We start from the raw sequence: 57,671 nt of genomic DNA, 5'->3' as shown, positions 1-57,671 counted from the left end.
GTGAAGCGTAGCTGGGTTCGGCCCAGAAGTCCTTCACGATTGCCATGGAGTCCAGGAACGCCTGGGCATAGGGCTGGCTGGAGGCGAAATCCGGGGCATTGACCACGGATTTCAGGCAGGAGTAGCCGCCGAGTTTCCACCACTTGGCCTGCACGTCGGGCTGTGCGAACCACTTGATGTATTGAAGGGCGGCATCCTTCTTGTCGGAATAGGACACCACAGAGATACCCTGTCCGCCGAGCTGAGCGAAATGCTCCTTCTCGGCAGGGTTCGTGAAGAAGCCGATACGATCTCCGCCGACCTTTTCGTCCTTGTAGAGGCCGGGCCACGTAAAGGCGAAGTTCATCTGCATGGCAACCTGGCCGGATTTGAACGCATCGGCGCTTTCGACCATGTAGACGTTGGAACTGCCTGGGGGCGTGCAGCAATCATAAAGGGACTTGTAGAACTCGAGACCCTTTATCGCGTCGGGCGAGTTCACGAAACCTTCCATCTCGTAGGGCTTCTTCGGATTGTCGTACTTGAAGCCCCAGTCGTAGAGGACGTTGGTCACGCCCATGGTGATGCCTTCCGAGGCGCGCTCGGTATAGATCGAGGCTCCGTACACCGTCTTGCCGTCGATCTCGCGCTTCTGGAAGAATTCGGCGATCTGCTTGAGCTGGTCGTAGGTCTTGGGCGCGTCGAGATCCCAGCCGTATTTTGCCTTGAACTCCTTCTGCAGTTCCGGCCGAGTGAACCAGTCCTTGCGATAGGTCCAGCCGACAACGTCGCCCATCGCAGGCAACGCCCAGTAGTTCGGCGTGTTCTTCGGCCATTCCGAATAGCCGACGACCGTCGCCGGCACGAAGTCATCCATCTTGATGCCTTCCTTGTCGAAGAAGTCGTTGAGCTTGATGTAGTGACCGTTCTCCGCCGATCCGCCGATCCACTGGCTGTCGCCGATGATCAGGTCGCAGAGCTTGCCATGGGAATTGAGTTCGTTGAGAAAGCGGTCCGCATAGCTCGTCCAAGGCACGAACTCGAATTTCATGTCGATCTTGGACTTGGCGGTGAAATCCTTGGATAGTTCCACAAGGGCGTTGGCGGGGTCCCAGGCGGCCCAGCACAGCGTCAACTGTTCTGCTTTGGCGAAATTGGGCACTGCCGACGACAGAATGAATGCCGAGGCCAACCCGATAAGGGCTTTCACGTTCTTTCGCATAAGTTCCTCCCAGAACCAAAGCCGGCTCCGCGCCGGCGTCGCGACTCCACCCACTTCAGGGAATGTTCCCCGCACTCCTTCACTGCAATGTTTAGTTCAATGTTGAGTAATAGGCAAAATTGTAAACATTGCAAGCAGCATTCGTTGCTGCAGTGCACATGTGGCGCAGGCACTGACGTCGGCATCGAGGAAGAGGCGCGGGCGTTGCTCACATCTCGTGGAGCACGTGAGTGGCCTTGACCGCGGCTGAGGCGCGGTTCTCGACACCGAGCTTCACGTAGATCTGCTCGAGATGCTTGTTCACGGTGCGGGCCGAGAGACCGAGGATCTCTCCGATGTCGCGGTTCGCCTTGCCCTTGGCGATCCACAGCAGCACTTCGGACTCCCGCTGAGTGAGGGCGAAACGCTGACGCAGGATCTCGTCGTCGGCGCGACTGGCGGCCGTCAGGCGAAACAGATATTCGTCCGGCCCGATCACGCCGAGAAAAGCCAGTTGCAAGGCAGCGCGCCCGTTGAGCATGACCGAAAGGGGGGCATCGCGCCCGCCGGCCCTCTCAGTGCCGCTCTCGAACCTGTTCCTTTCCGCAACGAACCCGCTGCATATCCCGACCTACATCGTCTCGCTCTTCGGCAAGTATCTCAGCTACGCGATGCTGGCGCTGGCGCTCGATCTCGTATGGGGCTTCTGCGGCATCCTTTCGCTCGGCCACGGCGCCTTCTTCGCGCTTGGCGGCTACGCCATGGGGATGTATCTGATGCGCCAGATCGGCACGCGCGGGGTCTACGGCAATCCGGTTCTGCCCGATTTCATGGTGTTCCTGAACTGGAAGGAGCTGCCCTGGTTCTGGCACGGCTTCGATCATTTCTGGTTCGCCGCCCTCATGGTTTTCGTAGCACCGGGCCTGCTGGCTTTCGTCTTCGGCTGGTTCGCCTTCCGCTCCCGCGTCAACGGCGTCTATCTCTCGATCATCACCCAGGCGATGACCTATGCGCTGCTGCTCGCCTTCTTCCGCAATGACATGGGTTTCGGCGGCAATAACGGGCTCACCGATTTCAAGGACATTCTCGGCTTCAATATCCAGGGCGATGGCACGCGCGCGGCACTGTTTGCCGCAACCGCGCTGTTCCTGGCGCTGGCGCTCCTGCTTGCCTCGGCGATCGTGCGTTCGAAATACGGCAAGGTGCTGGTCGGGGTGCGCGACGCGGAGAGCCGAACGCGATTTCTCGGCTACCGCGTCGAGCATTTCAAGCTCTTCGCCTTTACTGTTTCGGCGATGATGGCGGGTGTTGCCGGCGCGCTCTACGTGCCGCAGGTGGGCATCATCAATCCCGGCGAATTCGCGCCTGCCAATTCCATCGAGGTGGTGATCTGGACGGCGGTCGGTGGCCGCGCGACGCTCATCGGCCCGATCATCGGCGCGATCCTCGTCAACGGCGGCAAGACGTGGCTTACCGGGCTGTTTCCGGAATTCTGGCTGTTCGCTCTCGGCGGTCTCTTTGTCGCTGTGACGCTCTTCCTGCCGCGCGGCGTGGTCGGCACCATCAGTGCCCGCGGCGACCAGGCGAAGGCCGCACGGCAAGCTTCTGAAGAGCTAGAAGCGGGCGCGACCGACAAAACCATTCAGGCGGCGGAGTAAGGCAATGATCCCGGACGAAAAGCCAGCGAGCGTGCTTTACCTCAACAATGTGTCGGTCTCATTCGACGGGTTCAAGGCGCTGAACGCGCTGTCGATCGTCATCGCGCCGGGAGAGCTCAGGGCCATCATCGGTCCGAACGGTGCCGGCAAGACGACGATGATGGACGTCATTACCGGCAAGACGCGGCCCGACGAGGGCGAGATCTTTTTCGACGGTCACGTCGACCTGACCAAGAGGGACGAGGCGGAGATCGCCCAGCTCGGTATCGGGCGAAAATTCCAGAAGCCGACTGTCTTCGAAAGCCACACTGTCTGGGACAATCTAGAGCTGGCGCTCAACCGCGACCGCCGCGTGTTCCCGACGTTGTTCTACCGCCTGTCGGGCGAGGACCGCGCGCGCATCGAGGAAATTCTCGATACGGTTAGGCTCGGCCACCGCCGCAACGATCTGGCGGCCAATCTCTCGCACGGCCAGAAGCAATGGCTGGAAATCGGCATGCTGTTGGCACAGGGGCCGAAGCTGCTGCTGGTCGACGAGCCGGTGGCGGGCATGACCGACGCGGAGACTTCGGAAACGGCGATCCTCCTGAAGGAGATCGCAAAAACGCGCTCGGTCATGGTGGTTGAGCACGACATGGGTTTCATCCGCGATCTCGACGTCAGGGTGACGTGTCTGGCGGAAGGCTCCGTACTGGCGGAAGGCTCGATCGACTTCGTCAGCAGCGATCCGCAAGTCATCGAGAATTATCTGGGGCGGTAGGATGCTGAAGGTCGAAAACGCAAATCTCCACTACGGCGCCGCCCAGGCGCTGCGCGGCATCAGCATCAAGGCTGAAGCCGCCAAGATCACCTGCGTGCTGGGCCGCAACGGTGTCGGCAAGAGTTCGCTGCTGCGGGCGGTCACCGGCCATCATCCGTTGTCGTCGGGGAGCGTCGTCTTCAACGATGTCAAGCTCGACGGCATGGCACCCTTTGCCCGTGCAAGACAGGGGATCGGCTATGTGCCTCAGGGCCGCGAGATCTTCCCGCTCCTGACCGTGAGGGAGAATCTGGAGACTGGATTTGCAACGCTCGGGAGGCGCGAGCGGGGCATTCCCGCCGAAATCTACACGCTCTTTCCTGTGCTCAAGACGATGCTGTCACGCCGCGGCGGAGACTTGTCCGGGGGACAGCAGCAACAGCTCGCGATCGGCCGGGCTTTGGTGACGCGGCCGAAGATTCTCGTGCTCGACGAGCCGACCGAAGGCATTCAGCCGTCGATCATCAAGGATATCGGGCGGGCTATCCGCTATCTGCGCGATTCGACGGGCATGGCGATCCTTCTCGTGGAGCAGTATCTCGATTTCTGCCGTGAACTGGCTGACTACATCTACATCGTCGACCGCGGGGAAGTCGTCCACGAGGGCGAGGCTGAAACCCTCGACGCACCGGAGGCCAGGCGGCACCTGACAGTGTGAGCGCGTTGTCAACCCTGTGGCGCTCGCTATCTGCTAGCCGACGAGTTTTTGCGCGCGTTCGTTGTTTGGCGGTGCTTTCGGGGCTGGCGGCAGAGCTCGCTGTGCCCTTGGCGTATCATGCGCGGCGGGAGCTTGTTGCAGCCGCTGACGGCAGCATTTGCGCGTGATAGAAACGCCGCATGAAGATTTTGATCGTCGAAGACAACAAGGAGCTTGCCGAATGGCTCGGCAAGGCGCTGCGTCAAGCGCAGTATGCCGTGGATATCGCCGTCGACGGTGAAGACGCGGAGCTCATGCTCAAGGTGGCGACGTATTCCCTTGTCATCCTGGATCTCGCTTTGCCGAAGATTGACGGCATGACGCTGCTAAAGCGGCTGCGTCAGAGCGGAGAAAAGGTTCCTGTCATCATTTTGACCGCCAATGCGAGCCTTGATGGCCGCGTCGCAGGATTGGATGGAGGCGCGGACGACTATCTGGCGAAGCCCTTCGAAATCGCCGAGTTGGAAGCGAGGATCCGTGCAGTCGTGCGAAGGGGGCAGGACCGCGCCGCGCCTGAAATCATCGTCGGCGATCTTACCTTTGCCGGTGCGACACGGCAGTTCTTCGTTGCTGGCGAACCGCTTGCGCTGACGCCGCGAGAACATGCGGTGCTCGAGCATCTGGTGATGAAGGTCGGCACGACGGTCTCGAAGGCGGCACTCTCGGAAAGCATCTTCGGTTTCGACGACGAGGCTGACCCCAGTGCGATTGAAATCTACGTCCATCGGCTGCGAAAGAAACTTGAAGGAAGCTCGGCACAGATCGCAACTTTGCGTGGGCTCGGATATCTACTTCGATATGCGCCCTGACGAGAACACCGGTATTATTGGAAAGCTGTGGTTGGCGATCTGGCGCCTCAGGGATAGCCTGCGGGTGCAGTTGCTGGCTTGGGTGGTCCTCACTCTCATCGGCGCCACCTGCTTCAATCTTTACGACAGCTACCGAACCGCCAATGCGACGGCAGAACTGGTGACCGATCGAACCCTGCTTGCGTCGGCGCGTGTCATCGCCGAAGCCGTGCGTGTCGAGACGGGCGGGACGGTGGCTGTCGACATACCGCCTGCCGCGCTCGAAATGTTCGATACCGGCTACGGCGACCGGGTTTACTATCAGGTGATCACGGCATGGGGGAGCCTTGTCAGCGGCTTTCCCGATTTACCGTCGCCCACCGTCGATCTCGTGGGGCAGGATTTCGATTTTCGCAGCACGGGCGTTCGTGCCTTGACCCTCAATCACCCCGTCGTTGGCCTCCCGAATGACGGGGAGATCTCGGTCACTGTGGCCATTACGCACAACAGCCAATTCGCGCTGCGCCGCCGCCTTTGGTTGGACGACCTCACGAAGCAGCTCGTGCTCGTGCTGTTGGCAGGCCTGGTGACCATCCTTGGCCTCCAAAGGGGGCTCGCGCCTGTGCTGCGGCTGCGTGATGCCGTTCGCGCCCGTGGCCGCGACCGGCTCGATCCCTTGGCTGCCTCGATGGTGCAGACCGAGCTCAGGCCGTTGGTCGCGGCCCTCAACGATCATATGGAAAGGGTCCAGAATCAGATGGCGGCGCAGCGGCGTTTCGTCGCCAACGCCGCGCATCAGCTGCGCACGCCTGTGGCATTGATTTCGACGCAGGCGAGCGTTGCCGCCAGGGAGCATGACGCTGCCCGACGCGACGAGGCGTTAGAGGCGCTGCGCGGCAGCACTCGCCAGATGTCGCGTCTTGCCAGTCAACTCCTCACGCTTTCCCGCGCCGAGCCGGGCAGCCGGCGCCCCCGAAAGGACGTCATCGATCTGGCCGACACAGCGCGTGAAGTTCTGGAGGGGCAGGCCGAGGAAGCGCTGCGACGGGGGATTGACCTCGGATTGGATGCGAACGGTCCCGTGGTTGTCAAAGGCGACGGAACGATGCTCAGGGAAATGCTGGTCAATCTCGTCGATAACGCGATCCGATACACCCGCGAAAACGGCAGCGTCACGGTTTCCGTCGGCAAGGCCGACGACGTGGCCGTGCTCACCGTTGAAGACAGCGGGCCTGGCATCCCTCACGCCGAACGAGAACAGGTTTTCGAGCGGTTCTATCGCGTTCTCGGCACCGAAGGCGAGGGCAGCGGCATCGGCCTTGCGATCGTGCGCGAAGTGGTCGACGGCAGCGGCGGATCGGTGACGCTCGGCGATGCGCCCGGGCAGGGGCTTCTTGTGACGGTGAAGCTGCCGCTTGCCTGAGCCGGATTTGGCACGGAAGACGTTTCCCAGCGATGCTCCAAATGCGAAAAGGCCGGGCGATTTGGCGCCCGGCCTTGCGCTCAGAGGTGCTTGGGAAGACCTACTGAACGTCCATATGCTGTTGCGGACGCCACTTCGCGAGCCGGTTTTCGACAAGGGTCATGATGAATTCCGCGACCAGCGTAACAAGCATGACGAGGAGGATGGCAGCGAACATCCCCGCCGCATCAAAGGTCCCCTTGGCGATGGAGATCAGCTGTCCGATGCCGTACCGCGCGCCGACAAACTCGCCGACGATCGCGCCGATGATCGCGAAGCCAAAGGAGACGTGCAAGCTGGCAAAAATCCAGCTCATCGCCGACGGAATGACGACGGTACGCGTAACCTGCCAATCGGAAGCGCCGAGAATACGCGCGTTTGCGATCATGTTCCGGTCGGCCTCGCGGACGCCCTGGAAGGCGTTCGCGAACACGACGAAGAACACCATGATGAAAGCGAGCGCGACCTTCGACGGCAGGCCAAGGCCCATGATCATGATGAAGATCGGGGCAAGCACGACGCGCGGTATCGAATTGATCGCCTTGATATAGACCGAGAGAATGTCCGCGAGGAAGCGGTTGCGGCCGAGGCTGATGCCAACGAAGACGCCGGCGATCGAACCGGCGAAGAAGCCGATGAGAGCCTCCTCCATGGTGACCCACAGATTGTACCAAAGGGAACCTTCAGTCGTGCCGTTGACCGCCCAGTCGTACAGGCGTTCCACCACGGCACTCGGGCTCGCATAGAAGAACGGGTCGATCCACAGCATGTTAGAGGAAAGCTCCCACATGCCGACGATGCCCACGAGTATGGCGATCTGCCAGAATAGAACCGTCTGCTTGCGGCGCTTGATCGACTTCAGTGCCGCTGCCTCGATTTCGGCATCCGATGTGCCGGTGCGAAAGACCGTGGCTTCGGTCGCGCCCATAGTTACATGTGCCATCTATTGATCCTCCCTCAGGCCGCTTCGCTGGCGCGCTTGTAACTGGTTTCCACTTCCTGGCGGAGGTCGTCCCAGATGGTCTTGCAGTAGTCGATAAACTGCGGCTCGTAGCGTATTTCCGTCACGATGCGCGGTCGGGGCAGGTCGATATTGTAGACCGACTTCACCGTGGCCGGCCCAGCCGTCAGCACGTAGACTTTGTCGGCGAGGGCCACGGCCTCTTCCAGGTCGTGGGTAACGAAAATGACCGACGCCTTTCGCTCCGCCCACAGTTTCAGCAGTTCCTCGTGCATGACGGTGCGTGTCTGCACGTCGAGCGCCGAGAACGGCTCGTCCATCAGCAGGATTTCCGGCTCGTTGATGAACGTCTGCGCCAGTGAGACGCGCTTGCGCATGCCGCCCGACAGTTGGTGGGGATAGTGATGGATGAACTTGGTCAGGCCGACGCGGGCAAGCCAGTCCATGGCTGCCGTCTCGGCTACATCGCGTGGCTTGCCGCGAAAGAGCGGGCCGGCCATGACGTTGTCGAGCACATTCTTCCACGGGAAAAGCGCGTCCGTCTGGAAGACGAAGCCGACGCGCGGATCGATGCCGCTGACTGGGCCGCCCATCAGGCGCACTTCGCCTGCGCTCGGCCGTGCAAGGCCGGTCACCAGGTTGAGTGTCGTCGACTTGCCGCAGCCGGTCGGGCCGACGACGGCAACGAACTCGCCGCGTTCGACGGTCATGTTGAAGTCTCGGATTGCCGTCAGTGATTTGCCTGTCGGCGAAACGAAGCGGCGGCTCACGTTTATGAGTTCGACGGCGGGAATTTGGGTTGACTGCTGTGCCATGAGATTGTCCTCGGGCTCTTTGTCGGGCGCGCAAAGGCGCCGCAGCGCATTTATACTGTAATTCAATGTGCTACAGCGCATCCCTCGCGTTATGGATAAACGCGCGGCGCTGTAATGAGCGGACCGCCCCGGCTTGAACCGGAGCGGCGGCGCAACGCCCTTTACTTGACGTTCTTCACGAACTCCGTCGTGTACGTCTTCGAGAGGTCGATCTGCTTGCCCTTGACGTTCTTGGAGAACTCAGAGAGCACGGCGAGAACGGTCTTCGGACCGTCTTCCGGCATCACGCCATCCGGCGTGAACATACCCTTGCCGGCATCGAGGGCCTTGACGTAACCCTCCTTGTCGCCGACGTAGAAGTCCTTGGGCATCTTCTCGGCGATCTCAGCCGCGGAATGCGTGTTGATGAACCTAAGCGTCTTTACGAAGGCGTTCGCGAGCTTTTGAGCCTCTTCCTTATGGGCGTCGACCCAGGCGGTCTCCATGTAGAGCGATGCTGCCGGATAGGTGCCGCCCAGTGCCTTGCGGGTCGATTTGACCGTGCGCATATCGACGAGCACCGATGCCTCGCCGGTCTTGACCATGCGCGAGATGGTTGGCTCGGTTGTCATGCCGGCAGCGATTTGGTCCTGCTGCATGGCGGCGATAAAGGTGCCGCCAGCGCCCACGGGAACGGTGACCACGTCACCCGGCTTCAGCCCGGCCTTCGACGCCATGTAAAGCGTCAGGAAGTTGGTCGACGAACCGAGGCCGGTCACGCCGAGCGTCTTACCCTTGAAGTCGGCCGGCGACTTGATCTCGGGATGTTTGGCCGAGACCAATTCGACCTCGCCCGGCGCCTGGCTGAACTGGACGATGGATTCGACGAACTTGCCTTTTGCCTGGAGATCCACGGCGTGATCGTAAAAGCCGACGACGCCCTGCACCGCCCCGGCCAGCAACTGGTTTTCCGCGTCGACGCCCGCCGCCTCGTTCAGGAGTTCGACATCGAGGCCTTCATCCTTGAAATAGCCGAGCGCCTCGGTGAGCTTTGCGGGCAGGTAGATCTGCTTTTCGTAGCCACCGACTATGATTGTGATTTTATCGGCAGCGTTTGCGGCCGACGCGCCAAGCGATGCTGCGACGATGATCGCGGACGTGGTAATTCCATTGAACCAACGGCTTTTTGAACGCATAAAAGTCTCCTCCGGTAATATGTTGCGAGCATCGCCTTTCCTCACGACTCTGTGCTTCCTCCACGATGCATTTCCTGCCTAGCGCGCCGAAGCTTTCAACTAGCTTTCAGCAGTTGTGTCGATTGCCCATCGGCATCCAAGTCATCTTCGGCCGTTTGAGCGGCCGTTCAGGTTGCTGTCAGGCAACGCCTCGATAACCCCATTTTCGGCCAACCCGCCAGCGGATCGAGATGGGGCATGACATTTCACGCGATTGCGCGGCAAAGAGCTTTTGCAGGTACGTTTCTGACGCTTGGAGCGGCTTGGCTGTTCTTGCTGTCGATGTTTCACGCGTTGCCGTCGATCGATATCGCCGTCTCGGAATTTTTCTTCAGCGGACCGGCATGTGAGACGTCGCTCGCTCCAGTACCGTGCGGACACTTCTCGCTCAGCACCGACGGGCAGATCAAGGCGCTGCGCTGGGGCCTCTACGCGCTTCCGTATATGGGCGCAGCAATCGTCGTGTCGGCGCTTGTTCTTGGGGCCGTTTCAAGGCGCTGGCGCGAGCGTTTGCCAATCCGCCGTCTCTGGCTGTCGCTTATAAGCCTTGGTATCGGCACTGGCCTGATCACTAACGTCCTTCTGAAAGGCCATTGGGGCAGGCCGCGGCCGATCCAGACGGATCTCTTTGGCGGGACGATGGCGTTCATGCCGGCGGGATCCTTCGCTGGAGCTTGTGAACGCAATTGCTCCTTCATCTCGGGCGAAGCATCTGGCGCGGGATGGCTGATCTGCCTTCTCATCCTTCTGCCGCCGCGCTACCGCGCGTGGATCGCCCCGCCGGTGATCGTCGCATCCGTCGCCACGGCATTCCTTCGTGTGGCGGTAGGGGCGCATTTTACGTCAGACGTGATCCTCGGATGGCTTCTTTCGATCCTCGTCTTTATCGGGCTGCTTGCTCTCGAGCAGAGCGTTGCCGACGACTGAGTTCGCAGCAGTTCCAAGCTGCGATTGCCCCTTGTCCATGAAATCTGTTGATCCGGTCAACGTCGGCACTTACCGATAGTGTCGACATAAGGATTCTTTGCATGGCTCTTTCCGATACTGGTCCAGTTCCCGAACGCAAGCGCGGCTCCGGCGTGAAGATGGTCTATGAACTCTTGCGTGACGAGATCCTCGATCTGGTGCTGCCGCCGGGCAGTCCGATCGACGAGGTACAGCTGGCCGAGCGGTTCAAGATGTCGCGCACGCCCATTCGCGAGGCGCTCGTCCGGTTGGCCGGCGAGGGGTTGATCGATACGTTGCCCAACCGCTCGACGATGGTGTCGAACATCGATTTCCTCAACATGCACACCTTCTTCGATGCGCTTGTGCTGATGTACCGCGTCACGACGCGGCTTGCCGCTCAATACCACCGGCCGGAGGATCTGGCGGCCATTCGCACCCATCAGGCGCGGTTCACGGCGGCGGCGGATGCGCAAGACGCTCTTGCGATGATCGCCACCAACGCAGCCCTGCATTCGGCGATCGCGGATGCCGGCCGTAATCCGTATTTCATCAGTCTCTTCAATCGCCTCCTCGATGAGGGAAGGCGTATTTTGAGACTTTACTACCAATCCTATGGTGACCGGTTGCCGCAACAGTTCGTCGACGAGCATGAGGATATGATCGCCGCGATCGCCGCCCGCGACACCGACGCTGCGGATCGGCTGGCAAAGGCGCATGCCGAACAGATCGTCGATCAGATCAAGACGCYTTTTTCCCGCAATGGGCCGCTGGACATCGCCCTGTGATGTTCTGTCGATTTCTTGTCGACAAATAAAATACAAAGCGCTATTGTCGTTTCAAGGACGCAGTTTCTGCGTTTGCGCGATTGTTTCGGGAATGGCCCGTGATTGGTGCCAAGAGGAGATTTACGATGAAAGCCAAGATTTTCTCCGGTGTCATACCGGCCCTGATGACCCCTTGCAGGCAAGACCGCAGCCCCGATTTCGAAGCGCTCGTGCGCAAGGGCAAGCAGCTCATCGCTGAAGGGATGTCGGCGGTCGTCTATTGCGGCTCCATGGGCGACTGGCCGTTGCTCACCGATGCCCAGCGCATGGAAGGTGTCGAACGCCTCGTCAAGGCCGGCGTGCCGGTTATCGTGGGCACGGGCGCCGTCAACACGGCTTCGGCTGTTGCTCACGCAGCCCATGCGCAAAAGGTCGGCGCGCAGGGGCTGATGGTGATCCCGCGCGTCCTGTCGCGCGGTCCTTCGCTGGTCGCGCAAAAAGCGCACTTCAAGGCGATCCTTTCCGCCGCGCCCGACCTTCCCGCCGTCATCTACAACAGCCCTTATTACGGCTTTGCGACGCGCGCGGACCTTTTCTTCGCGCTACGCGCCGAGCATCGGAACCTGGTTGGATTCAAGGAATTCGGCGGACCGGCCGACCTGCGCTACGCCGCCGAGTTCATCACCAGCCAGGACGATGGCGTTTCGCTAATGATTGGCGTCGATACCGCCGTCTTCCACGGCTTCGTCAACTGCGGCGCGACCGGCGCGATCACCGGCATCGGCAACGTCCTGCCGAAGGAAGTCATCCACCTCTGCAACCTTGCGCAAGCGGCAGCCACCGGCGACGCCGATGCGCGCCAACGGGCGCTGGAACTGGAACAGGCATTGGCGGTTCTCTCCTCCTTCGACGAGGGCCCGGACCTGGTCCTCTATTTCAAGCACATGATGGTGCTGAAGGGCGACGAGGAATATACCCATCACTTCAACGAGACCGACGCATTGACGGCAAGCCAGCGCGGCTATGTCGAAGCGCAGTTCAAGCTTTTCAACGCCTGGTACGGCGAATGGAGCAAGCTGCCGGGTGCCGTTGCGAAGTACAGGGCCTGAAGGCCAGCCGGGATGCGTGCGCTCAAGTCTTGAGCGCGAAAGATCTTTGACGGCGCGGACGCGCCGTCACTGGATTCCGGCTCTTCGGTCGGAATGATGTTTCACATAGACCCATGCGCAGATCTGCCGCGAGCTGGCGACCCGCTCAGCGCCAGCCGAGAGCGGGTGCTACGTGCTTGAGGATCGCCTCGATGACATGGGCGTTGTAGTCGACGCCGAGCTGGTTCGGCACGGTCAGGAGCAGGGTGTCGGCCTCAGCGACGGCCTCGTCCTCGGTGAGCTGCTTGATCAGCGCATCCGGCTCTGCGGCGTAAGAGCGTCCGAAGATGGCGCGGGTGTTTTCATCGATATAGCCGATCGTATCCTGTTCCTTGCCGCCGCCGCCGAAATAGGCGCGGTCGCGATCGTCGACGAGGGCAAACATGCTGCGGCTGACCGAGACGCGCGGCGTGCGCGTATGGCCGGCTTCCTTCCAGGCCTCGCGGTAGGCGCGGATCTGGTTCGCCTGCTGGACATGGAAGGGCTCGCCCGTTTCGTCATCCTTCAGCGTCGAGCTTTGCAGGTTCATGCCGAGCTTGGCCGCCCAGACGGCCGTGGCGTTCGAGCCGGCGCCCCACCAGATGCGGTCGCGCAAGCCTTCCGAATGCGGCTCAAGGCGCAAAAGACCGGGCGGGTTCGGAAACATGGGGCGGGGATTGGGCTTGGCAAAGCCATCGCCTTTCAGCGCTTCGAGAAGCACCTCGGCATGGTTGCGGCCCATGTCGGCGTCCGTTGCGCCTTCCTGCGGCTGGTAGCCGAAGTATTTCCAGCCATCGATCACCTGCTCGGGCGAACCGCGGCTGATGCCGAGCTGCAGACGGCCGCCGGAGATCAGGTCGGCGGCGCCGGCGTCTTCCGCCATGTAGAGCGGGTTCTCGTAGCGCATGTCGATGACGGCGGTGCCGATTTCAATGCTTTTCGTCTTCGCGCCGACCGCCGCCAGCAGCGGGAAAGGCGAGGCGAGTTGCCGAGCGAAATGATGGACGCGGAAATAGGCGCCATCGGCACCAAGTTCTTCCGCCGCGACCGCGAGATCGATCGATTGCAGAAGAGCGTCGCCCGCCGAGCGGGTGCCCGACTGCGGGGAGGGCGTCCAATGGCCGAAGGAAAGGAATCCGATTTTTTTCATGGTGCTACCGCCTGAAGCTTTGCTGGTGCCGTTTCGTTCTAGATGGCACAAGATGGGGTGAGGCGACAGCCGTTCAAAGCCTGAACGCTCTGTTCAGAGAATGGAGTGGGTTTCCTTCGTACTTCATGCCGCCGCATCGGGGGCGGGAAAACTGACAGGGCGACAAGAGCCGCGGATCGTCAGCCTCCCCTGCAGGACGAGCTTCTGCGGCGCCTCCGGGCTCAAACCCTCGAGGCGATTGAGAAGAAGCTGCGCCGCCTGCTCACCGATTGCTTCCACGGGCTGCGCAATCGTCGTGAGATGCGGCTCGAACACATCCGCCCAAGGGAAGTCGTCGAAGCTTGCAACGGAGACGTCGCCGGGGCAACTCAGCCCGAGATCCCGGATCGCCTTCATGACGCCGATGACCATGAGGTTGTTGGCGGAAAAGATCGCGGTCGGCCGTCCGGTATTGGAGAGCAGCTGCATCGCGACCTTGTAGGCATCCTTCTCGCGGAAATTGCCGATGCGCACCAGGCCGTCGTCATAGGACAGTCCGGCGGCCTCAAGCGCGGAACGATAGCCGGACAAGCGGTCTCGCCCGGTCGAGGTTTCGAGAGAGCCGGAGATATAGCCGATCCGGCGATGACCGAGGCCGAGCAGGTACGCGGTCGCGTCGTGCACCGCCCGCCGGTTGTCGAGGACGACGGCGTCGGTGTCCATTCCCTCGCAAAGACGGTCGATGAGGACGGTCGGCAGCCTGGCTGCCGCAAGAATGCGCTTCAGGTGCGCGTCGTCGCCCGCAGGGGCAATGATCAGCCCATCGACCATCCGGTCGATCAAAAGCTCGATCTGCTCGTCCTGCATGCCGACGTCCTCGTCGTTGCAGCAGAGCATGACGGCGTATCCGGCGCGGTGCAGCACATCCTGGATTACCGAAACGACGTCGGTAAAGAAGGGATTGGTGATGTCGGCCACCATAAGCCCTATCGTTCTGGTCGTCCCCATCTTCAGGCTTCGGGCGATGGCGTTGCGCTTGTAGCCGATGCGCTGGATCGCATCCTCGATGCGCATGCGCAACTCCGGACTGACCGGAGACGATCTGTTGATCATCGCGGAGACGGTCGCCACGGAAACCTCGGCGGACCGGGCAACGTCCCGCATGGTGGGAGCAGATGATTTGCGGTTTCGGCGCTCTGTCATCGAATTCAAATCGTTTCGCCGTTGGTATCAATCAAACATATTCGACTGAGAAAAATTGCGCAATATCACCCCATTTTCTGCGTTCCCGCGCGCTTGACACCTGCTAAACGTTTCGACTACGTTTTAGGGAATTGGAAAATACAGTCGTCGGATATTGACGGTAGGGAGGCCGTCCATGTCATGCGCGATGACGTTCCTGTGCCCCCCGGAAACAATGGGACCAATGCGGCCCCCGTGCTCGCTGTCGAAGGCGTGACGAAGTCGTTTGGGGGCATCGCCGCCCTCAAGGACGTTCACTTCGATCTATTTGCCGGCGAGATCCATTCGCTGATGGGCGAAAACGGAGCCGGCAAGTCGACGCTCATGAAGATCCTGGCCGGAGTCTATCCGGACTACGATGGCATCGTCCGGGTCGATGGCGATGACGTGCGCTTTGCCAGCGTTCGCGATGCGGAGGCGGCCGGTATCGCCATCATTCATCAGGAATTGAATCTCGTCCCGGAACTCACCGTCGCCGACAATATCTTCCTCGGCCGCGAGCGCCTGGTTGCCGGGCTCTGGGTCAATCGCCGGGCGAGCCTGGATGCCGCGCAAAGATTGCTGGGCCGCCTCGGAATAGCGCTCGATCCTCAGATTCGCGTCGGAACTTTGAGAGTAGGGGAGCAACAGCTCGTCGAGATCGCCAAGGCTCTCTCGTTGAATGCCCGCATTCTCATCATGGACGAGCCGACATCCGCGCTCTCGCCGGCGGAGTGCCGGCGGCTTTTCGCCATCATGCGGCAACTCGCGGCGAACGGCGTCGGAATCATCTACATATCGCACCGGATCGACGAGGTTATGCAGCTCAGCGATCGTGTCACCGTCTTCCGCGACGGCCGGCATATCTGGACCCGGCCCATCGCGGGCCTCGAAGAGAGGGCGGTGATCGCGGCGATGGTCGGCCGCACGCCGCTCGACGCAATGCGCACGCCGACCGTCTCAGAGCGACCGGTCGTGCTGGCGGTCCGAAATCTTTCGCTGTCAACGGCCACGCGCGGAGGCTGGAACGAGGTTCTGCGCGGTGTCAGCTTCTCCGTGCACGCAGGCGAGGTTCTCGGCATTGGAGGGCTGCTTGGCGCGGGGCGCACGGAAATCCTTGAGACCATATTCGGTTCGAGCGTTGGACGTGCCTCGGGAGAGATCCGGTTGGATGGCAACCCGGTCGAGATCCGCTCGCCACGCGACGCGCGGCGGCTCGGCATTGCGCTTGTGACGGAGGATCGCAAGACGCAGGGTCTGCATATGTACGACACGGTGACCGACAATGTCGCACTGCCGCTCGTCGGGCGGTTTGCACGCTTCGGCTTGCGCCGCATGGGCCTTGAAGCGGCTTTGGCGCGGCACGCGGTTAAGACGCTCGGCGTCCGTTGCAACGGTATCGACCAGCCTGTCGGGACGCTCTCCGGCGGAAACCAGCAGAAGGTCGTGATGGGCAAGTGGCTCGCGACGAGGCCGCGCGTCCTGCTGCTCGACGAGCCGACGCGGGGCATCGATGTGGGCGCGAAACGCGAAATCTACGACCTCATTTTCCGGCTGGCCGATGAAGGACTTGCGATCGTCGTCGTCAGTTCCGAATTGCCGGAACTGCTTCTTCTGGCCGACCGCGTGCTGGTGATGGCGGAAGGACGGCACACCGGCACGCTCTCGCGTGCGGAGGCGAGCGAGGAGCATATCATGCAGCTCGCAGCACCTCGCGGCTTCCATGGAACTGTCAATGCGCATGAAAGGCCGGCTGCATGGCCCTTGTGAGAATACTTTCCCGCACGAAGCTCTACTGGGGGCTCATCGCGATCTTTCTGATCGGGGTGTTGTCGTCACCGGTGACATCGTCGGGAAGGAACATTTTTCTCTCCTCGGGCAACCTGCTTGACGTGCTCCGACAGGTCTCGACGACGGGTTTGATCGCCACAGGCATGACGGCGGTCATCATCACGGGCGGCATCGATCTTTCGGTCGGTTCCCTGATGGCGATCTGCAGCGTCGTCTGCGCGATGTTGCTGACAGTGCCGGGCGTAACGCCGGCGGTCTATCTCAGCCTTCCCGCGGTTGGCCTCGTAGCACTGGTCGTCGGCGTGTCGCTCGTGCGTTTCGTGTTCCTGAACATGGCGAAGGCGCGTGCGGGCGACGAAAACGTGCGCGACATCCGTCTCGGGCCGATGCGTGGCGCGGTTCTCCCGACGGCCGCCGCCGTCCTCATCTGTGCGCTCGCGGTCGGCTACCTGATCCCGCAGGTGGAGACGAAATTCGGCGTGCTTGGCGTGCTTCTCGCCGCGCCTGCCGTCGGACTGATATTCGGCGCGATCAACGGCATCGTCATCGTGCTCGGCCGGCTGCAGCCCTTCATCGTCACGCTGGCGATGATGGTGACGGCGCTCGGCATTGCCCGGCTGGTCGCCGGCCAGAACAATGCGGTGCTGCCGGTCTATACAGGTTCCAACGCGACGGCCGAGTTCGATATTCTCCGTCAGCTGGTGTTCGGTGTCGTGCCGATGCCCGGCATCTTCTTCATCGTGGCAATGATCCTCTACGGTGTCGTTCTGCGGTTCACGCCGTTCGGTCGCTACGTCTACGCCATCGGCGGCAACGAAGAAGCAGCAAGGCTGTCGGGCATCAACGCGGACCGGGTGAAGATCGTCACCTATGCGGTTTCTGGCCTGCTTGCCGGCATCGCGGCTGTTCTCTACGTGGCGCAGTATCGGCAGGGAAAGCCGGACGCAGGGGCGGGACTGGAGCTCGATGCGATCGCCGCGGTGGTGATCGGCGGCACGAGCCTGATGGGCGGGCGCGGCAGCCTTGCCGGCACCTTCTGCGGGGTGCTGATCTTTGGGCTGCTATCCAACATTTTGCAGCTTCACAACATCAATTCCAATCTTCAACTGGTTCTGAAGGGCGTGATCATCATCGGCACCGTGCTTGTGCAGGAGCGCAGCACGGGGGATTTGCTCGCCAGGCTGCGGCTTGGAGGCCGCCGTCCGGTTTCGAAAGGTTCGGCCGCGGAGGAGCGGTCGCGAGAGGCGTTGCCTCTAACAATGGGAGGAAAGAAGGAATGAAACGTCGTGAGCTCATGAAATTGGCGGCCACTGTTGCCGTCTTCGCCGCTACCACCGCACTTATGCCCGCCAAGGACGCTGCCGCCCAAGACAAGAAAATGCGCATCGGCTTCAGCCAGGCGACCACCATCGAACCCTGGCGCGCCCAGTTCAACAAAGACATCATCGCCGAAGCCGCTAAACACCCGGACGTCGAGCTGATCATCACCGACGGCGAGGACAAGACCGAAAAGCAGGTGGCTGACGTCGAGAACCTGATCCGTCAGGAGGTCGATGCATTGCTGATATCGCCGAAGGAATCGGCCGGCCTCACCGGCGTTGTCGTGCAGGCGATCGACGCCAAAATCCCGGTCTTCGTGCTCGACCGCAACGTCGAAACCGACAAATACACGCAGTTCGTCGGCGGCGATAACAAGCTGATCGGCAGGGCAGCCGGCGAATACGCCGTCGAACTTCTTGGCGGCAAGGGTAAGGCAACCGGCAACGTCGTCGAGATCTGGGGCGGCATGGGCACCCAACCTGCCCACGATCGCCATGACGGCTTCCACGAATTCACCGACAAGGAGGCAGGCATCAAGAATCTCCTCGACCAGCAGTCGGGCGACTGGAAGCAGGATCAGGCCTACAACATCATGGCAACAGCCCTTCGCAACAACGAAAAGATCGACCTCGTCTACGGACACAACGACCCGATGGCATACGGCGCCTATCTCGCGGCCAAGGACGCCGGCCGCGAGAAGGAAATAAAGTTCATCGGCATCGATGCCTTGCCGGCCGAGGGTGTGACCTGGGTGAACAACGGCGAACTGACGGCCACATTCCTCTATGCGACGCCGGGTGCCGAGGGATTGCGGCAGGCCGTCAAATTCCTGAAGGGCGAGAAAGTCGAAAAGTCCATCACACTCGACACCAAGATGGTGACCAAGGACAACGCCGCGCAGATCATGAAGGACAACGGCCTCTAAGGCGTGCTTCGCTTGCAAAGGCAAGCTGTTGGTTCGAAATCATGAAGTTTTGAACGAGCGTCCCAGGGTAACTTGGGGCGCTCTATTTTTGCTCGGGCGCGCCAGTCTGCAATTGACCATCGACCCGAACGCGATCCACCTTTACGCGTCCGATACCGGGCGAAGCCTCGCGGCACCGGTCGCACCGGCACCGAAGCGGCAAACGCACAGGGTATGACGGAGCTGCTGGACCTACGCGCTAGCGCGAAAACCGCACGAAAGCGAAGGTCTTGGAATCCGGCGCCCAGCAGGGGACGTTGATGGTGCCCTGGCCGCCGACGAGGCTAAGCAGGATTTCCGGGTGTCCGCCTTCCGCCGGCAGCAATCGAAGCTCGACATCCTGATCGCGGGGATGGCTTTTAACGCCGGGTTCATAGGCGACGTAGAGAATGTGCTTGCCGTCGGGCGAGGGGTGGGGGAACCAATTCACCCGCTCGTCCGCGGTCATCTTTTCGGCGCCGCTCCCGTCCGGGCGGATGCGCCACAGCGCCACCTCACCCTCCTTTTCGCCGTTGAACCATATCCATTTGCCGTCCGGCGTGTAGTCCGGCCCGTCGCAATGGTCGAAGCCCCTCGTGACCTGGAATTCCTCGCCACCTTCGAGGGCGCAGGTGTAGATCTGAAACGTGCCGTCGCGTTTGGCGACATAGGCAAGCGTCGCGCCATCGGGCGACCAGCCGTGCCAGTAGGAGGGCACGTTTTCCGTGACGCGCCGCGGGAGACCGCCGCCGACCGGCAATGTGTAGACGGCGCTCATCCCGTCTTTCGTCGAATCGCTGATCGCGAGCAGGCTGCCGTCCGGTGAGATGCCGTGGTCGTTGTTAAGTCGGTTGGCAAAGCCGCTATCGATCTCGATCATTTCAGGGTGAGCCAGATCGATGCGGAAGAGCCGCCCGTTGCTATTGACGATCAAAGCCTTGCCGTCGCGGGTCCAGTTCGGCGCTTCGACAAGCTCGTTGCTCTGAAGAATCGCCGTAGCTGTCCGCGTCTCCAGGTCGTAAATCGCCACTTCGCTTCGCATGCTGCCCCGTCCTCAACTGTTATATTGCTTTGAGCAGATATAGCACGCAGATGGCGCCGGCACAGCCAAACAACGGCGTGTCTGCCTGATGTGTGCGCGGCATAGCGGGAGAATTATGTCGCTAGGGCACGGTCTGGCGAAAACGAGGTTTCCGCAGCGGCGTCGGCGGTGTAGTCCTTACCTCATCGCGCCGAATCCTTCGCCTGCTCAATCGTTCTTGCCCGGAGTGCACCCATGGCCCATTCCCTCAATGCCCCCGCTGTCCAGAAGGGCGCGGCCGGCCCGAACCAACCGGCGCTCGAGAGCGAGGAAATCTGGCAGGCGCGCGTCGATCTCGCCGCGTGCTTCCGCATGGCAGCGCGCCACGGCCTCGAAGAGGGTATCTGCAACCATTTCTCCGCGATGGTTCCCGGCTATGACGACCTGTTCATCGTCAATCCCTACGGCTATGCCTTCCGCGAGTTGACGGCCTCCAAACTGCTGATCTGCGATTTTTTCGGCAACGTCGTTTCCGGGGACGGCCAGCCGGAGGCGACCGCCTTCTATATTCACGCTCGCATCCACAAGAACGTTCCCCGTGCCAGGGCGGCATTTCACACCCACATGCCCTATGCGACCGCCCTATCGATGACCGAGGGCGATCCGCTCATCTTTGCCGGGCAGACGGCTTTGAAATTCTATGGCCGCACAGCCTTTGACAGGAACTACAACGGCCTGGCGCTCGACGAACGCGAAGGCGACCGCATCGCAGCCGCGATCGGCGACGCGGACATCGTTTTCATGAAGCATCACGGCGTGATGGTGCTTGCCCCGAATATCGCCGAGGCCTGGGACGACCTCTACTATCTGGAGCGCGCCTGCCAGGTCCAGACGCTGGCGCTCTCGACCGGGCGCCAGGTCCTTCCCGTCGATCCCCCGATTGCCGAAGCGGCGTACCGGCAGATGCGTGAAGGCGATCCGGAATCCGCCCGCCTTCACCTCGAAGCAATCAAGCGCACGCTTGCGGTCGAAGAGCCGCGATTTGCCGAATAAAGCGTTGTCACGCAATTCCGGACGGGAAACCGCGCCCCGGTTTTCATCAGATGGCGCCAACCTCATTGCGCCGCTACGTCGATCGAGCCGCGCATGTTGGGGTGGAAGCGGCAAAAGAAAAAGCCGTTGATTGTGTAGCTGCATGATCATGCGAAAGTCGGCAGGATCTCGCTCGGCGGCATGCTCGACAAGCGCGACGTCACTGAGTTCCGCCGGCAGTATTGCCGGCCTCTGAAATCGTCTGGCGCACCTCTGTTTTAACCATTGGACGCCGGCGCGGGAGTTTCGTTCCCGTGGTTCGACAAAAAGCGCTATTGCGCGGGCCGTTTCGTCTCCGGACGCGCGCCGCCTGACACCCTTTCGGCAAGGCGTTGGATCACGACATAAAGGCCCGGAATGAAGACGAGGCCGATGGTGGTCGCGGCGAGCATGCCGCCAAGGATGGTGACGCCGAGCGCCTGTCGCGCACCGGCGCCGGCGCCGCTTGCAATGACGAGCGGGATCATGCCCAGGATGAACGAGATCGCGGTCATCATCACGGCGCGGAAGCGCTGTGAGGCGGCGTTGACGGCTGCCTCCACGATGGACCTGCCTTCCTTTTCGCGCTCGACGCGGGCGAACTCGACGATGAGAATGGCGTTTTTCGACGCCAGCCCGATCAGGAGCACGATGCCGATCTGCGCGTAGAGGGAGTTTTCCAGTCCCGTCACGAAGAGCGCCAGCACCGCGCCGAAGGCAGCGAAAACAAGCGAGAGGATAATCGCGATCGGCAGCGTCCAGCTCTCATACTGTGCGACGAGGAAGAGGAAGGCGAAGACCAGCGCCAGCGCGAGGATCATCGGCACTTGCGCCGCCGATTGCCGTTCCTGCAGGGAAAGCCCCGACCATTCGTAGCCGTAGCCCGGTGGCAGCGTGTCTGCGGCGACCTGTTCGAGCGCCGTCATGGCGCTGCCGGAGCTGACGCCCGACGCCGGAATGCCGTTGACCTGTGCCGCCTGGAAAAGATTGTAGCGAGAGAGCGTGAACGGCCCGAGGTCCGGCTTGAGCGTCACCAGCGTCGACAACGGCACCATGGCGCCGTCGCGGCTGCGGACATGGACGTTGCGGATGTCGTCCGGAATTGAGCGGAACTGGCTGTCTGCCTGCAGGTTGACCTGGAAGGACCGGCCCGAATGGGTGAAATCGTTGACGTAGCGGCTGCCGAAATTGGCGCCGAGCGTCGAATAGATCTGGCCGACGCTGATGCCGAGGCTTTCGGCACGATCGCGGTTGATATCCACGAAAATGCGCGGCACGTCGGCAGAAAACGAGCTGGAGGCAAACGCGATTTCCGGCTTTTGGGATGCAGCAGCGGTCAGCGCCCGTGTCACCTGCATCAAGTCTTCCGGCGACTGGCCGAGACGGGCCTGAAGGCGGAAATCGAGGCCGCCGACCTGTCCGACACCGGGAATTGGCGGCGGCGCGAAGACCGCGACGTTGGCTTGCGGGATGGAGGCAAAGCGCGCGTTGAGGCTCGCGAGAATTGCGTCGGCGGAGAGTTCGCGGCTGGACCGCTTTTCCCAGGGGTCGAGCGTGACGATGGCGAAGCCGCCGTTTGGAGAGCCGCCGCCTTGGAGCAGGCTGAAGCCCGCGACCGAGATCACCTTGGCGACCCCCGGCGTGGCGTTCAGCACGGCTACGACCTGTTGCAGCGTGTCCTCGGTCCGCGACAGGGCGGCCGCGTTCGGCAGCTGGACGTCTACGAAAAGGAAGCCCTGATCCTCGTTCGGAAGGAAAGAGGAGGAGACGCGCAGGAAGAGCAGTGCCGCAAGCGCGGTCGTCGCGGCAAGCGTGCCGATAACGATCAGGATCCGGCGTAGCGTCGTCTCCACGAGGCGGGTGTAACCGTTGCGACTGCGTTGCAGCATCGCTTCGAACCAGGCAAGCAATCCGCGCGGTTCGGCCGGCGCGCGTAAGATCGCAGCGGCAATCGCCGGGCTCAGCGTCAGCGCCGTCAGGGATGAGAGCACCAGGGCGGCGGAAATCGTCACCGCGAACTGCTGGTAGAGCTGCCCGTTGATCCCCTGCAGAAACATGGTGGGCACGAAGACGCCGAGGAGCACCATGGTGGTCGAGATGATCGGCCCGGTTACCTGCAGCATTGCCTTGCGCGCCGCACTCGGCGCATCCAGCCCCTCGTCCTTCATGATACGTTGCACGTTTTCCACGACGAGAATGCCGTCATCGACCACCACGCCCGTCGCCAAAATGAGAGCGAGGAGGGTGATGAGGTTGATCGAGTAGCCGGCGACGTAAAGGACGGCGAAGGTAGCGATAAGAGACACGGGAATGGCGAGTGCGGGAATGAGCGTCGCGCGCCAGTCGCCGAGGAAGAGGAAGGTCACCGCCACGACGATGGCGAAGGTGATCGCCAGCGTCACGATGATTTCGTGGATCGAGGCCCGAACGAAGGTGGTGGAATCGTAGACGGGGTCGTAGGCGAGCCCGTGTGGAAACTGCTGTGAGAGCGTCTTGAGTTCCGCCAATACGGCATCGGCAGTGGCTAGCGCGTTCGCTCCCGGCGCCTGATTGATGATCAGCATGGCGCCGGGCGCGGTGCCGAGGCGCACGCTGGACGTATAGCTCTGCGCGCCCAGTTCGACGCGCCCGATATCGCGCACGCGTACCAGCGCGCCGTTGGCGCCGGTCCTGACGACGATGTCGCCGAACGCCTGGGCGTCCTCCAGCCGGCCCTCTGCGATCAGCGTGTATTGCACCTGCACCTTGCTGTCGGAGGGCGGCGCACCGACCTGGCCGATGGAGGCCTGGATATTCTGTGCCTGGATCGCAGCAGCGACGTCGTCAGGCGTGATCTGGAGGGCGGCCATCCGCACCGGATCCATCCAGACGCGCATGCTGTATTGCGACGAGCCCATGACCGAGGCCTCGCCCACGCCCTTTACGCGCGAAAGCGGATCCGTCACGTTCATCGACAGATAGTTGGCGATCTCCAGCGCGCTCATCGAGTTGTCGGGCGAATAGAAGCCGACCGCAAGAAGGAAGTCGGGAGAGCTGGCGCGGACCGTGACGCCGTGTTGCGACACGGCGGTCGGAAGCTGCGGCATGGCGAGCTGGGCACGGTTTTGCACGTTGATCTGCGCCAGATTGGGGTCCGTTCCGACCGCAAAGGTGACCGTCAGCGTGTAGGTGCCGGAGTCCGAACTGCTCGACGACATGTAGATCATATCGTCGACGCCGTTGATCGCCGACTCAAGGGGATCGCCGACCACCTGGGCGATCACCTCGGCATTGGCGCCGGGATAAAAGGCGGTGACACTGATCGTCGGCGGCGTGATGTTAGGGTACTGCGCGACGGGAAGGCCGAGCACCGCAAGCGCGCCGGCAAGGCACAGGATAATGGCAAGGACGCTCGCAAAGCGCGGGTGGGCGATGAAAAAGCCGGAAATCATGGCTGTTGCTCGACCGGCTGCACGGCGATGCCGTCGGTGAGACGCTGCGTGCCCTGGATGACGATCTTCTCCCCCGCCTTCAAGCCAGAGCTGACGGCCCAGAAGTCACCAAGCTTGGCGCCGGTTTCGATCCGACGCTGCTGGACTTTGTTGTCGGAGGTCAGCACATAGACGAAGCGGCCGTCGCGATCCTGCAGCACCGCCGATTGCGCCACCGCCGGGCCGGTCGCCACCTGCTGGCTGCCGACGGCGAGCTTCACGAACTGGCCTGGCATGAGGACGCCGTCTGGGTTTGGGAAGATGACGCCGACCGTTGCCGTCCCAGTGCGCGGATCGATCTCCGGGCCGACGAATTCGATCTTGCCTTCCTGATCATAGGCCGCGCCGTTCGGCAAAGTCAGCGTGAGCCTGCGCGGCGATTTCTGCAGGGACTGCGTCTGCCTGTAGGTAACGACGTCTCCTTCCGGAACGGAAAAGACGACGCGGATCGGGTCGACCTGCACGAGCCGGGCAATCGGTCCGGAATCGGTGCCGACCAGGTTGCCGGTGGTAAAAAGCGGCTGGCCGATGCGACCGGAAATCGGGGCGGCAATGCGCGTATAGGAGAGATCGAGGTCGGCCTTGGAGAGGCTTGCCTGCGCGCCGGCTACATCGGCCTCGGCGACGTTGAGGGCTGCCTGCGCATCGTCGAGCGCCGAGCGCGCCGTCGCGCTGCGGCTGACGAGGTCGGCGTTGCGGTCGCGGGTGATGAGGGCCTGCTGGCGGCTGGCCTCCGCGCGCGCAAGCTGCGCCTTGGCAGCGGCGACCGCGGCCTCATAGCGGGCGGGCTCGATGATGAAGAGAACGTCGCCCTTCTTGACGAAGGCGCCTGGAGCAAAGCCGATCTTTTCGACGAAACCGGGCACGCGGGCGCGCAGATCGATTGCCTCCAACGCCTCGACGCGGCCGATGTTTTCGACCGGCGGGTCGATCTCCCTTTCAGCGACGGCTGCGACGATGACGGAGGGTGCCGGCCGACCGGCGGAACCCTGCTGCGCGAGCGCCGTGGACCCGCAGAGGAGGACGAAGCAGCAGGCGATGGAAGAAACATGCTGGAGGAGCTTATTCGTGTCGCAACGATATCTTTCAGACAAGTTGCCAAGCCTCCAAACTATGTCCGCTTACGCAGATGCAACCTCTGATTTTTAAAACACTCAATTTTCAGGCAAAAACTGCGCGGCGTTTGAACGGATTAGGAACTCATTCACATTCGAGCGCAAGTGATTTTATTGTAAAAGCAACGGCAATTGAGATCGGCAGCGCTTGGCCGCATCGCGATGAAAGGCTTTGCGGATCGACGTAAAAAAGGGAGAAGAGCGAACGTCTTCTCCCTTAATGATTGCGTCGATGTATAGTGTTGCGTGCTATCCCCGGCGGCGGCGCAGCTGATCGAAATAGACGATGATGATGATCAAGATGCCGGTGATGATGCGTTGCCAGAACGAGTTGACGTTCAGAAGGTTGGCGCCGTTATTAATGGTCGCGAGGATGAAGGCTCCGATCAGCGGCCCGTGGATGGAGCCGACGGCGCCGAAGAGGCTGGTGCCACCGATGACGCTCGACGCGATCGCCTGCAGCTCCCACCCATCCGCCTGCGTGGCGTTGCCGATGCCGATGCGCGAAGCAAGGAGCACGCCGACGAAGGCCGCGCAGGTCGCGGACAGAATGTAGGCGGCGTAAATCATGCCGTTGACGTTGACGCCGGAAAGGCGCGCGGCCTCGCGGTTGGAGCCGACGGCGAAGAGATAGCGGCCCCATCGGCTGAGATGCAGGAAGACATACCCTGGGATCGCGATCACGATCACCATCCAGAACAGGCTTGGGACGCCGAGGAAATCGGTGACCGCGAAATTCGTGAAGGCCTCGTTCGTGATGTTGATCGTCGCGCCGTTTGTAATGAGAAGTCCGATGCCTCGCAGCGCCGTCAGTGTCGCGAGTGTGATGATGAAAGGCGGCAGTCCCATATGGACGATGCCGAAGCCGTGGAATGTCCCGATCGCGACGCCCATCAGAAGCGTCAGCGAGATGGCGATCCACAGCGGCACGCCGGCCTGCAGAAGCCAGGCGATGATCACGCTGGTGAACCCGACGATCGCGCCGACGGAAAGGTCGATGCCGGCGGTGATGATGACGAAGGTCTGGCCGACGGCGAGGATCGCCGTCATCGCGCCCTGCCGTAGAAGATTGCTGACGTTGACGGGGGACCAGAAGCTCTTGGTCATGAACGCCAAGAAAATCCACATCAGGATCAGCAGACCGATCAGCGTCAGGCTGAAGAGGATGTTCATCTTGCGCCGGGGGGCGGGGGCGACACTATCGGCGGAGCTAATGGTCATGTTCTTCCCTCGTCAGGCTTGGATTGTTGTTCTATCTATTTGTTTTTACGTAATTCCGGACGGAAAACCGCGTCGCATTTTTCCTGGATTTGCTCTAGCGCTCAGACACCGATCGCTTCGCTTAGGACTTCCTCGTGCGACGCCGTATGATAGCCGTGGCTCGCGACGGCCTGTCCACTCCGGAACACATGCAGCGTGTCGGCCAGTTCGTAGACCTCGGGCAGATAGGACGAAATCAGGATGATGCCCGCGCCGTCCTTCAGGAGCTTGGCGAACAGGCGGTAGATTTCCGCCTTGGTCCCGACATCGACCCCGACGGTCGGCTCGTCGAAGATGAAAAGCCGCGCGCCGTAGCTCAGCCATTTGCCAATGACGACCTTCTGCTGGTTGCCGCCCGACATGGCCGATACGAGCACGCGGCGGCTCGGCGTCTTGATGCTGAGGTCGCGGATCTGCTTGTCGGCGTTGGCCGACTCGTCGCCACGCCTGATGACCGGGCCGCTGCTCAAGCGTTTGAAGACCGGCAGGTTAATGTTGAGCCCGATCGGCAAGTTGAGGCAAAGCCCCTGGTCGCGACGGCTCTCAGGCGCAAGCGCAATGCCAAGTTCCATGGCGTCCCGCTCGCTGCGGATATCCACCTTGCGGCCCTGCCAGTGGATTTCGCCCGCCGATAACGGCTGGCGGCCATAAAGGCCGAGCGCGAATTCGCTGCGGCCGGCGCCGATCAGTCCGTAGAGCCCGACGATTTCGCCGGTGCGGACAGATAAAGAGATGTTTTGGAAGCCGGGACCCGACAGCCCCCGCGCCTCAAGGATCGTCTCGCCGATCGGGATCTTTTCCTTATGATAGATCTGCTCGATCGAGCGATTGATCATCAGCGCGATCAATTCCGCATCGTTGGTTTCGCCGATCGCGCGCGTGCCCACATGCGTGCCGTCGCGCAGCACCGAGACGCGGTCGGCGAGTTCGAAGACTTCTTCCATGCGATGGCTGATATAGACGATCGTCACGCCCTCGGCCTGAAGGCGGCGGATCAGCTTGAAGAGCTGCGCCGATTCCTGCCTGGTGAGATAGGCGGTCGGCTCGTCGAAGATCAGGAATTGCGTGCCGCGCATGGCGGCGCGGGCGGTTGCGACCAGCTGCTGCTGGCCGATGGTAAGCGAGCTTAACGGCGCGCCGGCAGGGAGCCCGAAGCCGAGATCGTCGAGCACGTTCTGGGCCAGCTTCTGCATCTGCCCCTTGCGCATCAGCCCGTAGCGATTGACCTCGTCCCCGAGGAAAAGATTGGCCGCGACCGTCAGATGCGGGCACAGCACCACCTCCTGATGGACGGCGTTGATGCCGCGCGCAATCGCCTCGTTGGGCGTGGCGAGCTGGACGGGATGGCCGCACCAATAGACCTCGCCGGAGGTGCGGCGAATGACGCCGGTCAGAAGCTTGATGAGCGTCGACTTGCCAGCGCCGTTTTCACCGACGATAGCGTGGATCTCACCGGCAAGAAACGTGATCGACGCCGGTTTCAGTGCTTCGACGTAGCCGTACTTCTTCTGCAATCCCCTGAGTTCGAGGATCGGCGAGCCGGCGGGAATGCGCTGCGCTTCTGTTTTCGTGGCGCTGTCGTCGTGCCGGTGGCTGATCTCTTCGAGGCTCGCCATGTCCAACTCCTCCCCCTGATTTCACTATTGTTCGGGGCGGCCGCAAGGCAAACCCGAATGCAGGTAGGACCGCGCCGGGGTTGCCGGCGCGGGGTAGCTGTTACTTGACCTTCGGATTGATCAGCGCGTCGATCTTCGGGTCGGACATGTTGGCCTTCGTCACCAGGTTTGCGCCGGTGTCGACGTTTGCTTCGACCTTTTCGCCCTTGGAGACGGCAAGCGCGGTCTTCACGCCGTCATATCCCATGCGGTAGGGGTCCTGGACGACGAGGCCGGCAAGCACTCCCTGCTTCAGGAAACCGACGGTTTTGTCGTCGCTGTCGAAGCCGATGACCTTGATCTTGTCTCCGAGCTTGTTTTCGGCGATCGCCTGGCCGACGCCCTGCGCCATGATCAGGTTGGAGGCGAAGACGCCGACGAGATCCGGGTTGGCGGTGATCAGGTCGGTCATCATGTTGAGGCCGGTGGTCGCCTGACCATCGGCATATTTGTCGGCGATAACCTGCAGGCCGGGATACTTCGTCTTGACCTGATCGAGGAAGCCTTCGCGGCGCTGATCCAGCGAACCGACGCCAGGCAGGTTGGTGATGATCGCAACCTTGCCTTCGACCTTGCCGGACATTTCCTTGAGGGCTGCGGCGAGACCGTCGGCGGCGATGCGTCCGCCCTGGGTATTGTCGGTCGTCAGGAACGAGGAGAAGGCCTTGGAGTCGGCTGCCGAGTCGATGCCGATGATCGGCACGATCTTGGCGGCCTCATCCACGGGCTTGCCGAGCGCCTTGCGCTCCGTGGGGGCAATCACGACGGCGGCGGGCTTGTTGGCGACAGCATTTTCCAGAATGCTGATCTGGCCGTTGATATCTGCTTCGGACTGGGCGCCCAACTCCGGCACGTTGACGCCGAGATCCTTGCCCGCAGCGCGCGCGCCGGCGAGAACGATCTGCCAGTAGAAGGATGTCGTATCCTTGACGATGATCGGGATGGTCACGTCCGCGGCGAAGGACGCGGTCGGAAGGGCAGCAGCAATCATCGCCGCACCGGCGAGACCGGTGAACATGCGGCGAGAAAGCAGGGATTTCGCAATTTTCATTGTCTTCTCCTCTCGATGCGTCCTTCTCCTGCGGACCAGCCGTCGAACGCTTGCGGCCGGGACCATGGATTCTCGATGGAACCACGTTGCGCCGCCGGGACGGCTGCGCAGAACAGGCTTTCCTCCTCCAGTCGGACCGCCGCTTCCGGCGGAACGATAGTTCTCTCCTTTTCGTCAGACCCGGACGGCCGCTTCTCCAAGCGGCGGCGCGACCAGGGTGAAATCCTCGCATTCGGCATAGAGTCTCTCCGGCACGGAGGTCTCGACAAGTGCCATATTGCGAACAAGGCTCGATGCTTTCGCAGTGCCGATCAGCACGGAGGCCACGACCGGATTGCGTAAGGGAAACAACATGGCAGGCGCCGCCAGCGGCACGTCATGTCTCTTTGCAATCTCCTCCATCGCCTGCACCTTGGCAAGCACGTCGTCGGAGGCGGGACGATAGTCGAAAGGCGCATCCTTAACGGCGCCGGTGGCCAGGATGCCGGAATTGAAGACGCCGCCGATGACGAGCGAGGTGCCCTTCCGCTCGCAGAGCGGCAGGAGTTCGGCGACGGCCGAGCGGTCGAGGAGCGTGTAGCGGCCGGCAAGCAGAATGCAGTCCAAATCGGCCTCATGCATCACATCAAGGCAGACCGGTATCTCGTTGACACCAAGACCATATGCTGAAATTACGCCTGAAGATTTCAGCTCCTCCAGCGCCTTGATGCCGGATCCGAGCAGCTGTGCCTGCAGCTCGGCATTGCGCGCCTTGCCGTGGGTATAGCCGCCGATGTCGTGGACATAGAGAATGTCGAACCGGTTGAGGCCCATGCGGGCATAGCTGAATTCCACCGAACGCATGATGCCGTCGTAGGAATAGTCGTAGTCCGCATCGAAGGGCAGCGCATCGATGAAGCCGTATTCCGTCGGCGCCGCGGCGACCGGCCGCAGCAGCCGGCCGACTTTGGTCGAGAGGACAAAGCTGTCGCGCGGTTTGTCGCGCAGGAAGTCGCCCATATAGCGTTCGGCAAGGCCCAGACCGTACCACGGTGCGACGTCGAAATAGCGGATGCCGCTATCCCAGGCGGCTTGCAGCGTCTCCATGGCCTGGTCGCGCGGGCAGGCGCGGTAGAGGCCGCCGAGGGGCGCCGCGCCGAAGCTGATTTCGCTGACCTCGATGTTGGTGCTGCCGATCTTCCGCGTCTTCATCATGCCTCCCGCATGTCTTTGGGCGCCTTAAAGCGTCGCCCCGAGATGCCAGGGCACGAACTCGTTGTCGCCGTAGCCGAAGGCTTCGCTCTTCGTCTGTTTCCCGGACGCGATCTCGATGATCAGCTCGAAGATTTCGCGGCCCTTGCCGGCGATGGTGGCATCGCCGGTGACGATCGTGCCGCAATCGATGTCCATGTCCTCTTCCATCGACTGATAGAGGGCCGAATTGCTGGAAAGCTTGAAGGACGGCGCCGGGCGCGCGCCAAAGCAGCTGCCTCGGCCTGTCGTGAACGCGATCATGTTCGCGCCGCCGGCGACCTGGCCGGTCGCCGAGACCGGATCGTAGCCGGGCGTATCCATGAAGACGAGGCCGTGCTCGGTCACGCGCTCCGCATAGCCGTAAACGGCCGTCAGCGGCGAGCGTCCGCCCTTGGCAACCGCGCCGAGCGACTTTTCGAGAATGGTCGTCAGGCCGCCGCGCTTGTTACCGGGCGAGGGGTTGTTGTCGAGCGAGGCGCCATGCAGCGCCACGTATTTTTCCCACCAGGATATCTTGTCGTCGAGCTTGGCGGCGACGGCGTCGGTGACGGCGCGGCTACGCAGGAGATGCTCGGCGCCATAGATTTCGGAGGTCTCGGAGAGGATGGCGGTGCCGCCCGCCGCGGCGAGGATGTCGACGGCAGCTCCAAGCGCCGGATTGGCGGTGATCCCCGAAAAGCCGTCGGAGCCGCCGCATTGCAAGCCGACCACGATTTCGCTGACCGGGATCGGCTCGCGGCGGGCATGGCCCACCTCCTCGGCGATCTCCTTCAGCACTCCCATGGCGAGCGCCACAGCCCGGCGTGAGCCGCCGGCATCCTGAATGTTGAAATGCCGCTTGCTCGGACCCGCGCCGCTCTGGCCGTAGAGCGTCAACTGATTGACCTCGCAGCCCAACCCGATCATCAGCACGCCGCCGAAATTGGCGTGGCGCGCATAGCCGGCGATCGTCCGGTGCAGCGTGTGCATGCCGTCATCGGTCGAGCTCATGCCGCAACCCTGGCCGTGCACGATCGGAACGAAACCGTCGATGCCCTCGTAGAGCGGCAGGAGCGTGCGGTTTGCCTCTTCCGCAATGGCGCGGCAAACCGTGGTGGAACAGTTCACGGAGGCGATAATGCCGATGAAATTGCGCGTTGCTGCACGTCCGTCCGCCCGGCGAAAGCCCATGAAAGTGCGCGTCTTGTCCGCTTCCGTCGCGACCTCGGGTGCCGCCGAAGCGGTGGCGGAAAGCCTGTCGTTTTCGAAATGGAGATTGTGGCTGTGAACGTGGTCGCCTGCCTTGACGTCGGCGGTGGTGCGGCCGATCGCTTGACCGTATTTGACGACAGGGGTGTTCAAGGGGATGTCGCGGATGGCGACCTTATGGCCGGGGTCGATTTTCTCACGGGCTGTCAAACCGTCGCCGACCGGGGCTCCGGGCGCAATTACCGCCGTCGCGACCGCCACGTTGTCGCCTTCCGACAATACGATCCAAGGTTGCCTGTTCAACTCTATCTCCTTGAAACAGAAAAAACTTGATTAGTCGCAGTAGATTGATTTTGTTTTTTATCTACAATAAACATTTCGAAGTCAACGGGGAATATTGACGCACTCGTCGTGACGTTCGGCAGAGGCCGGCGGCGCATCAAGGTCGCGGCGGTTGGGCATTGCGGAAGGGACGGGCCATGGCGAGACAAAATACGCTCTTCAAAGAGGCGTTCAACCGCTATGCGGCGATGCTCACGCCTGACGAAGCGTTGCCCTCGGAGCCGGAGATCGCAACGCGACTGGGCATCAGCCGCAGCACGGCGCGCGCGATCCTCATGCGTCTCGACGAGGTCGGCATCATCAGCTGGAACAAGCGGCAGAAGACCGTCCTGCGCGTGGTGACGGAAGAAGACCTTTTTCCCGAAGCGGAAACCAACTCGCTTCACGACATCATCGAACGCCGCTTCATGGTGCGGATACTGTCCGACGAGGCCCAGCCGGGCATGCAGATCAACGAGCTGGAGCTGGCACGCGAGATCGGCACCAGCACTACCAGCATGCGGGAGTTCCTGATCCGCTTCAGCCGTTTTGGCCTGATAGAAAAGCGCCCGAACAGCCACTGGATCCTGAAAGGCTTCACCCGCGAGTTCGCGCTGGAGCTTGCGGACGTGCGGGAAATGTTCGAGCTCCATTCGGCGGCCGAATTCGGCAGGCTGCCGCCGGATCACCCGGCCTGGGGCGACCTGGCAGCGACCGAGGTGGAGCATCGAGATCTGCTCGCCGAATTCGACGCGCGCTACCGCGACTTCTCGCAGCTTGACGAGAAGTTCCATCTGCTCATTCATCGCGCCGCGCACAACCGTTTCATCGCTGATTTCTACGACGTGATTTCGGTCGTGTTTCATTATCACTACCAGTGGAGCAAGGCCCACGCCCGAGAGCGGAATTTCAGGGCGATCGAGGAGCATCTCGACTATATCGCCGCCCTGCAATCGCGCGATCCGACGCGCATCGAGAAAGCGTGCCGCACGCATCTGCGTTCGGCGCGGCAGACGCTTCTGCAGTCCATTTCCCTTGGCCCGAACAGCAAGGCGGCGAACGCATGACGAGCCGACAGGCTTTCGCGCGCCAACGATGTCGGCGCGATCGCTTTACGAGGGCCCGCGGGGCGGATAGACAGTGCGGCAAACGAGGAGAGTTTCATGGCGCAGTCCAGACCGGTCTTTCACTTCAATTCCATCATCGTTCGCACGCCGTCGCGCTCGGTCGTCAACGGCCTGCGTGCCGATGACCGGGGCAATCCAACCTATGACGGCGTGAAGGCGGAACACGACGCCTATATCGCCGCCATGCGGGCAGCCGGCGTCGAGGTAACGGTATTGCCGGCGCTTGAAGACTTTCCCGATTCGGTCTTCGTGGAGGATCCGGCGCTCGTCTTTGGCGAAGGCACCATCCTGCTGCGTCCCGGCGCCGAGAGCCGCCTTAAGGAAACGGCGGAGATCACCCCAACGTTAAAGGCGATGTTCGAGACGGTTCTCGAACTGCCTGCCGTCGGCTATGCAGATGGCGGCGACGTGCTGACGGCGCCGAAGAGCGTGATGATCGGCCTTTCCGCGCGCACCGACAGAGCCGGGGCGGACGCCCTCGTCGAGTGCCTGGCCAAGCTAGGGCGCAAGGGCGAAATCGTCGCGACGCCCGAAGGCGTGCTGCATTTCAAGACGGATTGCTCGCTGCTCGACGAGGAAAGCGTGCTTTCCACGGCTCGGCTTGCGCGTTCTGGGGTGTTCAACGCGTTCAAGCAGATCATTATTCCGGAAGGCGAGGAAGCCGCGGCAAACGCGCTCCGCGTCAACGACGTGGTCATGGTGGGATCCGACTACCCTCGCACGATCGAGATGCTGGACAAGCTCGGCTACAACGTCGTTCCCCTTAAGACGACCGAGATCGGCAAGATCGACGCGGGGCTGTCCTGCATGTCGCTCCGTTGGTATCGCTGATCGCGCGAATCGCGCTTAATGTCTTCTGTGCCGACCGCCGCCGTTGACCAGGCTGACAACGACAATTGCGGCCAGCGCTGCCATGAGCACGAAGTCAAAAACCGTGAGCAAGTGCAGTATCGCCATCGTTTTCTCCTCCTCGCGAGGAGAACGCACCTCGTCGCGATTTGTTCCCTGAACGATTGCGATGAGGCGTTGGGATCGCGGTTTGCGACCGGAAAACGAGCAGACGGCGTCGCGTACGGGTAAAAACGCCACGCCTTTCCTAAATTTGCGCATATAAACGATGAAATTTGTGCGTTTCGCCTTGTTGCTCGCCCGCTAGAGGCGTATTTTCATTAATGATCAAGACCTTCGGGGCAAAATCCTGCCGCGGGGAGGTTCCCGCGCATGCAGCGGTCGCTGCGACACTGAGTGACTTCGATGCTGACCAAAAAAGGAAAATACGGATTGAAGGCGCTTGCGGATCTCGCGCGTCTTCAGCCCGGTGAAACCGCCTTCATCAACGACGTTGCGTCCCGCAACAACATTCCGAAGAAGTTTCTGGACACCATTTTGCTGGAGCTTCGCAACGCCGGCATGCTGAGATCGAAGAAGGGCCCCGGCGGCGGCTACTCGCTGTCGCGTCCGGCCTCTGAAATTCGCATCGGCCATGTGATCCGAACGCTTGACGGGCCGCTCGCGCCGATCCGCTGCGCCAGCCGCACGGCCTACGAGGCTTGCGACGATTGCGCCGATCCGGAGCGCTGCCAGGTGCGTCGCTCGATGACGGAAGTGCGCGATGCGATCGCAACCATTCTCGACGGCATGACCTTGGAAATGTTCGTTGCGAGCGGTGGCATCGACCTCGACGAGCAGGATCCGCTGCTCTCCAAGACCGCCTGAGCCAAGACATGCCTCATGCCGATCGGGAACAAAAAGCCTCGAAGTGCGTTTTAGGGCGGGGTTGTCGGGTAGCTTTCCGAGGCGTAGGGGATTCTTTCATCCATCGAAGCCTGGCTGGACGGCGTCCGGACTGGGTTTTGCAGTGAACATGGTTGGAAGCTTTCGTTTCCCATTTCGATCCGTACCGATGATCCTGGCTGTCGGGGCGATCATTCTATTCGGCATCGTGTTGAGCGCGTTCTACGTCGCTCAGCGTGCGGCTGACGAGGCAGATAACGCCGTGGCCGCAAATCGGCTGAATATCCGCGTGCTCAGGCTCCTGAATGCGGCGCAGGGCGCCGAAACCGGCCAACGCGGCTACCTGCTGACGGGGGAGGAGCGTTATCTCCAGCCCTACACGGCCTCATCCGCGACGGTGACCTCCGAGGCGGACGCGATCGGGCCGCTGCTTCTCACTCTCGGAGTGCCACAGGCGTCGGTCGACGAGCTGCGAAACGTGCTGACCCAAAAGCTTGAGGAAATGCAGCGAACGATCGAGTTGCGTAAGTCGGGCGATGCGGCGGCGGCGGTGGCGCTGGTCAAAACGGGCCGAGGGCTCGCACTGATGGACGAGGTTCGTGATCTCATGGACGATATCCAGCAGCGCGGCATTCAGAACTCGACGGGGCATGTCGCGGCACTGCGATCGACCACAGGTTGGCTTTCGGTCGTGATTGCGGTCAGCGCAGCGCTCCTGGCGTTGCTGGCCGGCGGTGCCGTCAAGCTGGTCTACGACCACGCCGCCGAATTGGAGGCGGCGCAGCGTCAGCTTTCCCGCGCGAACGAGACGCTGGAGGAAATGGTTGACCTGCGCACCCAGAGCCTGCGGCGGGCAAATACCGAGTTGCAGACCTACGCCTATATCGTCAGCCATGATCTGCGCGCGCCTCTCGTCAATATCATGGGATTTACCGAGGAACTCGACAGGGCTGCCGCCATTTTTCGCAGCTATCTGACAAGAACCAGAGCTGACCCTTCCAAGCCGGACGATAAAACCGTCGTGGAAGCTGTCGAGACGGACATCCCCGAAGCGCTCGGCTTCATCCGCGCCTCGATGCGCCGGATGGACAATCTCATCAATCAGGTGCTCATCATGGCGCGGGCGGGAAACCGCGAGCTTCAAGCCGAAAGGATCAGGCTGTCGGAGCTCGTCGAAGAGTGTTGCACCACGCTTAAGCACCGCATCGACGAGCGCGGTGTTTCCATCGACGTGGCGGGCGGGCTGCCGGAGGTGCATTCGGATCGGGCTGCGCTGCAGCAGATCGTCGCCAACCTGCTCGACAACGCCATCAAGTATCTGGATCCTTCGAGAGTGGGGATGATTGCGATTAAGGGCTGGCGCGCCGGCACGCATGCTATCTTGGAAGTTCGCGACAACGGCCGCGGTATTGCCCCGGGCGACCAGGAGCGGATTTTCGAGCTGTTTCGTCGGTCGGGACGCCAGGACCAGCCGGGCGATGGGGTCGGGCTAGCGCATGTGCGCGCCCTGACGCGACGCCTCGGTGGCGACGTCACGGTCCGTTCGGCACTGGGTGAGGGGACGACTTTTCAGGTGGCCATTGCGGTGGACCTGACACGCATGAAGAAGGACGAAATGGCATGATGGGGGTACCGACCAGCGTGAAGATCGTGATGATCGAGGACGATCTCGGGCATGCGCGGTTGATCGAGAAGAATATCCGGCGCGCCGGCGTAACCAACGAGATCGTGCCCTTCGTGACCGGCGCGGAGGCGATCGATTATCTGCTCGGTCCCGATGGCACGGGAAAGGCCTGGCGGGGCGAGCCGATACTCATCCTGCTCGATCTCAACCTGCCCGACATGAACGGCCTCGATATTCTGGAGAAGGTAAAGAACAGCATCCACATGCGGCGCGCCATGGTCATCGTGTTGACGACGACCGACGACCCGCGTGAGATCGGCCGGAGCTTCGATCTCGGCGCCAATGTCTATGTCACCAAGCCGATGCAGTATGACAATTTCGTACACGCGATCCAGCAACTCGGCATGTTCGTCGCCATTATGAAGATACCGGAGGTCGAATGAGCGGCGAGACCCACGACAGGGATACACTGACGCAGGTCCTTTACATCGACGACGACGAGGGGCTCGGACTGCTGATGAGCAAGAACCTTGAGCGTCGCGGCTATAAGGTGCATCTGGCTTCCAATGGGGCCGCCGGCCTTGCGCGTCTTGCCGACGGCGACATCGACGCAATCGTGCTCGACCACTTCCTGCAAGGCGAGACAGGTCTCGACATTCTGCCCTGCATTGTCGCCTTGCCCAACCATCCACCGGTGATCTATGCGACGGGCTCGAGCGATACCGGCGTCGCGGTCGCAGCCCTGAAGGCGGGCGCCGACGACTATGTGCTGAAGGGGCTTGCACCCGATTATTTCGATCTCCTGGCAGCTGCGCTCGACCAGGGATTGGAGCGCGCTCGCTTCCGCCGCGAGACACTGGAAGCGCAGGAGGTCATCCGCCAGCAGAAGGACCGCGCCGAACTGCTCTTGGCCGAGGTCAATCACCGCATCGCCAACAGCCTCGGTCTCGTGGTGGCGCTGATCCGCATGCAAGCTTCCGTCACGGCCGACCAGAAGACCATCGATGCGCTCCAGGAAACGCAGCTGCGCATAGCCGCGATCGCCAACGTTCATCGCAGGCTCTACACCAGCCAGCAGGTCGGCACGGTCCAGGTCGACGAATATCTGGAGAGCCTTCTCAATGAACTCGAGACTTCGATGCAGGACGAGAAGCGACCGCATCGAGTGACCCTCAGTTGCGATGCCGTGAATATCGCGACGGACAAGGTAATCACGCTCGGCCTCATCATCAGCGAACTCGTGACCAACGCGTTCAAGTATGCCTATAGCGATGAGACGTCCGGCGAGGTGCGGGTTGTCGTGACACGCGTCGCGGAGGCGCGGTTGCGCGTGGTGGTCGAAGACGACGGCAACGGGTTTTTGCCCGGATCGGCGCCGAAGGGGACGGGGCTTGGAACCCGACTTCTGTCAGCGATGGCAGGCAGCCTGAAGACGGAGATCAGCTTTGATCCCGATGTGAAGGGCACGCGCGCCACGCTGGTCTTCGATATCGACTGAAAAAGGCGAGGCGGGAGGGAAGGATGGCCAGGAACCTGTGTCTGCCTGAGGAGGTTCTGACGTTCTGGTTCGTCGAGTGTGGATTTGACGATTGGTTCGGCGGCGGTAGCGATCTTGACGCTGAAATTCGGCGCCGCTTCAGCGGTACGCATTTGGCCCTTGCTTTTGAGATCCCCGATGAGTGGCGCGCCAGTCCGGAAAACCGGCTGGCGACAATCATCGTGCTCGACCAGTTTCCGCGCAACATCTACCGAGGCACGCCGCTTGCCTTTGCAACGGATGGGCTCGCGTTGCGGGAAGCCAAGGCAGCCGTTGCGGCCGGAGCCGATCAGGCGATCGATCCCGAGCGCCGGCCCTTTTTCTACCTGCCCTTCGAGCACGCCGAGGATCTGGCGGAGCAGGAGAGGGCGGTCATGCTCTTCAAGGCGATCGGCGTCCAGGTTTTCATCGACGCGGCGTTGGAGCACCAGGCGGTGATCGCCGTGCACGGGCGGTTTCCACATCGTAACGCTATCTTAGGGCGGACATCGACGGATGCGGAAAAACGTTATCTGGCCGAACCAGGAGCCGGATTCTGAACGATCCACGCTCGCCGCCTTTGTGTCGCCTTTCTTTGCTTTACAAGGCGACATAACTATCCTGCGCGGCAAGCCCGTGCCGGACCGCGTGGTCGCTGTGATAGTACGAGGAGCTTTGCTTGCGCCTGCCTTTTCCAAAAATTTTCCTATTGATCGCCTTGAGCCTGCCGCTCGGATCGCTGGCCTCCCTCGGTAGTGGCGCGATCGCTCAGGATGCGCCCGTAGCGGCGCCCGCGGAAACGGCCGGTCAAGCAGCGCCGCAGCCGGCCAGCCCGCAGGCACAGCCGGAGCAGGCGGCAAACACCCCGTTCGACCGGTCGCTCGTGGAATTGGAGCAGGCAAAAAAGAAGCTTGCTTCGCTACAGGAGAGCGCCAAGCAGAATTCCAATGACGACGATGCGCTGGTGGCGCTTGTCGGCAAAAGCGAGGAAGTGGGGCGCGTCGCTGCCGGCATCTCCTCACGATTGAAGCCGCGCCTGGACGAGATCAACAACCGCTTGACGCAGCTTGGCGCACCTCCGAAGGACGGGCAGCCGCCGGAAGCGCCGATCGTCACCCAGGAGCGCGACAAGCTGACGGCCGAGCGCGCGCAGCTTTCGGCGATCCTCGGTGATGCCGACAATGTCTCGTCGGCGACGGTACGGCTCTCAAGCGACGTGCTCGCCATGCGGCGCCAGCTCTTCGCCGCGACGCTTTTCAAGCGCACGGAACTCTCTGGCTCGACGTTCGGCGACGCCGGAACAGAGTTCTTGCATGAGACCTCCAATTTCGGCGGCGCGCTTTTAAGCTGGTCGAGCTTCGTGTGGAAGTTCAAGCGGCTGTCGCTGTTTACAGCCGTCTTCCTGTCGCTCGCCGCAGCCTTGATCTTCCTCTCGACCGGCTATCGCGTCTTCGATCGCTACTTCGAGCGGGACAGCAGGATCGAAGACCCGTCCTATGTCAGCCGATTGTCGATCGCCTTCTGGTCGACGCTGATCCGCAGCTTCGCGATCGCGGCTTTTCTGGTCAGTTCGTATCTGTTCCTGTCGAGTTTTAACGTTCTCAGGCCGGACATCGCGCCGATCATGGCGGCGATCTTCGGTTTCATCGGATTGGTCTATTTCGTGGGCCGGGTGACGAATGCGGTCTTTGCGCCGTTCCGGCCGCATTGGCGCCTGGTCAAGCTGTCGAATAAGGGCGCCTATTCGCTGGGGTGGTGCGTGCTGGTCATGGCGATCGTCAACGGCCTGGATTTCGTGCTGAGCCGGGTCAGCGAAGCCATGGGCTCGCCGGTCGTGGTGACGGTTGCCAAGAGTTTCGTTGCGTCGCTGATCATCGGCCTGATCTTCATTGCTGCCTCCTTCGGCCGGCCGATCCTCGCCAAGAACGGCGATCCGGACGCACCGGGGCGGCACTGGCCGCACGGCATGGCGATCATCCTCAGAGTGATCGGCGGGGTGCTGATCTTCACCGCGATGATTGGCTACGTCGGCCTAGCGCGTTTCATCGCCGCGCAGCTGGTGGTGACCAGTGCGGTCATAGCCACGATCTATCTCGGCATTCTCCTCGGCAAAGCGGTCTCCAATCAGGACGCCTTCCCCGAAACGAAGTTCGGCCGCTTCCTTGCGCGCCGGTTCAAGTTCGGAGAAGTCGCGCTCGATCAGGCGAGCCTCGTGGCGGGACTTGCCATTTATGCGCTGGCGCTCGGCACCGGCGTTCCGCTGATATTGCTTTCCTGGGGCTTCCATATCCAGGATCTGGAACTGATCGCCTACCGGCTGTTCACCGAGATCAAGCTCGGCAATATCACCATATCGCTTGTCGGCATCTTCACCGGCGTGCTGTTCTTCGCCGGCGGCTATCTGCTTACCCGATGGCTGCAGCGCTGGCTCGACGGCAACGTCATGGCGCGCGGTCAGGTGGATCTCGGCGTCCGCAATTCGGTCAAGACCGGCATCGGTTATCTCGGCGTCGCCATCGCCGCGATCGTTGGCGTTTCTGCCGCTGGCATCGATCTGTCTAGCCTGGCGCTGGTTGCCTCGGCGCTCTCCGTCGGTATCGGCTTCGGGCTGCAGAACATCGTGTCGAATTTTGTCTCCGGCCTCATCCTCCTTGTCGAGCGCCCCTTCAAGGTTGGTGACTGGATCGTCTCCGGCACGTCGGAAGGCATCGTCAAGCGCATCTCGGTGCGCGCGACCGAGATCGAGACGTTTCGCAAGCAATCGATCATCGTGCCGAACTCCGAGCTGATCAACGCCTCGCTCGGCAACTGGACCCACCGCAACCGCCTGACGCGCGCCGAAATCCCGGTTTCGGTCGGCTGCGACGCCGATCCGCAAAAGGTTATGGATATCCTTCTTGAACTCGTGCGCACCGTGCCGAAAATCCTGAGGAACCCGGAGCCGCACGTCGAATTCCTGAAGTTCGGCCCGACCTCGCTCGATTTCGAGATGCGCTTCTACCTCGCCGATCTTTCCGACGGCATGGGGATCAAGAACAACCTGCGTATCGCGATCCTTCAACGCTTCCGCAACGAAGGCATCGATATCTCCTACCCGCAGCAGGAGCTTCCAATCGCGCGCGGGCCCGCGCTGTCGCGGTTCGTCGCCGTGCCGGAGAGCGCCGAGGAAACGCCCGATCTAGAAGCGGCGAATGAGGAGCCGTCGGCCGTCGTTGAGACTTTGGCTGCGCAGGAAATGCGCGGTCGTGCTCGCCGGCGCACGGAACGCTGATCGGGCCGTGCCTTGACCGTTAAACGACAAGAGCCCGCCCAAGTTTTGGGCAGGTTCCTGTCGTGGTTCCTCTGGCCGGCCGTGTGTGCTCTTACGTGCGCGGCTTCAGGTTTTCCGGGTCGTAGAGCGGCTTGTATCCGACGCCCGCGACTTCGACCGGGTAGGTCTCCCCGAAATATTCGACGTTGAGCTTTCTGCCTACCTGGCAGTGCGACCAGGGAAGGTATGCCAGCGCGATGTTCTTGCCGATCGTCGGGCCGTAGGCGATCGAGGTGGTATAGGAGCGGCGACCGAGTTCGTCGATCAAGACATCGCCGGTTTGCGGATCCATGACGGGCAGAGAGCCGACGGGATAGCGCTTCACGCCCTTTGCATCGACATTATCGGTCATCACCAATGTGCAGAGCATGGCGGGCTGGCTAGCGCGCGCCTTGTATTCCAGATGCTTGGCCCTGCCGCGGAAATCCGCTTCCTTGACCTTCGGGCGGGCGAGGTCGGATTCGATCAGGTTGTACTGGGTCAAGAGGTCGGCGTTCTGCAGGCGCAGGCTCTTTTCCATACGGCGCGAGTTGGCGTAGGTCTCGACGCCGAAGGCCATGACGCCGGTCGCCTGCAGCGCATCCCAGACGGCGAGGCCGTCCTCATACTTCATATGCAGTTCCCAGCCCTGTTCGCCGACATAGGATATGCGGAAGGCAGTTACCGGCTTGCCGGCGATCTCGACCGGCTTGATCGCCGCAAAGGCGAAGTTTTCCGGATCGAGTACCGCCGGGTCGGCGACGACCTTCTTCAGGTTCGCGCGAGCGTTCGGTCCCCAGATCCCGATCGTCACATACTTTTCCGAGACGTCGGTCACCGTGACGTCAAAGCCCTTGTCCTCGGCGATGCGCTTCACATAGTGGAAGTCTCGCGGGCCGGCGTCGGCGCCGTCGATGACACGGCAGCGATCGGCCATGCGGATGACGGTCAGGTCGGCGCGCACCATGCCCTCGTCGTCAAGGAAGTGGGTATAGATGCCCTTGCCGATGTTCGCATCGCCACCGATCTTCGCCGCGCAGATCCACTCCATCAGCTCGACATGGTCGGGACCTTCGACATCGAACATGTAAAAATGCGACAGGTTGACGATGCCGCAATCGTCGCTCATCGCCAGATGTTCGGCGTTCGACACGCGCCAGAAATGGCGGCTGTCCCATTCGTTTTCGCGCACCGGCACCTGATTTCCGTATTTTTCGAGCAGGTGCTCGTTGGCGGCGTAACCATGGGCGCGCTCCCAGCCGCCGAGCTCCATGAAATGACCACCGAGCTCCTTTTCCCGCTCGTAGAATGGGGAACGCTTGACGTTGCGGCCCGTCGCATAGGGCTCGCGCGGGTGAATCGCCGGGAAATAGATCTTCTGAGCTGCTTCGCGGCAGCGGCCCTCGATAAATTTTTCTTCCAGCTGATGCGCATAGAAGCGGGCATAGTCGATGCTGTTGTGATCGATTTCGGTGCGGCCGTCCGTCATCCAGTCGGCGATCAGCTTGCCGTAGCCAGGTCCATCCTTCACCCAGATGGCGACGCAGTACCAGAGGCCGCGGACCTTCTGGCTTTCGCCGCAGGATGGGCCGCCCGCGGCGGAAACCTGCAGCAGGCCGTTGAAGGAATGGCTTTCATTGTAGCCGAGCTCGCCGAGGATCGGGGTCAGTTCCATGGCGCGCTCGAGCGGAGCAATGATCTGCTCCATATCGAGGTCGCGCTGGGAGGGTGAAAGTCGCGCCTCATGCTTTTCAAGAATATCGCGCGGATGGCACAGGCGCGGATTGTCGGTCTCGTAATAACCCCACTCGATCTGGCCGCCTTCACTGGTCTTTGGGTCTCCTGTGTCGCGCATGTAGGCGGAGTTGCCCTGGTCGCGCAGCAGCGGGAAGCCGATATCCTTGCCCGTGCCTTCGAACTCGTTATAGGGACCGAAAAAGGTGAGCGGATGGTCGACCGGCATGACCGGCAGGTCCTCGCCGACCATTTCGGCGATCAGGCGGCCCCAGATGCCGGCACAGACCACGACATGGTCGGCCATGATCGTGCCACGATGGGTGACGACGCCCTTGATGTGGCCGTTCTCGACGATCAGCGACTGGGCGGGCGTATTGCCGAAGACCTGAAGCTTGCCGGATTTTTCGGCAGCGTCGACCAGCTTGCCGGCGACGGTCTGCGAGCGGGGGACGACGAGGCCGGCATCGGGATCGAACATGCCGCCCATCACCTGATCTTCTTCGATCAAGGGGAATTTTTCCTTGATCTCGGCCGGGCTGACGTAGTGGGCGCGGGTGCCGAAGGCCTTTGCCGACGACAGCTTGCGCTTGATTTCCTGCATCCAGGTCTCGTCGCCGACGCGCGCCACTTCGAGGCCGCCGATGCGGGCGTAGTGGCCCATCTTCTCGAAGAAATCGATCGAATATTGCGTGGTCCAGACCGAGAGATAGTCATGGCTCGTCGTGTAGCAGAAGTCCGAGGCATGTGCCGTCGACCCGATGTCGGTCGGGACGCCGGACTTGTCGATGCCGACGATGTCGTCCCATCCGCGCTCGATCAGGTGATGAGCGATCGAGGCGCCGACGATGCCGCCCAGCCCGACGATGACGACCTTCGCCTTTTTCGGAAACTCTGCCATGGAATACGTCCCTAGTTGGTATTTTGAGCCGGATCTTAGAACGTGCTTTAGCGCGATTTGCGCCTGTCTACGACATAATTCGTCCCGCTGTACGACCAGTCCGCAGTAAGGCGATCCGCTTTGCCCGGTGGGCACTCATGCCACTGATAACGTAAGACAAACCGGCATTCCTGCGAACACCTGGTTCGTCAAATACGGCTGCCCTCGTCGAACGCCGTCGGTTGCTCACGAGCAATTAAGAAATATTCAAACGCTTCGCCCTATCGATAGGATTGTTGCGGCACGTTTCAGTCAAAGGTTTGTGATGGCTTACTTGGGTATTTCGGGGATGCAATATTCCGGCGAGGCGCTTTCGGATGCTCGCATCCTCCTCGCGGAAGATTCAAACCTTTTCACGTCGATGATAAGGACCAAGCTCAAGGAGCTGTTTGGAATCGAGGTCGAAATCTGCCGAACCTTCGAGGATCTGCAGATTGCCTACGACCAGTCCGATGAGCCGATCAAGCTGGCAATCTCCAATATCAACCTTCCGGGCGCGGAAAACGGCGAGGCACTGCAGTATCTCGTCGATCTCAGCATTCCGACCATCGTCTTCACCGGCACTTTTCACGAGGCCATGCGAGACCAACTCCTTGCCAAGGATGTGGTCGACTACATCCTGAAGGACAACGTCTTCGCCGTCGACATGCTGGCGGAGTCGATATGCCGTTTCCTCACCAACCACCGCCATCACGTTCTCATCGTCGATGACAGCCCGACGGCGCGCGCGCTGCTCTCGAGCCGGCTGAAGCGCTACAATTTCAGGGTGTCGCTTGCCGAAAGCGGCGCAAAGGCGCTCGAGATCCTGAAAGCCAATGCCGACATCGGGCTTATGATCACCGACTACAACATGCCTGATATCGATGGCTTCGAGTTGACCCGGCGCATCCGCGCCACGATCGGCTCGCACAGGCTTCGGATCATCGGCGTATCGTCCTCGACGGACCGCTTGCTCTCGGCACGCTTCCTGAAGGCGGGCGGCAACGATTTCATGCTGCGCCCCTTCATCGACGAGGAGTTCTACTGCCGCGTAAACCAGAACCTTGACACGCTCCTGCAGATCCAGACGATGCAGCGGCAGCGCGCCGTTGCCTGATGTCGTGATCCAGAAATAGTTGAGGCGCGGCATATATGCCGCGCCTTTTTCATGTCCGAGATGAGAAATCTTTCTCTAGATGACCACGCCTGTCCTGGCCGTCGACATGGTCAGCTTGCGTTCGGCGCGCTCCTGCTGGGGCGAGCGATTGTAGAGTTCGCGGTAACACTTGGAGAAGTGCGACGCCGATACGAAGCCGCAGGCAACCGCCACTTCGACTACCGGCATCGACGACTGGACCAGGAGATGGCGGGCGCGGTCGAGGCGGATTTCAAGGTAGTATCGGGCAGGTGAGCGGCCCATTTCCTGGCGGAACAGCCGCTCGATCTGGCGGCGGGAGAGACCCGCGCCGTCGGCGATCTCCAAGAGCGACAGCGGCTCGGCGAGATTGCTTTCCATCAATTCGATGATCGACAGGACCTTCGAATTCTGTACGCCGAGACGCGCGCGCAGCGGCAGGCGCTGGCGGTCGTGCGGGCTGCGGACCCGGTCGGTCAGTTGCTGTTCGCAGACACGATTGACGAGGTTCTCGCCGAAATCCTGCCCGATCAGATTGAGCATCATATCGAGCGATGCGGTGCCGCCTGCGCAGGTATAGAGGTTGCTGTCTACCTCGTAGAGATCGGCATAGACTTCCGCCTGCGGGAAGCTCTCGGCAAAGCCGGGAAGATTTTCCCAATGAATGGCGCAGCGCTTGCCGTTCAGCAGCCCCGCCTGCGCCAGCACATGCGCGCCCGTACAGAGGCTACCGACCGCGACGCCGCGATTATAGGTTTCGCGCAGCCAGGCATTCACGGACTTGTTCTGGAACTCCTCGACATAGATGCCGGAACAGACGAGCACCATGTTCGGCCGGTTCTCGCCGCTAAGATACCGACGCTCGTCGGCGAGCGACGTATTTACCTCGATGCCGATGCCGCTCGACGAATAGATCTTCTGACCATCCACCGATGCGAGGCGCCATGTATAGGCGGAATATCCCAGCATACGGTTGGCGATCCGCAGCGTTTCAACCGCGGCGGAAAAGGGCAACATCGTGAAATGGGGTACAAGAAAGAAAACCAGCGAACGCTTCTTGGTCTGTGCCTTGCTCATGTGGGAAACCCGTCCTCCGCAGAACCACGCGACATTCCTCGCCTCAATTGCGTCGTGTCGATAGTCTGGAAGCGACGTTCGCATACATAAATGCGGCCACAAAGCTTATTTTGCGACATTTCTAAAATTGGGCGGCAATCCAAGCCACGCTAAGAGCGATGCAGCCGCCAGAAGAGATATATCCATGGAATTCAACAAAAATCTAAATACGTGTATCTGACGGGAGGCGTTGCTCGCTAATGGTTGAGCGGCGCCCCCCGTTTTCCGGTGTCGCAATTAATGCAATCTCGTGCGCTCATCCTCGATGTCGGCCGAAGGCCAGCCGAAGTCCTTGCGCATATCGAACGGCATGGCTTCGATGGCACGCTCCATGCGCCATTGGCGCCAATGGTCAGCGAGGCGATGGGCGTAGGACGAAACCTGTCCGAGCACGCGTGAGCCAGATGCGATAGCGCCGTGACGCTCGCCGGTATGTCTGTAGGTGATCGTAGTCATTTCAGGTTCCTTTCGCCGTAGTCAGCTGAAAGGTCGCGACCTTCGATAATAAATATGGTGCCTGGGCACAGATCAATCAAGAGAATAGTATTTATGCTTGGTATAAGTTTTATTGAAGTATGCCGGAGGCGGCGAGGGCGCTGATCAGGCGAAACCAGTGGCCGGAATTGCCCCGCCGGTGACCACGCCGGCGTCGTCGGAAATCAGGAAAGCGACCAGCTTGGCGATCGCCGCTGGAGGCACCCAGGTTTCGGTGTTGGCGTCTGGCATGGAGGCGCGGTTCTGAGGCGTGTCGATGGTGCCGGGCAGGATGCAGTTGGCGGTGATGCGATGTGCCCGGTTTTCGGCGGCGATCGCCTCGGTCAGGCGCATGACGGCCGCCTTCGAGGCGGCGTAGGCCGCTTGTTTCGCGCCTGATTTCAGTCCCGGCGCAGCCGCGATATGGACAATACGGCCGTAGCCGGCCCTCCGCATCGAGGGCAGTACTGCCGCGCTGATGGCGTAGGCGGTACGCGCATTCATCGCCAGAAGCGCGTCCCATTGCGCAAGCCCGGCCTCGTCAACCGACCCCATCTTGAAGCCGCCGACCGTGTTCACGAGAGCATTGATTCCCCCGAAGCGATCCTCCGCCAGCCGAACCGCGCTTTGGCATGCCCCAAGATCGGCAAGATCTATGCCCGGAACCTTGAGAACCTCGACCCCGGCGGGGAGGGCGCCCACGACCTCATCCAGCGACTGGGGATTGCGTTCGACGCAGACGAGGCGCGCGCCCTCCGCTGCCAGATGTTCGACGACGGCGCGTCCGAGGTTGCCTCCGGCGCCAGTGACCATGACGACCTTCGTTCCCATCTCCACCCTTCCGCAATTGAGTGCGCACGAGCCGACCAGCGCTCGCAGCAGGAGCGCCTTCGAGCTTCGTCGACTACGATGCCAGCCTATCGATGCCGATGCAACGGCGCGATAGGCATGGAAGTGGGTTGACAGAAGCGCTCGTCCGAAACCTTTCTACCGCTGTCTCGTTGAGAATTTGCCGCGTCGTTGGAGAAGCCGCATGACCCTGACCCTCTATTCCCACCCGCTCGCCTCGTTTTGCCACAAGGTTCTGATTGCGCTCTATGAGAATGGCACGCCCTTTCGAAACGTCGTGGTCGATCTCGGCGACCGAAAGGCGAGCGCCGAATTCTTCGCGCTCTGGACGCTCGGCAAGATACCGGTGCTGAGAGACGATCGGCGTGGGCAGACGGTTCCCGAGACCTCGATCATCATCGAGTATATCGAGCAACACTACGCCGGACAGCAGGCGTTGCTGCCTTCGGACGAGGCAGCGCGCCTCGACGTTCGGCTTTGGGACCGCATCTTCGATCTCTATGTTCAGGAGCCCATGCAGGCGATCGTTGCCGATCGCCGTCGGTCGGAGGGCGAGAAGGACCCACTAGCCGCAGCGCAGGCGCAAGCGACGCTGCGATCGGCCTACGAATTGCTCGAAGAGCGCCTGAGCGGGCGGACGTGGATTGCCGCCGACGCGTTTTCCATGGCGGATTGCGCGGCGGTGCCCGCGCTCTTCTACGCTGGCATCGTCGCGCCTTTTGCCGATGACCACCCAAATCTTGCGGCCTATTTCGATCGCCTGGTAGCGCGCGCCTCCGTCCAGCGCACGCTGGCGGAGGCACGGCCCTATTTCGCTCTGTTTCCGTTCAAGGCCGACATTCCGGCGCGATTTCTCGTGGATCCGGCCTAGCGGCCGGTCCGCTGCGCGTCAGGCGCTGGTGAGTTCCTCCGCCCGTGCCACGATCCGGTCGTAGGCGTCCAGGTAGGGGTCTTCGACTGGGGCGAAGGGTGAAACGGCAAGCAGCAGGAGCGCCTTCAGGTGTTGCCGCCCGCTCTCGTTAAGGGCGATCGGAGCATAGGCCTTCATCGACCGACGCGCGGCTGCCGGATAGAGACGCTCGTACTCGGAGACGTTCGCCATGCTTTCGCGGTTATGTACCCAATAGAGGAAGGTTTCGGCCGGCGCGCCCTCGGCCAGCACGACCTGATGGTCGTCGAGTACGATGTGGAAATACTCTAGAGTTTCCCGATCGTCAGGCAGTGCCGGCACGATCGTGAGGCCGTTTACGAGGTCCTTTGCCCGGATCAGAGTGCCGTTGATGTAGAGGGCGTGTCCGGCGGAAAGGTAGAGGTCGGTATGCGGCGTCAGTGGGCCAAGCGCATGGCGTGCGACGCGGATCGGCATGACGCTCTCGTCCCACGCAGGGCCGCTTTTCTGAAACGTCTGATGGCCAATCCAACGGATGGGGAGTGCTTCGCCGCGCACGGTTTCGACCAAATCGCCGATCCGCAGGTTTTCCACGGCAACCTCGCCGGTCGCGGTCTTGATCGATGTACCCAGAAGGAAACAGCTCACACTTGTGCCTGGAGAGCCGCCGGAGTTCCCGCCGCCGGACGACGTCCCGCCGCCACCGCCACCACCGGCGCCGCTCGCGCCACCGCCGCCGTGGTTTCCGCCTCCGCCGCCTTTCCACCACGCCTTGCCGAGCGCGTGCGCGGGAGCGGCGGTCGCCGTAACAGCCGCTGCGCTGATGACAGCAACCCTGGCGCCGGCGGCCGCGGCCATGCCCAAAAAGTGACGTCTTGCCCGATTGATTGGCCTGTGCCCATCCCTAGCCGCCCACATTTCCTTCTCCTTTTTTATGGATTTTTCCATTGGATTTTCTCTTGCCTATCGTAACGGAACTTAGACGGGATTAGCCCATCACGTATTCGCGAATTCCCACGTGAAATAGACGTAGATGGGCGCAAAATAATGCTCCCGATCTACCTCTTTTACTTTCTTTGATTGAATGTTTAGGTGATTATGCAAGCATGCCGTTTAACGTAACTTTCCGTTACGGCAGCAGCGACTGCAGGTGGAACAGCCAACACAGTCTATTTATTTGATATTGAATGTGTAAATTCTTACGCTGGAGCTTATCTCGCCGTATGCGGAAGCAGCCCAGTCCGAGCTAGCTGGCATTATCTGCCCGACCTGAGCGAGGAGGACGCCGTATGGGCTCGGACATGATGCTGCGTTTGCCCTTTAGGCGTGTGATTTGAAAGTAGCGCTACCTAAAGGATATTATAGCCCCAACGGGCTAGCGCCAATATTGGAAAACGGCACCCATCCTGTTCGGCATCAGGAACAGCTGTTCGGCCCTGGTAAAACCGGCTTGCTCGCCCATGGCGATCCAATCGCCTGGAGACTCCGGAAAATCGGCCAGGCGGACATGGGCGTCCATGGCCGCGAATTCCTCGTCCGTGAGGGCGGCCCAGGCGGACCGCAGCGCGGTAAACCTGTCGAGCCATTCGTCCCGGCTCTCGCCGTCACGCAATGTCGGCTCCCAGATAAGGAAGAGGCCGCGACGGTCGAGCGCATCGTACACATGCCTGATGAGGCGGGCCTTGCCATCCGCCTGCAGGTGATGAAGCGACATTCCAATCCAGATGACGTCCACCGGATCGGTCCACGTCGCCATGGCGTCCGCAAAGTCGCAGCATCGCAACTCCGCGGGGCATTTGAGGATTGCGGTGGCGGCGCTGGCCAATTGGAGAGAGTCCGGCGAAAGGTCGATGCCGTAGTAGTGGGCGACGGGGCTCTCTTGGAGCATCCTCGACGAAGCGCTCGCATCGCCGCATGCGATGTCAAGAAATCTGAAAGGCCGCGCCATGTCCCGCGAGAGCACGTCGTTCAGGAGCCCATAGATCTCGCGATGAAACATGAGATTGGCGCCGACGATCTTGCGGTATGTCGCAAGCTGCCTGTTGAACATCGCTTGCGATTCATCACTGGCGGCGGCTTCGTCGATGGTCATGGCGAGCTCTCCGAAGGTGGGGGCGCCTGCAGCGCGCCGTCGGCACACAAATGCAGCGCGCGATAGACGGCGGTATGCGCCGGTGTCGGAACGCCGAGCGACTGTCCCAGCGAATGCATGCGCCCCGATAGCCAGCGGAGCTCCAGCGGCTTGCCGTGTGCAAGGTCGTTGGCCATCGACGACTTCGTCTCGGGCGGAAACTGGTGCCATAGCGTGTGGATACGCTCCACATAATCTGCCGTCATGGGATGGCCCGCGGCGGCAGCGACGGCGATACCCTCGTCGCGCAGCTGCTCGATGAACAGCCGGCTTTCTGGATCGGCGAGGATCGGACCGATCCCGGAGCGCATCAGCGCCGTGCCGCCGGAGAAGGCGCAAAGCGTCACGAATTTCATCCAGATGACTTGCCCGATGTCGTCGACGGCCTGCAGGTCGAGCCCGACTTTCCCGGCAGCGATCGAGAGGGCAGTGATCGTCGCGTCCTCGCGGCCGCCGGTCTTGAATTGGGCAACGCTGCCGAGATGGACGATCACGCCCGGCCGAGCGACATAGGTGGAAATATAGGCGGCACCGCCGATCACTTGGGAGCGCGGCACGAACCGCGAAAGTACATCGACGCTGTCTATGCCGTTCTGAAAGGTAACAACCCGCGTTTGGGGTCCAACGATCGGTACGATGGCCGCGGCCGCGGCCTCGACATCATAGAGCTTTACCGCGACGATCACGACGTCCGCCACGCCGATGTCGGAGGGCGTGTCGGTGGCCTGAACGGCGAGATTGAGATCGCCGAGTGGGCTCTCTAGGCGCAGCCCGTCCGCACGCATCGCTTCTAAGTGGCTACCGCGGGCAATGAAGACGACGTCCTCGCCCGCGAGGGCCAGTCGTGCGCCGAGATAGCCTCCGATGGCTCCCGAGCCCATCATCGCGATCCGCATCGTCGCCCCTCCGCCGCCACTACGCTGATTGCAGGCTTAAGATAGCAGTTTCCGTGTTTTCCGCACGGGCAATTGTATGGCCGCGATCGCAAACGCTCGGGAACCAATGGGGCCGGTTTCAGTTACTGCCCACGAACAGCGCAGTGAGGATCTCATGAATCACCTCGAACATGCCAAGCAGGTCGCGATGACGGCGCATGAGGGGCAGAGCGACAAGATCGGAAGGCCCTTTCTCGAACACTGCCGGCGGGTTGCCGCCGCCGTCAGCGGCGATGCGGCAAAGACCGTCGCCTATCTCCACGACGTCGTCGAAAAGGGAAATCACTGGACGCTGGACCGTCTGCGCGAAGAGGGTTTTGCCCGCGACACGATCGTTGCGGTGGATGCGATGACCCGGCGCACCGCAGAGACGCTCGAAGACTTTACCCGAAGAGCCATGTCCAATCCGTTGGCGCGCCCCGTGAAGCAGGCGGATCTCGAGGACAACCTTTGGCAATGCCTGGAGATCGGCGAAAATCCGGAAAAGTATGAGCGAGGCTTGGAGATCGTGGCCCTGGAGTTCGAACGGCGCTAGCCATCGGGCTGGAGATACCGGCCATAGGCTTCGCGGGGATTTCAGACGATATTCACGGCGCTGGCACTTGCCATGCATCTTTTTCCGGCAGTGGGCGTTTCACTATGGTCGTTGACGTTGTGGAGGTTGTCATGCAGCACGGAGGCCCTCAGGGGAACAAGTTCAACACTGCCGCCGACTTGCGGGCAGACCTTTCCGAAGCTGCGATGGAAGCGGAGGAGGGGGGTGTCGAAGGGCTGGCTGCCGCCCCCAGCTATGAAGCCGAGCATGCCGAACTTGCCAAGCTGCGGGCACAAATCGCGGAGCTGAGAAAGGAGCTGCTGGCCACACGCCTTCGCGCACGCGCCGTCATCAGATCCGAGGCCGGTTATTTGAACGCCAGCGCGCACGCGCAGCTAGGCGACTATCCATGGGTGAAGCTCTCTGCAGCGGCAGCGGCAGCGTTTGCCGTCGGCCGGTTGCTTCGCGGGGTACCGATCCTCTCGCTCGCCAGCTTTTTGCTCGTAAACCGCGAGACCTCGACAAGGCGCTGAGGATAGCTATCCCTCATGCTGCACTAGCCAGCCTTCCGGGGCGGCCACTCCGTAGGCGCCCCATTGATTTCAACGAGATTGAAGTCCGGGTCGCAGAAGTAGATTTGCGGAAATCCCGCCGGTCCGGTGCGGCGCGCAATCAGGGATTTTGGGTCGCCTTGCGGCAGATCTTCGCGAAAGCCGAGGCTCTTCAAACGATCGACGGCAGCCTCGAAATCGTCGGTACGGAACGCGAAATGGCAATCGGAAAGGTCGATCGTCGGCTCAGCGCGGAACGTGCCTTCGGGATTGAGGATGATATGCACGTGCAGGCTGCCACAGGCGAACCAAGCTCCATCCGTGCTGAAATTCGGCCGCGGGATTTCGGCGAGACCGATGACATCACGATAGAACKACCGTGATTTTTCCAGATCGGTGGTGACGATCGAGACGTGGTGCAAGGCAAGCGCCGGCATTCTTCTTCCCCCCGCAATACGTCGAGAGATAACAGCTATCGCGCTAAATTACCATCGCGGCAAACATCGCGCCGCTCGCATCCGACGGCTTTTCAGCAATGCCCTATCGGAACGCAACCTCGAGATTCTGTCGATCTTGCTCAACGATTCTGCAGTTCGTTTCGAAGCCTTCGCCCTTGATAACCAAGATGAACTCCGGCGGAATACCCGCCGAATTCGAAACACAGATACCTGCCCCATCCGCGCCGAGGGATTTGACCGTGCAATCGATGGTGGAGCGCCGATCGTTGAACAGGATCGAGCCCGCCTTGAGGACACGCCGGCGGGAGCCCATCTGATGGCTTGCCTGGAACGAGCTCCAGGAAACACAGCGGTTCCGTCCCTCGTTCTTAGCCCGATACATTGCGGCGTCCGCCTGCGCTAGCAGCGTGTCGAAGTCCTTGGCGACGATCGACAGTCCCGCTATCCCGAAGCTCGCGGTCACGCTCAGGGGAACGTCGGCGCCGCCGATGCTCTGCGACTTAATCCCCATCCTCAATTTTTCGGCGACCAGGATGGCGGCTTCCGGGCCGACATTCGGAAGCATAACGGCGAACTCCTCACCGCCGAGGCGCCCGAAAACATCCTCTGCGCGGAGAATTTTCTTGCAGGTGGCGGCGACCGCCTTGAGAACGTCGTCGCCCGCGGCGTGGCCATGCGTGTCGTTGACTGACTTGAAATGATCGACGTCGAGGACGATGCAGTGCAGAGCGGTCTGCTGTCGTCGCGCCGCGGAGATGAGCTGATCGGCTTCCTCTCGGAAGGCGCGCCGTGTCAGGACTTCCGTCAAGCCGTCCGTGGCCGCCGATTGCAGCAGCTCGATCCGGTCCATCGCGACTGCGGCCAGTTCCTCAAGGATGACGAGATCCCGGGCGCTGAACGATCTCGGCCGGCGATCGATCGCACATACTGTGCCGATCGTGTGTCCCTCCTTCGTTTTCAGCGGGACACCGGCATAAAAGCGAATGCTGCTATCGCCGGTTACGGCCGGGTGCTCCGAAAATCGCCAGTCCTTCGTCGCATCCTGCACGACGACCGGTTCTTCGGAGGACACGACATACCGGCAGAAGGAATCTTCGCGCGGCACTTCATCGGCGAGAAGACCCGAGCAGGACTTATACCACTGCCGGTGCGCGTCGATCAAAGACACGAGCCCGATATCGATGGCGAAAATTTCCTTGATCAATCTCACCACTCGCTCAAGACCTTCGTCCCTTGGACTGTCGAGCAGGTCCAGCCGTTCAAGCGCAGCAAGGCGCTCGGCTTCCCGAAGCTTGACCTCGGACGTTGACTTTCCAAACACCCCAGCAATCACCACTTCCCCATTTCCTTCATAGTTGGCCGCAGCGACCATACGTTCATAGATTGGTGAAAAAATCGGATATGCGTGAGAAGTGTGATGGGGAGGCGGGCTTGGGAGCCGAGTGTGGAATTTCTCATCTGAGCAGTGGCGGCTCTTGGCGCGCGAAGCAGACGTCGCCTCCGCAGCGGATGGCGGGACGGTTTACTGAAATTTCAGGGTGGCGGTGGGAAAGGAAGAGTTCGGATGACGCCGAAGCCCAATCAATCAATCTTTCCTGTTGCGCCATTGGTTTCCAAACTTTGCAAGGTATCGGCGGCCGACCAGCAGACTGAGGACCACTATCACTGCGGCGAAGATCAACAGTTCGGTCGAACCATCGCCGCCATCTGGGGAAAGGCCAAACCAACGCTCGATAAAGTCCATAGTTGCCTCCAAACGGATTGAATAGAAATCAAAGTCTCGCGCCAGTCCCGCAACTCTTTGCGGGGACTTCGATGCGGAAGCGCTACGAAGACGGGTTAGTCTTCACGATCCTCGCGATCTTCACGCCAATCTTCCTCTTCGTCACAGCAATCATCGCATTCCCCGCAAGAACAGTCGCCGTGGTGGTGGTCACAGCACCCTTTCTTGCAATCATCGCAGTCCTTCTTGCAGCCGCAGTCGTTCCAGATCGTGTACGCCATGACGTCGAGGGTTATGACGGGGTTGTCCGGGTCGTCGCTGGTGATGATGAGTTCGCAACATCGAGGGCATTTTTCCGTGGCCTTGTAGCGGATCAAGACATTCAGGCACGATCCGGGATGGAGCGTTGCCGGGAAGGGGTTGTTGATCAGGCGCCAGTGCCGGCTCTTACGTTTGAAGGCAACGCTGGTCACGTGCAGCTTGCAGTCGCCAATGTTGCAGATCGCGATCGTTCGCTCGGCACGGCAACAGGCCCTGACGCCGCCGAAGCAGGTCGATCCGGTGATGGTGATCTTCCCGGAGGGTGCGCAGCCATAAAGCGAGATGCTTTTAGTGCCCGATGGGTCGTCGCTGCTGATGTCGATCGTGGCCGACTTTGCTCCGAAGCTCGTCGGTTCAAATCGGATGGGCAAATCAATGGAGCCGCTGGCCGCGATCGTGATTGGATAGGTCGATACGCTAGGCACGATAAAATCGCCCCCGGAGGAAACGATTGCGGTTATTGAAAGCGTGCATCCGCCGTTATTGAAGACGGTCAGCGGTTTATCGGCAAACGAACCCACGCACACATTGCCGAAATTGCCGGCGTTGGCGACCATAAGGTTGAGCCGCGGCGCGGGCGCAGTTCCCGAAACGGCGATTTGGCGGACGCCACCGGGTTCGTTGCTTAGAATGGTGATTGTTGCGGATTTCGCGCCGAGGCTTGCCGGCTCGAACCGGATTGGCAGCGTGAGGCTAGACCCAGAACCTACCAGAAGCGGGAAGGAAACCACATTTGGCGCGAGGAACTCCGTCGACGAGGAACTGACGCTGAATATCAGCAATGGGCAGGTGCCGCGGTTGTTGATCGTCAGGTCCTTGTCGGCAATCGATCCCAGACAGACGTTGCCGAAGTCGCCGCTATCGGCAATCGCCGTGACCAAGACTGCGGTACCACGGGTGCCCGTTGCCGACAGATCCACGACCGGCGCATTCGGATCGTTGCTGGCGATGCGTATGGTCGCGGTTTCCAAGCCGCTTGCCGCGGTCGGATCGTACTTAATCGTGAAATCGACGTGTTCACCCGGCGCAATCACTAGCGGGGTTCCAGGCGTCGCCAGCACGGAGAAGCTGGCGGAGCCCATCAAGCGCTGGACGCTGGTGATCGTCAGATCGCTCATTCCGACGTTAAATATCTCAAGGGTCAGATATTGCGGCCCCTGGCAGACCGTTCCAAAGGCAAGATCGTGTTCCAGGTTGACCGCGATCGACGGGCCTTGCGTTTTGACGAAGGCGAATGCGCCCCGCCCATAGGTGGCTGCGTGCAGGATCCCGTTCCTGAGCACGAGGTCGAACACGGGAACGCGCGGGAAATGAATATCGTCAAGTATCGTCCATGACGAACCACCGTCGACGGATCGGACGACGCCGAAGTCGGTGCCCGCGTAGATGGTCGTCGGATTGTCCGTGCCGTCAAGCGCCAGGGCGTTGAACGGAATATTCAGTGGCGGCGAAATATCGGTCCAGGCCGCGGCGCTGAGGGTCGTGCGGAAGACATGGCCGATGTTCCCCGCGCCGCCGTTGAGGCCGCCCATCACGGCATAAAGCGTCGTTGGATCATTCGGATCGAAGGCCACGCGAGCAACGTTTCGTGGCGGCAGATTGCGCGTGATGTCGGTGAACGTCACGCCAGTAGGTGGCCCGACCGTTGCCGCAAGTGCATTTGTTGAAACGAAGACCCGATTGGAGACGCCGATCACGACGTTGTTGCCATTGGTCGGCGCGACGTCGATATCCCCCGTCGTGGCAATGGGCGAAAGGATGCGCCAGCTGTTGCCGCCATCGCGGCTTTGCCAGAGATTTTGATTGCCGCTTGCATAGACAATGCCAGCAGCGCTCGGATCGGTGGCCAGCGGCGAGAGATAGCACCCTGCGTCACTGGTCGTGCCCCACGGGGTGATGTCTGTCGGGAAGGTTGCCCCGTCGTCCGTCGAGCGCCAAATCCGCGTGCAAGGCGCGGGCGACCAGAAGCCGCTGGTGCAATAGACCTGTCCAGCGGTGGTCCCGTCATAGACGACGTCCCAGCCGTCACCGCCCTGGCCGGCGACCCAGCCGAGGTTCGTTGCGCCGACGTTTGTCTGTGTGCCGTTGTCCTGGAGCGCGCCGAGATTGTTGGTGCCGGCGGCATTCATGTCGATGTTGTAGAAGAGCGCGGTCTGCAGGCCTCCCGAGCTCAATGCCGTCCAGTTGACGCCGTCGGTGGATCGGTAGAGGCCGCCGTCATTGCCGCAATACACGATCGACGCCAACGGAGCGGGCTGGCGGACGAAGGCCCAGGCATGATTGTCGGCATGAATGCCGCTCAAGGCGGTGAACGAATTGCCTGAGTTGGTCGACCGTGCATGACCCACCGCCCCGAAGTAGATGATATCGTTGGCACCGTCTCCGGGCGAGCCAGGATCGACGCCGAAA

The 57,671-nt window shown here is 61.4% G+C and carries 48 protein-coding genes and 2 pseudogenes (2 of these 50 cut by a window edge); 24 read left to right on the top strand and 26 right to left on the bottom strand.

Going from position 1 to position 57,671, the window contains the following annotated elements; translation table 11 throughout:
• Both AB4048_RS10775 and AB4048_RS10770 read right to left on the bottom strand, forming a co-directional pair.
• A protein-coding gene (locus AB4048_RS10775; protein ID WP_442201943.1) for an ABC transporter substrate-binding protein crosses the window boundary here: on the bottom strand, positions 1-1,201 show its 5' portion. Its footprint begins 125 nt before the window's first position; the window shows 1,201 of its 1,326 coding nt (coding positions 1-1,201); the start codon lies at positions 1,199-1,201; its stop codon lies off the left edge, out of view.
• Between the two features lie 208 nt (positions 1,202-1,409).
• Positions 1,410-1,712, bottom strand: a pseudogene (locus AB4048_RS10770) (helix-turn-helix domain-containing protein); the annotation flags it as partial.
• Between the two features lie 37 nt (positions 1,713-1,749).
• Here AB4048_RS10770 and urtC point away from each other — a divergent pair.
• The 5 genes and pseudogenes from urtC to AB4048_RS10745 form a co-directional block, all read left to right on the top strand.
• Positions 1,750-2,838 (top strand): annotated as a pseudogene (gene urtC, locus AB4048_RS10765) (urea ABC transporter permease subunit UrtC); the annotation flags it as partial.
• A gap of 4 nt (positions 2,839-2,842) precedes the next feature.
• A complete protein-coding gene (urtD, locus tag AB4048_RS10760) occupies positions 2,843-3,598 on the top strand; it encodes an urea ABC transporter ATP-binding protein UrtD (protein ID WP_442201942.1) in 756 nt (251 codons plus the stop codon).
• Position 3,599: 1 nt separating this feature from the next.
• On the top strand, positions 3,600-4,295 hold the full coding sequence (urtE, locus tag AB4048_RS10755; protein ID WP_442201941.1) for an urea ABC transporter ATP-binding subunit UrtE: 696 nt from the start codon (positions 3,600-3,602) through the stop codon (positions 4,293-4,295).
• 179 nt (positions 4,296-4,474) lie between these two features.
• Complete coding sequence (locus AB4048_RS10750) at positions 4,475-5,143, top strand: response regulator (RefSeq protein ID WP_442201940.1); 669 nt, start codon at positions 4,475-4,477, stop codon at positions 5,141-5,143.
• Positions 5,133-6,545: a sensor histidine kinase gene (locus tag AB4048_RS10745; protein ID WP_442201939.1), complete on the top strand. Its 1,413-nt coding sequence runs from the start codon at positions 5,133-5,135 to the stop codon at positions 6,543-6,545. The genes AB4048_RS10750 and AB4048_RS10745 overlap by 11 nt, the downstream gene beginning before the upstream one ends.
• Before the next feature lie 100 nt (positions 6,546-6,645).
• On the opposite strand, the gene AB4048_RS10740 is transcribed toward AB4048_RS10745, so the two are convergent.
• The 3 genes from AB4048_RS10740 to AB4048_RS10730 all read right to left on the bottom strand — a co-directional run bounded on the left by AB4048_RS10740 (position 6,646) and on the right by AB4048_RS10730 (position 9,535).
• Positions 6,646-7,527 (bottom strand): ABC transporter permease, encoded by an 882-nt coding sequence (locus AB4048_RS10740; RefSeq protein WP_442201938.1) that lies wholly within the window; start codon positions 7,525-7,527, stop codon positions 6,646-6,648.
• A gap of 14 nt (positions 7,528-7,541) precedes the next feature.
• Positions 7,542-8,360 (bottom strand): ABC transporter ATP-binding protein, encoded by an 819-nt coding sequence (locus tag AB4048_RS10735; RefSeq protein ID WP_442201937.1) that lies wholly within the window; start codon positions 8,358-8,360, stop codon positions 7,542-7,544.
• A 161-nt stretch (positions 8,361-8,521) separates the two neighbouring features.
• Positions 8,522-9,535 (bottom strand): ABC transporter substrate-binding protein, encoded by a 1,014-nt coding sequence (locus tag AB4048_RS10730; protein WP_442201936.1) that lies wholly within the window; start codon positions 9,533-9,535, stop codon positions 8,522-8,524.
• Positions 9,536-9,772: 237 nt separating this feature from the next.
• Between AB4048_RS10730 and AB4048_RS10725 the strand changes: the two genes are divergently transcribed.
• The 3 genes from AB4048_RS10725 to AB4048_RS10715 all read left to right on the top strand — a co-directional run bounded on the left by AB4048_RS10725 (position 9,773) and on the right by AB4048_RS10715 (position 12,395).
• Positions 9,773-10,501: a phosphatase PAP2 family protein gene (locus tag AB4048_RS10725; RefSeq protein ID WP_442201935.1), complete on the top strand. Its 729-nt coding sequence runs from the start codon at positions 9,773-9,775 to the stop codon at positions 10,499-10,501.
• 101 nt (positions 10,502-10,602) lie between these two features.
• Positions 10,603-11,307, top strand: coding sequence for a GntR family transcriptional regulator (locus tag AB4048_RS10720; protein WP_442201934.1), 705 nt, complete (start codon positions 10,603-10,605; stop codon positions 11,305-11,307).
• A 125-nt stretch (positions 11,308-11,432) separates the two neighbouring features.
• Positions 11,433-12,395 (top strand): dihydrodipicolinate synthase family protein, encoded by a 963-nt coding sequence (locus AB4048_RS10715; RefSeq protein ID WP_442201933.1) that lies wholly within the window; start codon positions 11,433-11,435, stop codon positions 12,393-12,395.
• Positions 12,396-12,540: 145 nt separating this feature from the next.
• On the opposite strand, the gene AB4048_RS10710 is transcribed toward AB4048_RS10715, so the two are convergent.
• Positions 12,541-13,563, bottom strand: a complete 1,023-nt coding sequence (locus AB4048_RS10710; protein ID WP_442201932.1) for an LLM class flavin-dependent oxidoreductase — start codon at positions 13,561-13,563, stop codon at positions 12,541-12,543.
• A gap of 123 nt (positions 13,564-13,686) precedes the next feature.
• Entirely contained in the window at positions 13,687-14,706 is a 1,020-nt protein-coding gene (locus AB4048_RS10705; protein ID WP_442202008.1) for a LacI family DNA-binding transcriptional regulator, read from the bottom strand.
• Positions 14,707-14,925: 219 nt separating this feature from the next.
• Between AB4048_RS10705 and AB4048_RS10700 the strand changes: the two genes are divergently transcribed.
• The 3 genes from AB4048_RS10700 to AB4048_RS10690 are packed head-to-tail and all read left to right on the top strand — an operon-like array spanning position 14,926 to position 18,799.
• On the top strand, positions 14,926-16,533 hold the full coding sequence (locus tag AB4048_RS10700; protein WP_442201931.1) for a sugar ABC transporter ATP-binding protein: 1,608 nt from the start codon (positions 14,926-14,928) through the stop codon (positions 16,531-16,533).
• Positions 16,521-17,834: an ABC transporter permease gene (locus AB4048_RS10695; protein ID WP_442201930.1), complete on the top strand. Its 1,314-nt coding sequence runs from the start codon at positions 16,521-16,523 to the stop codon at positions 17,832-17,834. Before AB4048_RS10700 ends, AB4048_RS10695 begins: the two co-directional genes overlap by 13 nt.
• Entirely contained in the window at positions 17,831-18,799 is a 969-nt protein-coding gene (locus AB4048_RS10690) for a substrate-binding domain-containing protein (protein WP_442201929.1), read from the top strand. Before AB4048_RS10695 ends, AB4048_RS10690 begins: the two co-directional genes overlap by 4 nt.
• Positions 18,800-19,037: 238 nt before the next feature.
• On the opposite strand, the gene AB4048_RS10685 is transcribed toward AB4048_RS10690, so the two are convergent.
• Complete coding sequence (locus AB4048_RS10685; protein WP_442201928.1) at positions 19,038-19,859, bottom strand: TolB family protein; 822 nt, start codon at positions 19,857-19,859, stop codon at positions 19,038-19,040.
• A gap of 234 nt (positions 19,860-20,093) precedes the next feature.
• Here AB4048_RS10685 and AB4048_RS10680 point away from each other — a divergent pair, with 234 nt between their 5' ends.
• Positions 20,094-20,891 carry an aldolase gene (locus tag AB4048_RS10680; protein ID WP_442201927.1) on the top strand — a complete coding sequence of 266 codons (798 nt, stop codon included), beginning with the start codon at positions 20,094-20,096 and terminating at the stop codon, positions 20,889-20,891.
• Between the two features lie 311 nt (positions 20,892-21,202).
• Here the strand turns inward: AB4048_RS10680 and AB4048_RS10675 are convergent, their stop codons facing one another.
• The 7 genes from AB4048_RS10675 to AB4048_RS10645 all read right to left on the bottom strand — a co-directional run bounded on the left by AB4048_RS10675 (position 21,203) and on the right by AB4048_RS10645 (position 32,184).
• Positions 21,203-24,340, bottom strand: a complete 3,138-nt coding sequence (locus AB4048_RS10675) for an efflux RND transporter permease subunit (protein ID WP_442201926.1) — start codon at positions 24,338-24,340, stop codon at positions 21,203-21,205.
• Entirely contained in the window at positions 24,337-25,473 is a 1,137-nt protein-coding gene (locus AB4048_RS10670) for an efflux RND transporter periplasmic adaptor subunit (protein WP_442201925.1), read from the bottom strand. Before AB4048_RS10670 ends, AB4048_RS10675 begins: the two co-directional genes overlap by 4 nt.
• A 270-nt stretch (positions 25,474-25,743) precedes the next feature.
• The gene (locus AB4048_RS10665; protein WP_442201924.1) at positions 25,744-26,715 is read right to left on the bottom strand and encodes an ABC transporter permease; all 972 of its coding nucleotides are present in this window, start codon (positions 26,713-26,715) and stop codon (positions 25,744-25,746) included.
• 101 nt (positions 26,716-26,816) lie between these two features.
• Entirely contained in the window at positions 26,817-28,370 is a 1,554-nt protein-coding gene (locus tag AB4048_RS10660) for a sugar ABC transporter ATP-binding protein (protein WP_442201923.1), read from the bottom strand.
• 100 nt (positions 28,371-28,470) lie between these two features.
• The gene (locus AB4048_RS10655) at positions 28,471-29,460 is read right to left on the bottom strand and encodes an ABC transporter substrate-binding protein (protein WP_442201922.1); all 990 of its coding nucleotides are present in this window, start codon (positions 29,458-29,460) and stop codon (positions 28,471-28,473) included.
• 174 nt (positions 29,461-29,634) lie between these two features.
• A complete protein-coding gene (locus AB4048_RS10650) occupies positions 29,635-30,651 on the bottom strand; it encodes an aldo/keto reductase (protein WP_442201921.1) in 1,017 nt (338 codons plus the stop codon).
• 27 nt (positions 30,652-30,678) lie between these two features.
• A complete protein-coding gene (locus AB4048_RS10645) occupies positions 30,679-32,184 on the bottom strand; it encodes a UxaA family hydrolase (RefSeq protein WP_442201920.1) in 1,506 nt (501 codons plus the stop codon).
• 176 nt (positions 32,185-32,360) lie between these two features.
• On the opposite strand from AB4048_RS10645, the gene AB4048_RS10640 reads away from it, so the two are divergent.
• The 8 genes from AB4048_RS10640 (at position 32,361) to AB4048_RS10605 (ending at position 41,474) form a co-directional block, all read left to right on the top strand.
• Positions 32,361-33,269 (top strand): GntR family transcriptional regulator, encoded by a 909-nt coding sequence (locus AB4048_RS10640; RefSeq protein ID WP_442201919.1) that lies wholly within the window; start codon positions 32,361-32,363, stop codon positions 33,267-33,269.
• 96 nt (positions 33,270-33,365) lie between these two features.
• On the top strand, positions 33,366-34,160 hold the full coding sequence (locus AB4048_RS10635; RefSeq protein ID WP_442201918.1) for a dimethylarginine dimethylaminohydrolase family protein: 795 nt from the start codon (positions 33,366-33,368) through the stop codon (positions 34,158-34,160).
• Between the two features lie 423 nt (positions 34,161-34,583).
• The gene (locus tag AB4048_RS10630; RefSeq protein ID WP_442201917.1) at positions 34,584-35,045 is read left to right on the top strand and encodes an RrF2 family transcriptional regulator; all 462 of its coding nucleotides are present in this window, start codon (positions 34,584-34,586) and stop codon (positions 35,043-35,045) included.
• A 187-nt stretch (positions 35,046-35,232) separates the two neighbouring features.
• Positions 35,233-36,687 (top strand): sensor histidine kinase, encoded by a 1,455-nt coding sequence (locus tag AB4048_RS10625; RefSeq protein ID WP_442201916.1) that lies wholly within the window; start codon positions 35,233-35,235, stop codon positions 36,685-36,687.
• The gene (locus AB4048_RS10620) at positions 36,684-37,130 is read left to right on the top strand and encodes a response regulator (RefSeq protein WP_442201915.1); all 447 of its coding nucleotides are present in this window, start codon (positions 36,684-36,686) and stop codon (positions 37,128-37,130) included. Before AB4048_RS10625 ends, AB4048_RS10620 begins: the two co-directional genes overlap by 4 nt.
• Positions 37,127-38,185: a sensor histidine kinase gene (locus AB4048_RS10615; RefSeq protein ID WP_442201914.1), complete on the top strand. Its 1,059-nt coding sequence runs from the start codon at positions 37,127-37,129 to the stop codon at positions 38,183-38,185. The genes AB4048_RS10620 and AB4048_RS10615 overlap by 4 nt, the downstream gene beginning before the upstream one ends.
• A 23-nt stretch (positions 38,186-38,208) precedes the next feature.
• A complete protein-coding gene (locus tag AB4048_RS10610; protein WP_442201913.1) occupies positions 38,209-38,763 on the top strand; it encodes a DUF924 family protein in 555 nt (184 codons plus the stop codon).
• Between the two features lie 119 nt (positions 38,764-38,882).
• Entirely contained in the window at positions 38,883-41,474 is a 2,592-nt protein-coding gene (locus AB4048_RS10605; protein WP_442201912.1) for a mechanosensitive ion channel domain-containing protein, read from the top strand.
• Between the two features lie 91 nt (positions 41,475-41,565).
• On the opposite strand, the gene AB4048_RS10600 is transcribed toward AB4048_RS10605, so the two are convergent.
• Positions 41,566-44,127 carry a GcvT family protein gene (locus AB4048_RS10600; protein WP_442201911.1) on the bottom strand — a complete coding sequence of 854 codons (2,562 nt, stop codon included), beginning with the start codon at positions 44,125-44,127 and terminating at the stop codon, positions 41,566-41,568.
• Between the two features lie 304 nt (positions 44,128-44,431).
• On the opposite strand from AB4048_RS10600, the gene AB4048_RS10595 reads away from it, so the two are divergent.
• Positions 44,432-45,262, top strand: coding sequence for a response regulator (locus AB4048_RS10595; protein ID WP_442201910.1), 831 nt, complete (start codon positions 44,432-44,434; stop codon positions 45,260-45,262).
• Positions 45,263-45,337: 75 nt separating this feature from the next.
• On the opposite strand, the gene AB4048_RS10590 is transcribed toward AB4048_RS10595, so the two are convergent.
• The 3 genes from AB4048_RS10590 to AB4048_RS10580 all read right to left on the bottom strand — a co-directional run bounded on the left by AB4048_RS10590 (position 45,338) and on the right by AB4048_RS10580 (position 47,701).
• Positions 45,338-46,357: a GlxA family transcriptional regulator gene (locus AB4048_RS10590; RefSeq protein WP_442201909.1), complete on the bottom strand. Its 1,020-nt coding sequence runs from the start codon at positions 46,355-46,357 to the stop codon at positions 45,338-45,340.
• Between the two features lie 276 nt (positions 46,358-46,633).
• Complete coding sequence (locus AB4048_RS10585) at positions 46,634-46,852, bottom strand: hypothetical protein (RefSeq protein ID WP_442201908.1); 219 nt, start codon at positions 46,850-46,852, stop codon at positions 46,634-46,636.
• A 144-nt stretch (positions 46,853-46,996) separates the two neighbouring features.
• Positions 46,997-47,701 carry an SDR family NAD(P)-dependent oxidoreductase gene (locus AB4048_RS10580; protein ID WP_442201907.1) on the bottom strand — a complete coding sequence of 235 codons (705 nt, stop codon included), beginning with the start codon at positions 47,699-47,701 and terminating at the stop codon, positions 46,997-46,999.
• A 202-nt stretch (positions 47,702-47,903) separates the two neighbouring features.
• On the opposite strand from AB4048_RS10580, the gene AB4048_RS10575 reads away from it, so the two are divergent.
• Positions 47,904-48,590 (top strand): glutathione S-transferase family protein, encoded by a 687-nt coding sequence (locus AB4048_RS10575; RefSeq protein ID WP_442201906.1) that lies wholly within the window; start codon positions 47,904-47,906, stop codon positions 48,588-48,590.
• 18 nt (positions 48,591-48,608) lie between these two features.
• Here AB4048_RS10575 and AB4048_RS10570 read toward each other — a convergent pair whose 3' ends face one another.
• From AB4048_RS10570 to AB4048_RS10560, 3 genes are all read right to left on the bottom strand, one after another.
• A complete protein-coding gene (locus AB4048_RS10570) occupies positions 48,609-49,466 on the bottom strand; it encodes a Hint domain-containing protein (RefSeq protein ID WP_442202007.1) in 858 nt (285 codons plus the stop codon).
• A 517-nt stretch (positions 49,467-49,983) separates the two neighbouring features.
• Positions 49,984-50,700 (bottom strand): class I SAM-dependent methyltransferase, encoded by a 717-nt coding sequence (locus AB4048_RS10565; protein WP_442201905.1) that lies wholly within the window; start codon positions 50,698-50,700, stop codon positions 49,984-49,986.
• Positions 50,697-51,635 (bottom strand): ketopantoate reductase family protein, encoded by a 939-nt coding sequence (locus tag AB4048_RS10560; protein ID WP_442201904.1) that lies wholly within the window; start codon positions 51,633-51,635, stop codon positions 50,697-50,699. The genes AB4048_RS10565 and AB4048_RS10560 overlap by 4 nt, the downstream gene beginning before the upstream one ends.
• Positions 51,636-51,789: 154 nt before the next feature.
• Here AB4048_RS10560 and AB4048_RS10555 point away from each other — a divergent pair, with 154 nt between their 5' ends.
• On the top strand, positions 51,790-52,209 hold the full coding sequence (locus AB4048_RS10555; RefSeq protein ID WP_442201903.1) for an HD domain-containing protein: 420 nt from the start codon (positions 51,790-51,792) through the stop codon (positions 52,207-52,209).
• Between the two features lie 131 nt (positions 52,210-52,340).
• A complete protein-coding gene (locus tag AB4048_RS10550; protein WP_442201902.1) occupies positions 52,341-52,742 on the top strand; it encodes a hypothetical protein in 402 nt (133 codons plus the stop codon).
• Between the two features lie 23 nt (positions 52,743-52,765).
• Here the strand turns inward: AB4048_RS10550 and AB4048_RS10545 are convergent, their stop codons facing one another.
• The 4 genes from AB4048_RS10545 to AB4048_RS10530 form a co-directional block, all read right to left on the bottom strand.
• Entirely contained in the window at positions 52,766-53,197 is a 432-nt protein-coding gene (locus tag AB4048_RS10545; RefSeq protein WP_442201901.1) for a VOC family protein, read from the bottom strand.
• Positions 53,198-53,300: 103 nt separating this feature from the next.
• Positions 53,301-54,554, bottom strand: a complete 1,254-nt coding sequence (locus AB4048_RS10540) for a sensor domain-containing diguanylate cyclase (protein ID WP_442201900.1) — start codon at positions 54,552-54,554, stop codon at positions 53,301-53,303.
• A 249-nt stretch (positions 54,555-54,803) separates the two neighbouring features.
• Positions 54,804-54,962 (bottom strand): hypothetical protein, encoded by a 159-nt coding sequence (locus tag AB4048_RS10535; protein WP_442201899.1) that lies wholly within the window; start codon positions 54,960-54,962, stop codon positions 54,804-54,806.
• 95 nt (positions 54,963-55,057) lie between these two features.
• Positions 55,058-57,671 carry the 3' portion of a choice-of-anchor D domain-containing protein gene (locus AB4048_RS10530; RefSeq protein ID WP_442201898.1) on the bottom strand. It continues 902 nt past the right edge of the window, so 2,614 of the gene's 3,516 nt are visible here — the last part of the coding sequence; the start codon falls outside the window, past its right edge; its stop codon occupies positions 55,058-55,060.

The sequence above is a fragment of the Rhizobium sp. RAF56 genome (assembly GCF_052113965.1).
GTDB lineage: Bacteria > Pseudomonadota > Alphaproteobacteria > Rhizobiales > Rhizobiaceae > Rhizobium.
Note: the sequence above shows the minus strand (reverse complement) of the source record. Positions and strands in the feature narration are given on the sequence as shown.

Coding starts and splice junctions, on each gene's coding strand:
- AB4048_RS10585 (WP_442201908.1), bottom strand. CDS start 46,852: ATGACTACGATCACCTACAGACATACCGGCGAGCGTCACGGCGCTATC.
- AB4048_RS10590 (WP_442201909.1), bottom strand. CDS start 46,357: ATGAGCAAGGCACAGACCAAGAAGCGTTCGCTGGTTTTCTTTCTTGTA.
- AB4048_RS10565 (WP_442201905.1), bottom strand. CDS start 50,700: ATGACCATCGACGAAGCCGCCGCCAGTGATGAATCGCAAGCGATGTTC.
- AB4048_RS10750 (WP_442201940.1), top strand. CDS start 4,475: ATGAAGATTTTGATCGTCGAAGACAACAAGGAGCTTGCCGAATGGCTC.
- AB4048_RS10675 (WP_442201926.1), bottom strand. CDS start 24,340: ATGATTTCCGGCTTTTTCATCGCCCACCCGCGCTTTGCGAGCGTCCTT.
- AB4048_RS10725 (WP_442201935.1), top strand. CDS start 9,773: ATGACATTTCACGCGATTGCGCGGCAAAGAGCTTTTGCAGGTACGTTT.
- AB4048_RS10705 (WP_442202008.1), bottom strand. CDS start 14,706: ATGCGGGACGTTGCCCGGTCCGCCGAGGTTTCCGTGGCGACCGTCTCC.
- AB4048_RS10745 (WP_442201939.1), top strand. CDS start 5,133: ATGCGCCCTGACGAGAACACCGGTATTATTGGAAAGCTGTGGTTGGCG.
- AB4048_RS10625 (WP_442201916.1), top strand. CDS start 35,233: ATGATCCTGGCTGTCGGGGCGATCATTCTATTCGGCATCGTGTTGAGC.
- AB4048_RS10710 (WP_442201932.1), bottom strand. CDS start 13,563: ATGAAAAAAATCGGATTCCTTTCCTTCGGCCATTGGACGCCCTCCCCG.
- AB4048_RS10740 (WP_442201938.1), bottom strand. CDS start 7,527: ATGGCACATGTAACTATGGGCGCGACCGAAGCCACGGTCTTTCGCACC.
- AB4048_RS10620 (WP_442201915.1), top strand. CDS start 36,684: ATGATGGGGGTACCGACCAGCGTGAAGATCGTGATGATCGAGGACGAT.
- AB4048_RS10685 (WP_442201928.1), bottom strand. CDS start 19,859: ATGCGAAGCGAAGTGGCGATTTACGACCTGGAGACGCGGACAGCTACG.
- AB4048_RS10690 (WP_442201929.1), top strand. CDS start 17,831: ATGAAACGTCGTGAGCTCATGAAATTGGCGGCCACTGTTGCCGTCTTC.
- AB4048_RS10695 (WP_442201930.1), top strand. CDS start 16,521: ATGGCCCTTGTGAGAATACTTTCCCGCACGAAGCTCTACTGGGGGCTC.
- urtE (WP_442201941.1), top strand. CDS start 3,600: ATGCTGAAGGTCGAAAACGCAAATCTCCACTACGGCGCCGCCCAGGCG.
- AB4048_RS10595 (WP_442201910.1), top strand. CDS start 44,432: ATGGCTTACTTGGGTATTTCGGGGATGCAATATTCCGGCGAGGCGCTT.
- AB4048_RS10615 (WP_442201914.1), top strand. CDS start 37,127: ATGAGCGGCGAGACCCACGACAGGGATACACTGACGCAGGTCCTTTAC.
- AB4048_RS10735 (WP_442201937.1), bottom strand. CDS start 8,360: ATGGCACAGCAGTCAACCCAAATTCCCGCCGTCGAACTCATAAACGTG.
- AB4048_RS10655 (WP_442201922.1), bottom strand. CDS start 29,460: ATGAAAATTGCGAAATCCCTGCTTTCTCGCCGCATGTTCACCGGTCTC.
- urtD (WP_442201942.1), top strand. CDS start 2,843: ATGATCCCGGACGAAAAGCCAGCGAGCGTGCTTTACCTCAACAATGTG.
- AB4048_RS10640 (WP_442201919.1), top strand. CDS start 32,361: ATGGCGAGACAAAATACGCTCTTCAAAGAGGCGTTCAACCGCTATGCG.
- AB4048_RS10730 (WP_442201936.1), bottom strand. CDS start 9,535: ATGCGTTCAAAAAGCCGTTGGTTCAATGGAATTACCACGTCCGCGATC.
- AB4048_RS10610 (WP_442201913.1), top strand. CDS start 38,209: ATGGCCAGGAACCTGTGTCTGCCTGAGGAGGTTCTGACGTTCTGGTTC.
- AB4048_RS10700 (WP_442201931.1), top strand. CDS start 14,926: ATGCGCGATGACGTTCCTGTGCCCCCCGGAAACAATGGGACCAATGCG.
- AB4048_RS10650 (WP_442201921.1), bottom strand. CDS start 30,651: ATGAAGACGCGGAAGATCGGCAGCACCAACATCGAGGTCAGCGAAATC.
- AB4048_RS10680 (WP_442201927.1), top strand. CDS start 20,094: ATGGCCCATTCCCTCAATGCCCCCGCTGTCCAGAAGGGCGCGGCCGGC.
- AB4048_RS10635 (WP_442201918.1), top strand. CDS start 33,366: ATGGCGCAGTCCAGACCGGTCTTTCACTTCAATTCCATCATCGTTCGC.
- AB4048_RS10630 (WP_442201917.1), top strand. CDS start 34,584: ATGCTGACCAAAAAAGGAAAATACGGATTGAAGGCGCTTGCGGATCTC.
- AB4048_RS10550 (WP_442201902.1), top strand. CDS start 52,341: ATGCAGCACGGAGGCCCTCAGGGGAACAAGTTCAACACTGCCGCCGAC.
- AB4048_RS10575 (WP_442201906.1), top strand. CDS start 47,904: ATGACCCTGACCCTCTATTCCCACCCGCTCGCCTCGTTTTGCCACAAG.
- AB4048_RS10570 (WP_442202007.1), bottom strand. CDS start 49,466: ATGGCCGCGGCCGCCGGCGCCAGGGTTGCTGTCATCAGCGCAGCGGCT.
- AB4048_RS10580 (WP_442201907.1), bottom strand. CDS start 47,701: ATGGGAACGAAGGTCGTCATGGTCACTGGCGCCGGAGGCAACCTCGGA.
- AB4048_RS10660 (WP_442201923.1), bottom strand. CDS start 28,370: ATGGCGAGCCTCGAAGAGATCAGCCACCGGCACGACGACAGCGCCACG.
- AB4048_RS10715 (WP_442201933.1), top strand. CDS start 11,433: ATGAAAGCCAAGATTTTCTCCGGTGTCATACCGGCCCTGATGACCCCT.
- AB4048_RS10535 (WP_442201899.1), bottom strand. CDS start 54,962: ATGGACTTTATCGAGCGTTGGTTTGGCCTTTCCCCAGATGGCGGCGAT.
- AB4048_RS10600 (WP_442201911.1), bottom strand. CDS start 44,127: ATGGCAGAGTTTCCGAAAAAGGCGAAGGTCGTCATCGTCGGGCTGGGC.
- AB4048_RS10560 (WP_442201904.1), bottom strand. CDS start 51,635: ATGCGGATCGCGATGATGGGCTCGGGAGCCATCGGAGGCTATCTCGGC.
- AB4048_RS10665 (WP_442201924.1), bottom strand. CDS start 26,715: ATGACCATTAGCTCCGCCGATAGTGTCGCCCCCGCCCCCCGGCGCAAG.
- AB4048_RS10555 (WP_442201903.1), top strand. CDS start 51,790: ATGAATCACCTCGAACATGCCAAGCAGGTCGCGATGACGGCGCATGAG.